We start from the raw sequence: 47,383 nt of genomic DNA on the forward strand, positions 1-47,383 counted from the left end.
TGGCGGTTGAAGGTGTCACCGCCCTTCTCCAGATCCGCACCGGCACAGAACGCACGGCCCGCACCAGTCATGATCACCACACGCACCGCATCATCGGCATCCGCCGCATCAAAGGCGGCAATCAGCTCACGACGCATCAGGCCGTTAAAGGCGTTCATGCGGTCAGGACGGTTCAGCGTCAGCGTGAGGACACCGTCCTCCACCTGGTAATCGAGGGTCTCGTAAGTCATTGGGGCTCTTCCTGTTTGGTCAAATGCCGTCCAGTGTAGAACCGGCCAGTCACTGTAACCAGTTGAGTTACCGTGGCGTATGTGAGGGTATTGGCGGTGTGGATGGCAGGGAGCAGCAAACCTCACGCGCGTGCGGATAACTTGCGGCTGGCAAACAAAGCAGTAGTTATCCTCACGATCATGAGGATTGTCCAAACAACGACCAGACATACCGCCAACGCCCGGACAAACGCGCACTCAGAGTTCAGCCCCGGGCTCTGCACGCAGGTTCTAGCAGTGCATCGCCCGATTGCGCCCCGCATCCTTCGCCGCATACAGAGCGCGATCAGCACGCTTGAAGGTGTCATCAACACCGGCATCTGTCGGGCGCCAGTCGGTATAGCCAATGCTGACGGTCACACCGGGTAAGCCCGGCTCGCTGACAAGGGCAGCAAGGCGCAGCCGTTCGGACAGCTCACCGGCCTGAGCCATGGTGGTTGCCGGCAGCAGAACGATAAACTCCTCGCCCCCTACCCTGCCGAACACATCAGACTGGCGCAGGGCATCTTCCACATGCCGACAGAAGACCTGTAAGACGCGATCACCGGTCTGATGACCGAACTGGTCGTTAATCGCCTTGAAGTGGTCCAGATCGAGCGAAAGGACTGAAAAAGGCTCTCCGCTCCGCCTGCTGCGCCGGAACAGGTCACTGGCGGCATTGGCCACTGCGCGGCGGCTGCGCACGCCGGTCAACGTATCGACCATGGCAAGGTCTTCAAAATTGCTGCGGATACGCTCGGACACGAGTAGCAAAAAACCGATATTGACGATCACCAGTCCGAAGGTGAAGGTACCGAGATACAGCGCCTGCATCCAGGAGGTATCCAGCATGCCCTGGCCGTCCTGCGGCTGGAACACCGCATGTACCCAGCGCGCACCAAATACCAGGGTGGAGAAGCAGACCCAGAAACCGGTGAACGTGACACCCAGCAGATACTGCCGATGATCGCTGCTGCGTTGGAAGATCGCCATTGCAAACACGATGGCATGCATCAGGCTGGCGGCAAACACATAGCCGGTCAGGCTCAGGTAACGCCCACGCAGGCTGTCCTCGACGTGGGTAAAGTAGGCCTGGCCGATCCAGGCAACAACAAACAGCACCACCCAACCCTTGAGTCTCGGCTGCTGACCGAAGTAGCGGGCGCTGCCGATCCAGTACAGGGTATAGGCCAGCATGGCGGCGGTATTCGGGATCGTATAGGTAAGCCAGTCGAGGGCCTCGCCACGCAAACTGATCAGCAGCCCGGAGAACATGGCCAACAGCGAGCCGGCCGCCCAGTGACGATACCCCGCAATAGCAGGAGTGCTGGCGCGCCCCATCAATAGCAGAACGATACCCATCACAGCCATCAGCAAGCTGGTCAGCATGATCAGGGTACCGGGATCGTATACGGGTGTTACATCCATCGAGTGCACGTCGTCATCGGGTTCTTTCTTATTATGTTCCATGGATGGGGTAAGGGCACGGAAAGAGTGGCGGATTGCCACTTTTTAGCCTGCCGGCGCAGCGTTCAGCCGTAACGCGGCATCGCGGCAGTGTGACCGGCTCTACACCCTGGCAATCCGACAGCCAACCGTCATCCGGCTGTAACCTGGATGTTATCTCCTTGTCGCACTCTGGCAGCCGACTCACACGCTGCCCGTTGAAACGAGGACCCTCATGCCTTCAATTCGCCGCTATCTGCGCCACCTGTGGCTTTCGTTCACCCTGCTACCCGGCCTGGCCAGCGCCCATGCACTGGAGATCCACGGCTCCAATACCATCGGCGCTACGCTTGCGCCGATGCTGATGACCGGCTTTCTGCAGCAACTGACCGGCAACCCGGTGACAGCCAGACCAACCGGGACAGCCAACGAGACGGTGCTTGCCACCAGCTACAACGGCAAACCGATGACAGTGCTGGTCGCGGCGCATGGCACGAGCACTGGCTTCAGCGCGCTGGCGGCGGATCACGCCGATATCTGGGCCGCATCACGTCGAGTCAAGGGCAGCGAGCGGGAAGCCATGGCCACGCGCGCCGATCTGACCAGCCCGGCCAGCGAGCATGTAATTGCAATTGATGGCCTGGCGATTCTGGTACACCCCTCCAACCCGGTCGAGCAGCTCAATATCGATACGCTGGCGCGCGTCTTCGCTGGCGAAATCAGCAACTGGTCCGAGGTTGGCGGCCCGGATCGACCAATTCGGATCTATGCCCGTGACGAGCAATCCGGCACCTGGGATACCTTCAAGGAGCTGGTGCTGGCCGGACGCTACAACCTGACGCCGAGCGCGCAGCGTTACGAGTCGAACGACCAGCTGTCAAACGACGTGAGCAACGACCCGTCCGGTATCGGCTTTGCCGGCTTCGCCTCGGCGGGCAACAGCAAGCTGCTGGCGATTGCCGACGGCAACGCCCCGGCGCTGAAACCGAGCGCGCTGTCGGTGGCTACCGAAGATTATCCTCTGGCACGCCGGCTGTATCTGTACACGGCAGGAAACACCGGCGAGCCACTGGCAAGGCAGTTTATCGAGTACGTTCAGAGCCCGACGGGACAGGCGATTGTGGCCGAATCCGGCTTCTTTCCGCAGACCCCCTTTGCCGTCGATCTGCCGCCGGATGCCAGTGTGCCCGATACCTTCAGGCGCCTGACCGAGCATTACCAGCGCCTGTCGGTCAACTTCCGCTTTGCCGAAGGGCGCACCCAGCTGGACAACAAGGCCCGGCGTGACCTGCAACGCGTACAGCAGTATCTGCAAGACAGCGGCAAGACTGGTCGCGACCTGATGCTGATCGGCTTTGCCGACCAACAGAGTCACGAACTGCGGGCGCAGATGATCTCCGAGCTGCGCGCCCTGTCTGCCGCCAAGGCGCTGCGGGAAATGGGCACTCGGGTGCAGGGCTATGTCGGTTACGGACACTACATGCCGGTCGGTTCAGCCGGCGGGGAAAGTGGCGCGCGGCGCAATGGGCGGGTTGAGGTGTGGGTGCGTCGCTAAGGCGACGCGCGCGCATGTACTCTCAGGCCCTCACAGCCAGATACCCAGGGCCATCAGCCCCGGCACCAGCAGGCTTTGCAGCACATTGCTGCGCAGAGCCGGCAACAGGTCGCCATCCGGACGACAGTGCCACAGGCTATGCAGACCCAGCGCAAACGCCGGCAAGGCCAGCAGACTGGCAACCGGCAACCAGCCCGCCAGCACGGCCAGCAACAGCCCCAGCAAGGCCAGTAACCAGTTGGCCGCGTAGACCCGGCGAGTCAGCGCCGGCCCGTAGCGCAGCGCCAGATTGTCGCGGCCAACGCGGCGGTCGGCGTCGCAATCGGGAAGCTGGTTGAGCAGTAACAGGTTATTGATCAGCGCCCACAACACCACGCCGGCCGCCAGCCCGCCGGCCGTGTATTCGCCGGCCAGCACGCGCTGGCTGCCCAGCAGCATCAGCAGACCGAAGCCGGTACCGGGCGCCAGCAGACTGAGCCAACGGTTGCGGGTAATCCACGGGGTATAACCGGCCACCAGCAGGACGCCGGCGATGCCGACCGGCAACAGGCCGGGGCCGGTCCGCCAGCTCAGCCACAGCCCAATCAGCACGGTCAGCAGCAACAGCGTCAGCCCCAGCACAAGGGCGGCCGGCGCAGCGTGCGGGTGCGTGGGCAGGTAGCCACTGCCGCCACTGAAGGGCGTGCGTTCGGTGTGCAGATCCAGACCGCTGTGGAAGTCGGCGTACTCGTTCAGCACATTGACGGCGCCATGCGCCGCCAGCGCGCCCAGCAGTACCAGCAGCCAGTCGCTGTCGAGCAGCAGTGCCGACGGGGTCAGCGCCGCAGCCAGGGCGACGGTGACCAGCGCCAGCAGCAGAAACGGTGGGCGCAGGGTAAGCAGTAATCCCATGGTCATTCGTCCAGCTGGAAACCTCCATTGATCCGGCCATCGGCAGTGCCTTGCCAGCGCGGAAAGGCGCACACTTTACCCATGTGCAGGCTCTGCCAACAAGCGCTTTACAGCCGTCGGTCCCGGCCGATTCGGCCTTCGGCAATGCCAATCGGCCAGCAGCACAGGCAGGATCGCGCAGAGTGTCCGATACTGACAGTGATTACTGGATGCAGGATGCCCCATGCTGGATTTCTTCCTGGTCGTTTTATTTGGCCTGCTCACCTTTGCCGCGATTGTGCTGTTCTACCATCACTACCTGTGGAAGCGCCTGCGCAACCCGCGTGACGAACAATGGGCGCTGGGCGGTTTGATGGGGCTGGGCAGCCTGTTTGTCATGCTCTCGGCGGTCGATGTGGGCAACGGTGTGCTGCTCGATGCGCGGGTGCTACTGATGGGCTTTGCCGGCCTGCTGGCAGGCTGGCGAGGGGCGCTGGCAGCCCTGATGATCACCCTTCCTGCGCGCCTGCTGATTGGCGGTGCAGGCGCCTATATCGGCTGCCTGACGCTGCTCATTGCGCCGGTGATCGGTTTGGCCTGGCGGCAGCTTGAGGCGCGCCTGAGCTGGAGGCTGTCCTGGCGCTTTCTGGTGTTCGGTGCCCTGCTGCAGCTGTCACTGGGGACTATCATGCTATTCCCGGAACCCCAGCGCACCCTGGCGCTGAGGGACGCCGTCTTGCCCTTGCTGATACTGAACATGATTGGCGCGCTGCTGGCAGGCTGGATGGAGCTCGGCATCAACCAGAGCGTCGTACGTGCCGAGCGCTGGCGCAGGAGGGCACTGACCGACGACCTGACCGGCCTGAGAAATCGACTGCAACTGACCGAAACCATTGAACGCAAGCTGCAGGAAGATTAAACAGCAAGGCGGCTCCTTTGCCCTGATTTCACTGGATCTCGACAACTTCCGCCACATCAACGATACGCTGGGACACAAAATCGGCGACGCAGTGCTGGTGGCCATCGCACGGCGTCTGTCTGACTCACTGACCCCGCAGGATATGCTGGTGCGTGTGGCGGGCGACCAATTTGTCGTCATGATGCCCTCGGCGTCGGCAAACGAGATTATTCAGCACGCCAGACAGCTGCTCAGCACGGCAGCGGCGCCGCTACAGATCGAACACTACGTGTTGCTGCTGACCGCCAGCATTGGCGTGGTCTGGTCACCACAGAACGGGGCCGAGTCCCGCCTGCTGCTGCAAAACGCCGAAATCGCCATGTATCGATCCAAGTACCGCGGACGCAACCAGGTCACCTGCTTTGACGACAACATGCGCACCGAACTGGAGCGCCAGACCGGCCTGACCCAGGCACTGCGGCTGGCACTGGAAAGCAAACGCGACCTGCGACTGGTGTTTCAGCCCCAGTTTTCACTGGTTGACCGACACCTGACCGGGGCAGAAGTATTGCTGCGCTGGCGGCACCCGCAGCTTGGCGACATCAGTCCGGCGGAATTTGTTCCGCTGGCCGAACAGGCCGGTCTGTCAGGGCTGCTCGACCGTTTTGTAATGGAACAGGCCGCGATCCAGCAGGCCGCCTGGGTCCGGGCGGGCTTCAGCCTGAAACTCTCGATCAACCTGTCCGTGCTCAGCCTGCGCGTCACCGGCCTGGCAAAGGAGATTCTTGCATTGCTCGGCAAATACGACATACCCGCGCAATTGATGGAAGTCGAGGTGACCGAGTCGGTCGACCTTGAAGGGTCCAGCGAGGCGATGGCCGAAATTCTGCAATTACGGGCAGCCGGCGTCAGCATTGCACTGGATGACTTCGGTACCGGTCACTCTTCCCTGAGTTATCTGCAACAACTGCCGCTCGACATCGTCAAGATCGACCAGAGTTTTGTCCGCCGCATTCAGCCGGCCGAAGGGCCAGGCAACTCCATTTTGCGGGCCATCATCGCCCTGGCCAAGGCCCTGCACCTGGAGATCATTGCCGAAGGCGTGGAGACGGAGGAGCAGCACAACTGGCTTGCCGCAGAGGGCTGCGACATCGCCCAGGGTTATCTGCATGGCAAACCGGTGGATAGACTGGAGTTTGAGCAGCGGTACCTGCGGCAATCAGCCTGAGCGGCTCACTCGACCCGCTCGAACTTGAGATCCCAGACGCCGTGCCCCAGGCGCTCGCCACGGCGCTCGAACTTGGTCACCGGGCGCTCTTGCGGGCGCGGCACGTAACCGGCGTCACCTGCCTGGTTGCGATACCCCGGCGCGGCGCTCATCACCTCAAGCATGTGCTCGGCGTAGTGCTCCCAGTCGGTGGCCATGTGGAACACGCCACCAACTTTCAGCTTGCGGCGCACCTGCTCGGCAAAGGCCGGCTGCACAATGCGGCGCTTGTTGTGCTTCTTCTTGTGCCAGGGGTCCGGGAAGAACAGCAGCAGCCGATCCAGGCTGCCGTCCGGAATGCAGCGGTTGAGCACTTCGATCGCATCACAGTCAAATACCCGCACGTTGCTCAGGCCGCTGGTCAGCAGACCATTGAGCAGCGCCCCCACACCCGGGCGGTGTACTTCAATGCCGATAAAATCCTGCTCGGGCGCAGCCGCTGCCATCTCCAGCAGCGAGTGGCCCATGCCGAAGCCGATCTCCAGCGTACGCGGCGCACTGCGACCAAACAGGGCGTCCAGATCGAGCATGCCCTGATCCAGGCTCAGGCCGAAACGCGGCCAGCCCTGATCAATCCCCTTCTGCTGACCTTCGGTCATGCGGCCGGCACGCATGACGAAACTGCGAATGGCGCGGCGCGGTGGGCTCTCGGGGTTCGGGGTGTCTGCGCTTTCGGGCAGTTCGGGAGTATCAGACATGGGCAACTCGGTAATGATTCGGATGAGACGGCGCCCCGCAGGGCGCCTGACAAAAGGATAGCCTGCTCAGCGCAGGGTGCCGTCCAGCGGCGATGAGGCCGAGGCGTACAACTTGCGCGGCATGCGGCCAGCCAGATAGGCAGCGCGACCGGCCACAACGGCGTGGTGCATGGCCTGGGCCATCAGCACCGGGTGATCGGCGTGGGCAATGGCACTGTTCATCAGCACACCGGCACAGCCCAGCTCCATCGCGATGGTCGCGTCGGAGGCGGTACCAACCCCTGCATCCACCAACACCGGTACGGAGGCTTCTTCCAGAATGATGCGCAGGTTCCACGGGTTGCAAATGCCCATGCCGGAGCCGATCAGACCGGCCAGCGGCATGACCGCAACGCAGCCCATGGCCGCCAGCTCGCGGGCGATGATCGGGTCATCGCTGGTGTAGACCATGACGTCGAAGCCGTCCTTGATCAGCACTTCGGCCGCCTTGAGGGTTTCCACCACGTTCGGGAACAGGGTTTTCTGGTCGGCCAGCACTTCCAGCTTGACCAGCTTGTGGCCATCAAGCAGCTCACGGGCCAGCCGGCAGGTGCGCACCGCCTCTTCAGCGGTATAGCAGCCAGCGGTGTTCGGCAGGATGGTGTAGCGATCCGGCGATACCACGTCCAGCAGGTTGGGCTCATCCGGGTTTTGGCCGATGTTGGTGCGGCGGATGGCAACGGTCACGATCTCGGCGCCCGAGGCTTCGATGGCGCGGCCGGTCTCGTCCAGGTCCTTGTACTTGCCGGTGCCGACCAGCAGACGGGAACGGTAACGAACGCCGGCGATTTCCAGCGCGTCCTGGGTCATATCAGTCATCAGGTTCTCCAGCGAAGGGATTGGGTTAGCCGCCACCGATGGCATGCACGATCTCCACCCGATCCCCTTCGGCCAGACGGGTTTCGGCGTGCTGACTGCGCGGCACGATATCGAGGTTCAGCTCAACCGCCAGACGCTTGCCGGTCAGTCCCAGGCGGGCGATCAGCTCAGTCAGGGTCAGCGGCTGGTCGAGGTGATAGGGCTCACCGTTCAAATGAATCTGCATGGGCGGCTCGGCAACGACGGATGGAGATGATAGGGCAGCTCGGCACGGTCAATGTTGACCGGCGACAAGGGCCCTATGATAACGCCCTTTGCCACCCGCTGACCACGGCGGATCAGAGCGTGCGCCAGACCGCTAGCCCCAGACACAGCCAGGCCACCAGCCAGAGCACGCCGCCGAGCGGAGTAATCATGCCCAGTTTGCCGATGCCGCTGAGCGTCAGCAGATAGAGACTGCCGGAAAACAGCACGATACCCAGCGCAAAGAGCACACCAGTGGCTTTGAGCAAAGTGCTGTCCGGGCTGCGAAGCAGCAGCACCGCCACCCCGATCAGCGCCATGGTGTGCCACAGCTGATAGCTCACGCCGGTCTGAAACACGCTCAACATGTTCTCGGACAGTTTGCCGCGCAGCCCATGGGCGGCGAACGCGCCCAGTGCTACGCCGGTGAAACCACTCAGTGATGCCAGTAACAGCAGCCATTTGGCCATGCTTTGCCCCCTCGGTTTATACTCCGGACCAACTCACTGGCCGGATTCCCATGTTCAAACTCATATTGCGCAAGACCGCCAAGTGGCTCCTGATTGTCGCCCTGCTCAGCCTGCTGCCCGTGCTGGTGCTGCGCTGGGCGCCTGCGCCAGGCTCGATGCTGATGGTCGAGCGCTGGATCAGCCAGCGTGACGACGCCGACTACCGCCGCCAGTACCAGTGGCGGCCGTACGAGCAGATCCCCGACAGCATGAAAATGGCGGTGATCGCCGCGGAAGACCAGCGCTTTGCCGACCACTACGGCTTTGACCTCAAGGCCATTCGCGCCGCCGTCGAACATAACATGCAGGGCGGCAATCTGCGCGGCGCCAGCACCATCAGCCAGCAGGTAGCGAAGAACCTGTTCCTCTGGTCTGGCCGCAGCTATCTGCGCAAGGGGCTGGAGGTCTGGTTTACCGCCGGTATCGAGCTGCTCTGGCCGAAGCAGCGGATTCTGGAGATGTACCTGAACATCGCCGAGTGGGACAAGGGCGTCTACGGCGTCGAGGCCGCGTCACGCCACCACTTTGGAATCGGCGCCAGCTATCTGTCCAGCCAGCAGGCTGCGCAACTGGCCGCGGTGCTGCCCAGCCCGCTCAACTGGGACGCGGCCAGCCCGCCACCCCACGCCCTGCGCCGCGCCAACTGGATTCAGCGCCAGAGCAGACAGTTGGGCGGACGCCACTATCTGGATCGGATGGAAACAGGCAAGCCGTTGCCGGACTGGCTGACCGTGCGGTATTGGCGCAATCGACTGGAGATCTGAGCCCGGCGGCTTACTGCTCCGCCGGCAACGCTTCGCGCAACCCAAACATGATCGAATGCGCCTGCTCTTCACCAACGGCAACCACCGCCCCCTCCTTCGGATAAACCCAGGCTTCGCCCTCGCTGACCGGCAGACGCAGATCCGGATTGCCGAAGGTGCCCTGCACCTGCGCCAGTGACATCGGCTCGTTGGGGATCAGGCTCAGGCGCACGACCTGACGGTCTTTCAGGGCATCACCGACTGCTGAACTGATCGGCTGATCGGGCAACTCCGGCTGCCAGGCCTGTGCCTGCACCAGACTCTCGGTCTGCTCCGGCGTCAGCCCGATGACCGCCTGCACGCGCCAGCTCAGATCGTCACTCTCCATGGTGTAGCGGCTGACCAGCAGCGGCTTGCCTTCAGCGCTGATCATCCACAGAGTGCCGTGGCCCAGCGCGGCGCCGGCGTCTGCCAGGGTCAGGCGCTGGGCCTGCAGGGGCTTGAGCAGGGTGTCCTGATATTGCCCGTACCACGCCATCGGCTCCGGCGCGGCCGGCCGCGACTGCCAGTAACCGAAGGCATAGAAAGCGAGAATCACCACGGTGAACAGTGTGGCCAATCGCACACCCTGACGGCGCGTCATGCGGTACTCCTTGATCTTGTTATGGAAACGGGAAAATGTGCTTTTCTCGCCGCTGGCGGTGTCAGCGGCCACGGCATGCCGTGGCCCTACGGCTCGGTACAACACGAGAAACCTAAACCGGGGTACCTACGACACCAACAAAAAGGGCATCCTGCGGATGCCCCTTTGCGATCAGTGCTGCAAGCGTCAGACTTCAACCTCGGCTTCGAGGTTCTTCTTCAACTTGTTCATGGCGTTCTTTTCCAGCTGACGAATACGCTCGGCAGAGACCTGATACTTGGCTGCCAGCTCGTGCAGCGTGGCCTTCTCTTCGGCCAGCCAGCGCTGGTAGAGAATGTCGCGACTGCGCTCGTCCAGCGCCTCCAGACCGGTCAGCAGGCTGGTGCTGGCACTATCGGACCAGTCGGCTGACTCGAGCTGGGTAGCCGGGTCATAGCGCTTGTCTTCCAGATAATGCACCGGTGCGTAGGCCGCATCGTCGTCATCGTCCTGCGCGCCGTCAAAGCCAAGGTCCTGACCGTACAGACGGCTTTCCATCTCGCGGACTTCACGCTCGGCAACACCCAGGTCGGCAGCAACCGCCTCGACTTCATTCTGCGACAGCCAGGCCAGCTTCTTCTTGGCGCTGCGCAGGTTGAAGAACAGCTTGCGCTGGGCCTTGGTGGTTGCGACCTTGACGATCCGCCAGTTGCGCAGGATGAACTCGTGAATCTCGGCGCGAATCCAGTGCACCGCGAAGGAGACCAGGCGCACGCCCATCTCCGGATTGAAACGCTTGACCGCCTTCATCAGACCAACGTTGCCTTCCTGCACCAGATCGGCCTGCGCCAGACCGTAACCGGAATAGCTGCGGGCGATGTGCACGACAAAACGCAGGTGAGACATGACCAGCTGACGGGCAGCTTCCAGGTCTTCGTGGTAGTACAGGCGATCAGCCAGCACCCGCTCCTCTTCCGCACTGAGAATCGGAATGGCGCTGACGCTTTGAATGTAGGCTTCGAGATTGGCTCCCGGAGCCAAGGTATGAACAGGCTGCAATGCAGTGCTCATGTTCGAACTCCCCAAATAAAGACGGCTGAGTGTATCACCGCAAAATAGGACTGTGAACGTAACCTAAAGTTCAGCGTGGCGGCAAGCGGCAAGCCCAACCAGGATGTTTCCGGCGGGCGGCCGGTGAACGGCTTATCCCGGCGTTTACTGCCGCGCCGCACTCGACGGGTAAACGCGCCACTAGACGCGTCGCGGGTTGCGCTTGTCGCTTGCGGCTGCCTTATTGCGGCTCAATCGCTCTTACATGCTGCCCGACCGCCAGCCAGGCGCCCGCCAGCCCGAGCACCATGGAACCAAACACCAGCGCCAGCCCATCGGTAAAGGGCATGCCGAACAGGGCGAACTCACTCTGATAAAGCGAGGCAACGCGCTCGACGGTGACATTCAGCCAGGCCAGACCGAGCGCCAGCAGTATCCAGGCCAGCACCCCGGAGAGCAGGCCATAAAGCACGCCAATATAGAGGAACGGGCGACGCACGAAGGCATCGGTGCCGCCCACCAGCTTGATCACCAGAATCTCGTCCCGGCGGCTTTCGATAGCCAGCCGGATGGTGTTGGCCATAACCAGCAACAGAGCAATGATCAGCAAGACGCCAAGGCCGCCGGCAAAGCGCTCAAACATCGCCAGAATGGCCGCCAGCCGCTCGACCCAGAGCAGATCAATCTGCACCTGTTCAACGCCGTCAATGGCGGCAAGGCGGTCACGCAGTGGCTCCAGCGCCGCGGCGCCGCCGTCGATACTCAGTGGCGTGACCACAATCACGCTCGGCAGCGGGTTGTAGTCGAGCTGCAGCAGGGCATCGCCCATGCCGGCGTGCTGCTGGAATTCGGCCAGTGCCAGGTCCTTGTCGAGCAACTGCGCCTGCGCCACACCGGCCAGTTGGCGTATCTGCTCGGTCAGGCTCTGCTGTTTCTCGGCGCTGACGTCATCGGCCAGATACACGGAGATCTGCGCCGCTTCCTGCCAGTTCACCCCCAGTTGCTTGACCTGGCCGATCAGTACCGACAGCCCCATCGGCAACGCCAGGGCAATGGTCATCACCAGCACCGTCATGGCGCTGCTGAACGGATAGTGCCTAACACGCACCAGTGCCTGACGGGCGCTGTCACGGTGACTGCCGAACCAGCTGCGCAGCGGGTGACGCCAATCGCGCTGGGAACGCGCGGCCCCGCTCGGCGCTTTGCGGCGACCGGGCTGTGGATTCTTTGCGCTGCTCATCAGGACTCTCCATCGGCCAGCAGACGGCCTTGATCCAGCGTCAGGGTGCGGTGATGCAGGCGAGCAATCAGCGGCAGGTCGTGGCTGGCGATGATCACGGTCACGCCAACCCGGTTGAAGTCTTCAAACAGCGCCATGATTTCCGCGGACAACTCGGGATCGAGGTTACCGGTCGGCTCGTCCGCCAGCAGCAACGCCGGCTTGTGCACCACCGCGCGGGCGATACCGACCCGCTGCTGTTCGCCGCCGGACAGCGCGATCGGGTAGCTGTTTTCCTTGCTCAGCAGGCCGACCTTGTCGAGCGCGGCGCGCACCCGGCGCCCTACTTCGTCGGCCGAGGTACCGTTGATGATCAGCGGCAGCGCGACGTTGTCGAACACCGTGCGATCGAACAGCAACTGGTGGTTCTGAAATACCACACCGATCTGGCGGCGCAGGTAGGGAATGTCGTCACTGCCCAGATCACGCAGGTTCTGACCACCGACGTGCACGGCGCCGCTGCTGGGGCGCTCCATGCACATGATCAGCTTGAGCAGGGTGCTCTTGCCCGCGCCGGAGTGGCCGGTAATAAACACCATCTCGCCGGTCCGGATATGGAAGCTGAGGTTATCCAGCCCCTGATGCCCGTTGGGATAGCGCTTGCTGACCTGCTCGAAGCGAATCATTTATGGCTTCTGTCCAAACAACGCGGCAACAAAATCCGGCGCGGTGAAGGGGCGCAGGTCATCGATCTGCTCGCCCACACCGATGAAACGAATCGGCAGACCGAACTGCTTGGCCAGCGCGAAGATCACCCCGCCCTTGGCGGTGCCGTCGAGCTTGGTCAGGGTCAGACCGGTCAGACCGACCGCCTGATCGAACAGTTTGGTCTGGGAAATAGCGTTCTGGCCGGTGCCGGCGTCGAGCACCAGCATCACTTCGTGCGGCGCGTCGGGGTCCAGCTTGGCCATGACGCGCTTGACCTTGGCCAGCTCGTCCATCAGGTGGTCCTTGTTGTGCAGACGGCCGGCGGTGTCAGCGATCAGCACGTCAGCGCCACGGGCCTTGGCGGCCTGCAGGCCGTCAAAGATCACCGAGGCAGAATCCGCACCGGTGTGCTGGGCAATCACGCCAATCTGGTTGCGCTCACCCCAGACCTGCAGCTGCTCGACCGCTGCGGCACGGAAGGTGTCGCCTGCGGCCAGCATGACCTGCTTGCCTTCGCCCTGCAGCCGCTTGGCCAGCTTGCCGATGGTGGTGGTCTTGCCGACGCCGTTCACACCGACCACCAGAATCACGTAAGGCTTCTTGCTGCTGTCGATTTCCAGCGGCTTGGCGACATGCGCCAGCAGCGCTTCGAGCTCATCCTGCAGGGCACGGTAGAGCGCCTTGCGGCTGGACACCTGACGACGGGTAACCCGCTGCTGCAGGGTTTCCATGATCATGGTGGTGGCTTCAATGCCGACGTCGGCCATCAGCAGCCGGGTTTCCATGTCTTCGAGCAGTTCGTCGTCGATTTCCTTTTCGCCGAGGAACAGGTTGGCCATGCCCTCGCCGAGGTTGACGCTGGTCTTGGACAGACCCTGACGCATGCGTGCGAAGAAGCCCTTGGCCTCCGGCTCGGCAACCGGTTCCGGGGTTTGCTCGACCGACGCTTTCTGGCCCAGCTCGGAAAACAGCGAGGCAGCCGCCTCACGGGCCGCGGCTTCGCGGCCCTCAACGGTATTCAGGTCGCCGGTGAGCGGCGCCGGTGCATCGGCCTGCGGCTCGGCGGGCGCCGGCTCTTCCCGGCGGCGGGCCCAGCCGAACAGCCCTTTCTTTTCGGGCTTGGCGGAGGTCTTGGCATCGGGGTTTTGCGGTTTGTCTTTGGAACCAAACATGAAGAGTCACTATCTGAGTTCGACGGCGAATGCTTCGCCATATTGAAGGTTGGGTTATCCTACCCCACTTCCGCCAACGGCGGTATGACCCAGCGGCAGGCGGTACGCCGGTCTGCGTGCAGGGTCTCACGATTACCGCGCTGTAAAACAGGACACCTGCATGTTGCGCTTGCGTACTCTCCTGCTGCTGCTTCCACTGCTCGCGCCGACGGCCATGGCCGACAGCCGGCAACCGACCCATAGCTACACCCTCGACAATGGCCTGAACGTAATCATCCGCGAGGATCACCGCGCCCCGGTGGTGGTCTCGCAGGTCTGGTACAAGGTCGGCGGGGTCGACGAGCCACCGGGGCAGACCGGCCTGTCCCATGCGCTGGAACACATGATGTTCAAGGGCAGCGAGCACCTTGAACCCGGCCAGGCCTCGCGCCTGCTGAGCAGTCTTGGTGCCAGTGAAAATGCCATGACCAACCGCGACTACACCGCCTATTACCAGATGCTCAGCCGCGATCAGCTGCCGGTGGCACTGGAGATGGAGGCCGAGCGCATGCACCTGCTGACCCTGCCGGAAGACGAGTTCCTGAAGGAGATCGAGGTCATCAAGGAAGAACGTCGCATGCGGGTAGACGACAACCCGAACGGCGTCGCCTACGAGCGCTTCCTCGCCCAGGCCTACACCGCCAGCCCCTATGCCCAGCCAGTGATCGGCTGGATGCATGACCTCGACCGCATGCAGATCGAAGACCTGCGCGCCTGGTACAAAAGCCACTACGTGCCGGGCAACGCCACATTGGTGATTGTTGGCGACGTCTACCCGGAAACCGTCAAGCCGCTGGTGGAGCGCTACTTCGGCGCGGTGCCGGCCGGCCCGCTGCCGGTGGTACGCAAGCCGCTGGAGCTGCCGGTCATTGGCGAGCGTAGCCTGACCCAGCATCTGGATCTGCAGCTGCCGAGCCTGCTGCTCGGCTTCAACGTGCCCTCGCTCAATACCGTCAGCGAGCCATGGGAAGCCCACGCCCTGCGTCTGCTCGACGCCGTGCTGGACGGCGGCTACAGCGCCCGCCTGCCAAGCCACCTGGAGCGCGGCGACGCCATCGCCACCTCGGTCGGCACCGGTTACGACGCCTTTACCCGCGGCGACAGTCTGTTCGTTTTCAGCGGCATTCCCAACGAGGCGCGCGACATCGACCTGCCCACGCTGGAAGCCGCCATCTGGAAAGAGATTGACGCAATCAAGCAGACCCCGCCGAGCGCCGAGGAGCTGGCCCGCGTGCAGGCCCAGGTGGTGGCCGGACTGGTCTACGCCCAGGACAACATCATGCAGCAGGCCAACCGTATCGGCGAACTGGTCACCGTCGGCCTGCCGTGGCAGCTGGTCGACAACGATATCGAAGCGTTGCAAGCGGTTACCCCGGAGCAGGTCAGCGAGGTCGCCCGCCGTTATCTGGTGCGCGAACGGCTGACCCGCAGCTACAACCTGCCGAACGCCCGTGAGGAGCAGCAGCCATGAGCCAGAGCAAACCCTTCTCCGTGCTGCGCTGGCTGATCGCCCTCGCAGCCCTTGGTGGCATGCTGTTTCTGCTGATGGAGCGTGCGCCTGACAGCCAGCCTGCATCTGATACGCCCGCCGTTGCCCAGGCACCTGACGACGGTCCGGCCGATACCGCCACCGAGGTCTTCGGCTCGCCATTGCCGGCGCTGAGTTCGCTGGAAGAACTCGATCTGGACACCCCGCCCGCCCGCCGCGGGCTGGACCTGCAGCACTGGCAAACCCGTCAGGGCACGCCGGTGTACTTCATGCACGCCGGCGAGCTGCCGATGCTCGACATCCAATTGCTCTACGCCGCTGGCGCCAGCCGCGACGGTGAGCTGCCCGGGCTGGCCATGTTCACCAACGCCATGCTCAACGAGGGCACCGGCAGCCTGGATGCCGGTGATATTGCTGCCGGCTTCGAGCGCCTCGGTGCGCAGTTCGGCAACAGCTCGCACCGTGATATGGGCCTGATCAGCCTGCGCACCCTGACCGCCGCCGACAAGCTGGATCCGGCGCTGACCCTGTTTGCGCAGATCCTGTCCAAACCCAGTTTCCCCGCAGCCTCGCTGGAACGCATCCGCGAGCAACTGCTGGCCGGCCTGCGCTACGCCCGCCAGCGCCCTGGCGCCCAGGCCAGCGAGGCGCTCTGGAGCACGCTGTATCCGGGCCACCCCTACGGCATCCCGCCGGATGGCAGCGAAGACAGCCTCAAGGCCATCAGTCGGGACGATCTGCAGCGCTTCCAGCAGACCTACTACAGCGCCGGCAACGCGGTGATCGCATTGGTCGGCGATATCGACCGCGCCCGGGCCGAGCAACTGGCTCAGCACCTGGCCGATGCCATGCCGCAAGGACCTGCTGCCGAGCCAACGCCACCAGCGGAAAAAATCGCAGCCAGCAGCCAGCACATCGACTTTGCCAGCAGCCAGACCCATGTGCTGGTGGCCCAGCAGGGCATGAGCAGAACCGATCCGGACTACGCCGCGCTGTACCTCGGCAACCAGATCCTCGGTGGCAGCGGCTTTGGCTCGCGACTGGTCGAGGAAGTGCGCGAAAAACGCGGGCTGTCCTACAGCGTCGGCAGTAACTTCAGCGCGATGCAGGCCCCCGGCCCGTTCGTGATCTCGCTGCAGACCCGCAGCGATCAGGCCGAACAGGCGCTGGAGGTGGTCAACCAGACCCTTGACCGCTTTATCAGCGAAGGTCCGACCGATGCCGAAGTGAACCGCGCCAAGCAGCAACTGCTCGGCGAGTTCCCGCTCAGCACCGCGAGCAATTCGGCGATCGTCGCGCAACTGGCAGCCATCGGCTTCTACAACCTGCCACTCAACCACATGCAGCTGTTCCTCGACCGTGTTCAGGCGCTGACCGCAACGGACATCCGTGAGGCCTTCGCCCGGCATCTGCCCGCCAGCGAGCGCGTAGTGATCACCGTAGGGCCGCCGCAACCACCCGCAGAACCCGAAGACAATGCCGACCAGCCGAGCGCGGCGGCAGAGCAGGAGCCCAGTGCATGAAGTCCAACCAGGCCAAGGCCAGAGTCAGCCAGCTGCGCATCATCGCTGGCGAGTGGCGCAGCCGCCGCTTCACCTTTACCGAACAGCCGGGCCTGCGTCCGACCCCGGACCGGGTGCGCGAAACCCTGTTCAACTGGCTGAGCAGCGACGTACCCGGCGCCCATTGCCTTGATCCGTTCACCGGCAGCGGCGCGCTGACCCTGGAGGCGCTGTCGCGCGGCGCCGCCAGCGCACTGGCCGGCGACCTCAGCCGCGACGTGGTACACACCCTGCGCGGCCATCTGCAAACGCTGAACTGCGACCGTGCCGAGGTAATCCAGCAGGACGGCCTGTCACTGCTGGCCGGCACGCCACCACGGCGCTTTGATCTGGTGTTTCTCGACCCGCCGTTCCGTCAGGGACTGCTGGAGCCGGCCTGCGCGGCACTGGAAGCCAACCAGTGGCTGGCCGACGACGCGCAGATCTACATCGAAAGCGAACAGCCACCAAGTCAGCTGGCGCTGCCGGGCAACTGGCAGCTGCACCGCGAAAAGCGCGCCGGTCAGGTCTGGTACAGCCTGTGGCATCGGCAGGCTTGAGCAGCTTCCGACCGTCGCGCTGGCTGCCCGGCGGTCATCTGCAGACCCTGTTTGGCCCGTTGCTGCGACGCCCGCCGAGGCTCGAGCGTGAGCGCGAACGGCTGACGCTGGCCGACGGCGATTTTCTCGATCTGGACTGGTTCGGCCCGGATCACGCCGGGCAACCCTGCGTGATTCTGCTGCACGGGCTGACCGGCAGCTCCAGCTCGCTGTATATCCTCGGCCAGCAACAGCAGCTGGCCAAACTCGGCTGGCGCAGCGTCGCGGTCAACTGGCGCGGCTGCTCGGGTGAGCCCAACCACAGCGCCCGCGCCTACCACTCCGGTGCCAGCGACGATCTGGCCGAGGTCGTCAACTACCTGCTGCTACGCTATCCGGGCCGCACGCTGGCCGCCGCCGGGTTTTCCCTCGGGGGCAACGTGCTGCTGAAGTATCTGGGTGAGTGCGCGCATGAATGCCCGCTGCAGGCCGCGGTCGCGGTGTCGGTGCCGTTTCGTCTGGATGAATGCGCCGACCGCATCAGTGTCGGCTTTTCCCGCGTCTACCAGAGCCGCTTCATGCGCGACATGCTGGCCTACGTCAGCAACAAGAAACGGCTGTTCAGCCATCACGGCTGGCACAGCGAGCACGCGCGGCTGGATGCGCTGGGCTCAATGGAGGGTATGGATACCTTTTGGGACTTCGACGGCCGGGTGACCGCCCCGCTGCATGGCTTTGCCAGTGCCGAGGACTACTACCGGCGCTGCAGCAGCCGCTATTTTCTCGGCTCGATCCAGGTGCCCTGCCTGCTGATTCAGGCCGCCAACGATCCCTTTGTCTACCCCCGCAGCCTGCCGCAGCTGAGCGAGCTGGGACCGCGCACCGAGTTCGAGCTGCATCAGGGCGGCGGTCACGTCGGCTTTATCGAAGGCTTGCCGTGGCGCCCACGCTACTACCTTGAGCGGCGCATTCCCGACTGGCTGGCGCTGCAGCTTCAGGCCTCAGGCAGCTCGGCGTAATACTCGCGCAGCATCGCCTCAACCCGCGGCCGCGCCGCGTCACTCAACAGCCCCAGTTCCTGCGCCAGCACCTGATAGACCGCACGGCGCTGCATCTGCGGGGTCAGCTGGGCCTGCGGGTCCGTCAGGACGGTGGTGCAGAGAAAGTTGGTCCAGCTGTTCATCAGCAACCAGCTGTTGAGCGCCAGCACTTCGGCATTGGCGTAACGGGCATCGAGAATGCCGGCATCAATGGTGCCCTGAAAGATCCCCTCAACCGCCCGCAGTGCCCGCCGCGAAAACAGGCGGTAACGCTCGGCCACCTGCGCATCGCTGGCCAGCAGGTGCTCAAGGTCGCGCTGCAGGAAACGGTAGCGCCACAGCGACTCACTCAGACTCTCGACGTAACGTGCCTTGTCATCCAGATCGAGCCCGCGGTCGGTCGGCAGCGCCAGACTGTCTTCCAGCTCGCGCTCGTAGTGATCAAACAGCTCGGCGATGATCTGCTGCTTGTTGCGGAAGTGGTAATAGAGATTGCCCGGCGACATCCCCAGATGAGCGGCGATGTGGTTGGTGGTGACAGCGCGCTCGCCCTGCTCGTTGAACAGCTGCAGACTGGCTTCAAGAATACGGTCGCGGGTTTTCATGGCAATAGATCGGCTTCGCTTGCTGAATATTTGACACTTTAGAGCAATTACTCTAAAACTTACATCCCATACCCCTGGCTGGCGGGAACTACAGCTCAACCGGCAGCCGAAAAAAAACAACAGTGGTGAAAACCACAGGTCAGCCCACGGGAGGCCCCATGGTAGCCGATATTGCTTATCTGCAAGAGCAACAGCAGTCCATCAGCCGCATGCAGGCATTATTCGAGTCACAGCGCGCGGCCTTCCGCAAGGCGCCCATGCCCTCGGCCGACGACCGTATCCGGCACCTGAAAGCACTCAAACAGGCCATCCTGAAACATCAGCAAACGCTCATCACCGCCATCAGCGAAGACTTCGGTCGCCGCTCGGCAGACGAAACCCGCCTGGCCGAGATCATGCCTTCGCTGGAAGGCATCCACTACGCCTGCAAGCATGTGAAGCGCTGGATGAAGCCCTCCCGGCGCAAGGTCGGCCTGGCATTTCAGCCGGCCAAGGCCGAGGTGGTATACCAGCCGGTTGGCGTGGTCGGCATCATTGTGCCGTGGAACTATCCGCTGTTTCTCGCCATCGGCCCGCTGGTCACTGCCCTGTCGGCCGGCAACCGGGCGATGATCAAGATGAGCGAATCCAGCCCCCGCACTGCAGCGGTGCTGGAGCAATTGCTCAGCGAGATATTCCCCGAAGAGCAGGTCGCCGTGGTGACCGGCGAAGCGGACGTGGGCGTTGCCTTCTCGAAACTGCCGTTCGATCATCTGCTGTTCACCGGTGCCACCAGCATCGGGCGCCATGTGATGCGCGCCGCCGCCGATAACCTGACACCGGTCACCCTGGAACTGGGCGGCAAATCGCCGGCGATCATTTCCGCCGACGTACCGCTGAACGACGCGGCCGAGCGCATCGCCTTCGGCAAGGGCGTCAATGCCGGTCAGACCTGCGTTGCACCGGACTATATTCTTTGCCCACGCAACCGGGTGGAGGAGTTTACCCAGGCGCTGTTCAGGCAGTTTGCGCAGATGTACCCGAGCCTGCGCGATAACGCCGACTTCACCCAGATCATCAACCCGCGCCAGTATCAGCGCCTGCAGGGCTACCTGAGCGATGCGGCCGAGAAAGGTGCACGTATCCTGCCGGTCAACCCGGCCAACGAAGAGCTCGGCGACACCCGCATCATCGCCCCCACCCTGCTGCTCGACGTCAGCGACGACATGAAGGTCATGCAGGACGAGATTTTCGGGCCGCTGCTGCCGATCCTGCCGTATGACAGCCTGGACGCCGCACTCGACTATATCGCCGAGCGCCCGCGCCCGCTGGCGCTCTACTACTTCGGCTACGACAAGGCCGAGCAGCGACGGTTGATGGAACAGACCCACGCCGGCGGCATGTGCATCAACGATGCGCTGCTGCACGTTGCCCAGGATGACATGCCGTTCGGCGGCATCGGCGCCTCCGGCATGGGCCACTACCATGGCCACGAGGGTTTTCTCACCATGAGCAAGGCCAAGGGTGTGTACATCAAGCAGCGCTACAACGGCGCCAAACCCATCTATCCTCCCTATGGTGGTGCCCTGCTGAAACTGGTGTACAAACTGTTCCTGCGCTGACACGGCGCCGATGACATCCGGCAGGCACGCCCTGCCGGCAACAACAAGAAGACCGAACATGTCAGACACGACCTCTGCCAATCTCGACCGGCGCAGCCTGCTCAAGCTCGGTCTCGGTGCCAGCCTGATGCTCGGCACCGCCGGCCTGACCGCCACCCTGAGCGGCTGCAGCTCCTCCGGCCCTGCCGGCACCATGGCGGTGCTGCGCGAATCCGACCTGCCCCTGCTGGCCGCGCTGTTTCCCGCCGCAGTCGGCCCGCACCCCGCCTTTAGCGAAAACAGCAATGCCATCGAACTGGCCATCGCCCAGCTTGACCGCTCCCTGCAGTACAGCTCGCCCTTTGTTCAGAGCGAGGTGCTTAACCTGCTGGGCATGCTCTCGATGCCGCTGACCCGCGGCCCGCTGACCGGCATCTGGGGCGACCTGGCCCAGGCCAGCCCGGAACAGCTCGAGGCCTTCCTGCTGCGCTGGCGTGACAGCCGCTTCGAGCTGCTGCGCAAGGGGCACAAAAGCCTGCTGCAACTGCTGCACATGGCCTGGTACGCCACACCCCAGTCCTGGGCTGCCGTTGGCTACCCCGGCCCGCCCATCATCTGACTTCGACTGCAGGGAATTACCATGCCCGTACCCGATCTGTTTTTGCAGGGAATTGAGCGCGGCTGGCAGGTCATCGACGCCAGCGCACTCGCCCAGGAAACCACCCTTGAAGCCGACGTCGTGATCATCGGCACCGGCGCCGGCGGCGGCACCAGCGCCGAGATTCTGGCCAACGCCGGCCTGCGCGTGCTGCTGGTGGAGGAAGGCTCGCTGAAAACCTCCAGCGACTTCAAGAATGACGAAGCCAAGGCCTACGCCGAGCTGTATCAGGAAGGCGCCGCCCGGGCCACCGCCGATGCCGGGATCGGTATTCTCCAGGGCCGCACCGTAGGCGGCACCACCACGGTGAACTGGACCAGCAGCTTCCGCACTCCGGACCAGACGCTGGCCCACTGGGCTGAGGCGCACGACGTCAAGGGCCTCGACAACGCCAGCATGGCGCCCTGGTTTGCCCGCATGGAAGAACGCCTCGGCATTGCCCCCTGGGCAGTGCCACCGAATGCCAACAACGATGTGATTCGCCTGGGTTGCGAGAAACTCGGCTACCACTGGAAAGTGATTCCGCGCAACGTGCGCGGTTGCTGGAACCTTGGCTACTGTGGCACCGGCTGCCCAACCAATGCCAAGCAGTCGATGCTGGTCACGACCCTGCCCGCAGCGCTGGAGAAGGGCGCGGTGCTGGTACACAGCGCCCGTGCCGAGCGCCTGGTCTTCGAGGGTGATCGTGTCAGCGAAGTGGAGTGCCGGGCGATGGACGCCACCCTGAGCCAACCGAGCGGGCAACGCCTGCGCCTGCGTGGCCGTCATATCGTGCTGTCCGGTGGCGGCATCAACAACCCGGCGCTGCTGCTGCGCTCGAAAGCGCCGGACCCGCACCAGCGGGTCGGCAAACGCACCTTCCTGCATCCGGTCAACCTGACGCTGGCCCAGTACGACCGCGATATCCACGGCTATTACGGTGCGCCACAGTCAATCTACTCGGACCATTTCCAGTGGGATCAGGGCACCACCGGCCCGGTCGGCTACAAGCTGGAAGTGCCCCCCATGCAGCCCAGCATGACCTCGACCCTGATGGGCGGTTTCGGCTTGCAGCATCTGCACCACATGGCCTCATTGCCGCAGAGCAATATCCTGCTGGCACTGCTGCGTGACGGTTTCCACGAGCAGAGCCAGGGCGGCAGCGTGGCACTGCGCGACAACGGCGATCCGCTGCTCGACTACCCCGTTACCGACTACCTCTGGGATGGCGTTCGCCGCGCCTTCCTCAGCATGGGCGAAATCCAGTTTGCCGCGGGCGCCAGGGCGGTGATGCCAAGCCACGCCCACGGCCGGCTGAGCACCAGCTGGGCGGACTACCAGGAGCAAGTTGCCGGCCTGAGCTACCGCCTGCACGACGTGCGCCTGGCCAGCGCCCACGTCATGGGAGGCTGCGCCATGGGCGAGGACCCGACGCGGGCGGTGGTCAACAGCCAGGGCCGCCATCATCAGCTGGAAAACCTATCGATCATCGACGGTTCACTGTTCCCGACCAGTATCGGCGCCAACCCGCAGCTGTCGGTCTACGGCCTTGCAGCCCGCCTGGCCAGCCAGCTGGCAAGCGACCTGGGCTAACCGGCAAAGCGGCGGTGCCTGATGGGTGCCGCCGCTCTGCATCTGGGTTTTCGCTGGTTGTTGAGCTACCATCTGCCTCTCGACAACCTCTCATCAACCCAGCCGCAGGACCCGATCACGCATGAACACCGTACTCTACCCCGGCACCTTCGATCCCATCACCAAAGGTCATACCGATCTGGTCGAGCGGGCATCACGGCTGTTTGATCGGGTCGTCGTCGCCGTCGCCGCCAGCCCGAAGAAGAACCCGGCATTCCCGCTCGAGCAGCGGGTTGAACTGGCACAAACCGTACTGGGCCATTTGCCCAACGTCGAAGTGGTGGGCTTTTCCTCACTGCTCGCGCACTTCGTCAAAGAGGTCGACGCCAACGTCCTGCTGCGCGGTCTGCGCGCGGTATCCGACTTCGAATACGAATTTCAGCTGGCCAACATGAACCGGGTCCTGGCGCCGGACGTTGAAAGCCTGTTCCTCACGCCGTCGGAAAAATACTCCTATATTTCCTCTACCCTGGTGCGCGAGATCGCCGCGCTGGGTGGCGACGTCACCAAGTTCGTTCATCCGGTTGTCAATGAGGCGCTGATTCAGCGCTATCACGCCTGAAGCTGCGGAGAGTAGGCCCATGTCCCTGATCATCACCGATGACTGCATCAACTGTGACGTCTGCGAGCCCGAATGCCCCAACGGCGCCATCTCCCAGGGCGAAGAGATTTACGTCATTGACCCCAACCTGTGCACCGAGTGCGTCGGCCACTTCGACGAGCCCCAGTGCCAGCAGGTCTGCCCGGTCGACTGCATCCCGCTCGACCCGGACAACGTCGAGAGCCAGGAGGAACTGATGGAAAAATACCGGATCCTCACCGGCAAGGCCTGACCATGCTCGGTCTCAGCGTGCGACAACTCCCCCGCCTGCTCGGCCTGACCGCCCTGCTGGCGCTCGCTGCGCCGCTGCTGGCCGCCGACGGCCCCGGCCGCAACGCCGTTGCCAGCGCCCACCCGATCGCCACCGAGGCGGGCCTGCAAATCATGGCCGACGGCGGCAACGCCTTTGATGCGGCCGTCGCCGTCGCCGCCACGCTGGCGGTGGTCGAGCCCTACAGCTCCGGTATCGGTGGCGGCGGCTTCTTCCTGCTGCGCCAACCCGGCAACCCCGACCAGCCCTACCGCTTCATCGACGCCCGCGAGACCGCACCGGGCAAGGCGGGTCGCGACCTTTACCGCGACGCCAACGGCGAAGTTCAGCGCGACCCGGCCATCAACGGCCCGCTCGCCGCCGGCATTCCGGGCATCCCGGCCGCGCTGGTGCACCTGGCCAGCCACTATGGTCGGTTGCCGCTGGCCCAGTCGCTTGCCCCGGCCATCGACGCCGCCGAACAGGGTTTCACCAGCAGCGAGCATTACCGCACCCTGGTCGGGTATCGACTGGACGCCATGCAGCGCGACACCGAGACCGCACGACTGTTTCTGCGCAACAACCAGGCGCCCGAGGTCGGAACCCTGATCACCCAGCCGGAACTGGCCGCCACTCTGCGGGCGATTGCCAGCAACGGCCGCGACGGCTTCTACCGCGGCCCGGTTGCCGAACGACTGCTGAGCGGCGTGCAGGCCGCCGGCGGCGTCTGGCAGCAGCAGGATCTGGATAACTACCGTGTCATTGAGCGCAGTCCGATCCGCTTTGTCAGCGGCGGCTATCAGGTCATCAGCGCGCCGCTGCCGTCGGCCGGCGGCATTGCCCTGGCGGGCATTCTGCAGGCATTGCCCGCCCTGCCGGCCAGCGCCAATGGCTCGATCCAGCAGACCCACCAGTTGGTCGAGTTGATGCGCCGCACCTACCGCGACCGCGCCATGCTGCTCGGCGACAACGACTTCGTCCCGGTCCCGGTTGCCGAACTGACCTCCAAGGCCTACGCCGTGGCCATGGCCCGGGATATCGACCCCGAGCGCGCCACACCGAGTAGCGCCCTGGGCCCGCTGCGTGACTTCCATGAAGGCACCAACACTACCCATTTCTCGCTGATGGACGCCGATGGCAATGCGGTATCGGCCACCCTGAGCATCAACCTGCCGTTTGGCGCGGCCTTTACCCCGCCCGGCACCGGCGTGCTGCTTAACAACGAGATGGACGATTTTGCCGCCGACCCCAGCGGCAGCAACGCCTACGGGCTGGCCGGCAGCGAAGCCAACGCCATCGCTCCGGGCAAGCGCCCGCTGTCGAGCATGACCCCGACCATGCTGGAGAACGACCGCCAACTGGCATTACTCGGCACCCCGGGCGGCAGCCGCATCATTACCATGGTGCTGCTCGGCGCACTGGAAGCGATGCACGGCGAGCCGGTCGAGCGCTGGGTCAGCCGTCCGCGCTTCCACCATCAATATCTGCCTGACCACATTCAGGTCGAAGACAGCGCCTTCAATGCGCAGCAGCGCAAGGCGCTCGAAGCCATGGGCCACCGCATCGAGCCGGTTGGCCGGGACTACGGCAACATGCATGCGGTGTCATGGAACAAGGCGGACAACAGCGTCAGCGCCGCCAGCGATCCACGCGGTATTGGCAGCGCCGAAGTCCGACCGGCTACCCCTGCGCGGCCTGTTGCCCCCTAAGAGGCTGATTAGCGGACGACGAAAAGACATTACGGCCAGCGTTGATACTGCTAAGCTGCACGCGGGTCTCACTGCTCCACCCCGTCAGAGGTTACCTGTCACACCTGCGCAGCTCCCTTGCGCGTCCGACCGGCTCTGGCGAGACCTTCCACGGTGCGTTGCAGAGCGCTGCCGGGGCTCGCTGTGCTTTTCATCGCAAAAGCAGAGCGTATCGCCCAAGAATCCTGTATAGTGTCGCCCTATTTTCAAACCCGGCTATCAGAGAGTGCCATGACTGATCTATCCCTTTACCGCAATATTGGTATCTTCGCCCACGTTGATGCCGGTAAGACCACCACTACCGAACGTATCCTCAAACTCACCGGCCGTATCCACAAGCTGGGTGAAGTACACGAGGGTGAGTCCACTACCGACTTCATGGAACAGGAAGCCGAGCGCGGGATTACCATTCAGTCCGCTGCTGTCAGCTGCTTCTGGAAAGGCCACCGCTTCAACGTCATCGACACCCCCGGCCACGTTGACTTCACCGTAGAAGTGTATCGCTCGCTGAAGGTTCTCGACGGCGGTATCGGCGTATTCTGTGGTTCCGGCGGCGTTGAGCCCCAGTCCGAAACCAACTGGCGCTACGCGAACGACTCCAAAGTTTCCCGTCTGATCTTCGTCAACAAGCTGGACCGTATCGGTGCCGACTTCCTGCGCGTAACCGAGCAGGTCAAGAACGTACTGGGCGCCAAGCCGCTGATCATGACCCTGCCAATCGGCCGCGAAGACACCTTCACTGGCGTGGTTGACCTGCTGACCCGCCAGGCTTACGTCTGGGACGACACCGGCATTCCGGAAAACTACAGCATCCAGGAAGTCCCGGCCGACATGGTCGACGACGTCGAAATGTACCGCGAGCAACTGATCGAAACTGCCGTGGAAATGGACGACGACCTGATGATGGCCTACATGGAAGGCGAAGAGCCGGCCATCGACGACATCAAGCGCTGCATCCGCCTGGGTACCCGCGATCTGGCATTCTTCCCGACCTACTGCGGCTCCGCGTTCAAGAACAAGGGCATGCAGCTGGTTCTCGACGCCGTTGTTGATTACCTGCCGTCCCCGACTGAGGTCAACCCGCAGCCGCTGACCGACGAAGAAGGCAACCCGACCGGCAAGTTCGCCATCGTGTCTCCGGACGAGCCCTTCCGCGCCCTGGCGTTCAAGATCATGGACGACCGTTTCGGCGCCCTGACCTTCTGCCGCATCTACTCCGGTAAGCTGGCCAAGGGTGACACCATCCTGAACTCCTTCACCGGCAAGACCGAGCGCGTCGGCCGCATGGTAGAAATGCAGGCTAACGAGCGTAACGAACTGACCAGCGCACAGGCCGGTGACATCATCGCCATCGTCGGCATGAAGAACGTTCAGACCGGTCACACCCTGTGCGACCCGAACAACGAGTGCACCCTGGAAGCGATGGTCTTCCCCGAGCCGGTAATTTCCATCTCCGTTGAGCCGAAAGACAAGGGCTCCACCGAGAAAATGGGTATCGCGATCGGCAAGATGGTTGCAGAAGATCCGACCTTCCGCGTTGAAACCGATCCGGATTCCGGCGAAACCATCCTCAAGGGCATGGGCGAGCTGCACCTGGACATCAAGGTCGACATCCTCAAGCGTACCTACGGCGTTGAACTGGTTGTTGGTCAGCCGCAGGTTGCCTACCGCGAAACCATCACTCGCGAAATCGCCGACAGCTACACCCACAAGAAGCAGTCTGGTGGTTCCGGTCAGTACGGTAAGATCGACTACGTCATCCGTCCCGGCGAGCCGAACTCCGGCTTCACCTTCAAGTCCAGCGTTGTTGGCGGTAACGTTCCGAAGGAATACTTCCCGGCCATCGAGAAGGGCTTCGCCTCTCTGATGGGCACTGGCCCGCTGGCTGGCTTCCCGGTTCTGGACGTTTCCTTCGAACTGACCGACGGTGGCTACCACGCCGTTGACTCCTCGGCCATCGCGTTCGAAATCGCGGCCAAGGGTGCGTTCCGTCAGTCCATGCCGAAGGCCGGCCCGCAGCTGCTGGAGCCGATCATGAAGGTTGACGTGTTCACTCCTGAAGACCACGTTGGTGACGTTATCGGCGACCTGAACCGTCGTCGCGGCATGATCGCAGGCCAGGAAGCCGGTGTAACTGGCGTCCGCATCAAGGCTGATGTACCGCTGGCAGAAATGTTCGGCTACATCAGCACCCTGCGTACCATGACCTCCGGTCGCGGTCAGTTCTCCATGGAGTTCTCGCACTACTCACCGTGCCCGGCCAACGTTGCCGAAGCCGTGATCGCGAAGGAAAAAGAGAAGCGCGCAGCCAAGAACTAAGGCTCGCGTTACTCGGTAGTAACAAAAAACGCCTGATGCAGTGCATCAGGCGTTTTTTTATGCCTGCCATGCCTGGAATGCCTGGAATGTAGCCACTGAAAACGGCCGCCGAACGCCCGCCGCTGCAGCTCAGGCAGCGGCGGTCAATGCCGCACGGGTGTAGATCATGTCGTGCGCGGCGCGCAGATTGCTGCTGATCTCCAGCAGGTAATGCAGGTCGTTGATCAGACTGGTCGCCTGCCAGCCGTCCAGCTCGCCAGAGCGCAACTGCTGCTGGAGACGCTGCTCAAACTGACTGCGGAACAACTGCTCCTGATCCAGGTAGTCCGCCGACTGCTGCTGGTCGGCAGCCCCCGACAGCGAGTCCGACTCTTGCCGTGCCTGACTGCCAAGCAGTAATCGCCCCTGCTCCCGCAGCAACCGGTAGCCCTCACGCAGGGCTGGCCGCGGACTCTCAACATGCTTGCGCAGATTGGTTTGCAGGTGCTTGGCCGCCTTCACCGCATCAACCAGATCCCGTGCTGCCAGATTCACATCCATCAACGCCTGTTGCTGCTCGGGCAGCAGCTCGCAATCCAGATGCCCGATAAAATCGACAATATCAGCGTAAATACCCTTGATGTGCTGATGATAGAGCGCATCGGCGTCCTCTCGCTCGGCCAGTGGCGGCACCGAAAGCACCTCACCCAGCGCCGGTTCGCGGGTCATGTCCTGGCGAAACTCGCTCGGCAGATAGAGCGCCGACGCAATGACCAGCCGGCTGGTCGCAGCAAGGTGCCCGAGTTCCTGCTGCAACACCCTGACTGCGGAGTCCGCATGCAGCCGGGCGGCGCCGTCCAGATACAGTGCGCGCGAACGTGGACGCCCCGCAAGCTCATCGTTGACCGGTTCAGTTGGCGGCGGCAGCAGCCGGGCAAGCACGCGCACCAGCAGCGGCACCCAGGGCAGCATCAGCGCCAGCCCGAGCAGATTGAACAGGGTATGGAATAGCGCCAGCTTGAGGGTAAAGGCCGTCTCCATGATGCCCAGCCAGGCCGACAGCGTGTCCACCAGCTGGGCCAGCAGCGGCAGGATGGACAGCGCTACAGCGGCGGTCAGCAGATTGAACAGGATATGCGCCGCCGCCAGCTGACGTCCGGCGTTATTGGCGCCAACAGCGGCAATCAGCGCGGTTACCGTAGTCCCCAGATTCGCACCAACGGCCATCGCTAGGGCATTACCGTAATCCAGCTGGCCGCTGCCCAGTGCCGCCAGAGTGATCATCAGGGTCGCGTGACTGGACTGCATCAGCACGGTCGCCAGGGTACCCAGCAAGGCATAGAGCAACACGCCCTGCCAGCCGCCTACCCGGTAGGCAGACAGATCAAAGATCTCCTGCATGCCGGCAAAGCCAAGCTTCATCATGTCGATGCCGAGAAACAGCAGACCAACACCCAGCAACACCTGACCGGTACCGCGCCAGCGCGCCGAGCTGTTGCGCTCGAACAGCACGCCGAGTACCAGCAGCGGCATGCCAACCTGGGCCAGATCGACTTTCAAACCTACCAGGGCAATCAGCCACGCCCCCGTAGTGGTCCCCAGATTGGCACCGAAGACGATACCGATCCCCGCCGTCAGACTGATCAGCCCGGCGCTGAGAAAGGCAATGCAAAGCAGCGTTATAAGCGAACTGGACTGCACCAGCGCGGTACTGACGGTACCAAAAGCGAGGCTTTTCCAGAGACGATCGGTACTGGCAGCCAGCCAGCGCTCCAGAGCGCCGCCGGTAAAGGCCCTGAAGCCATCTTCCAGATAGCGCATGCCGAGCAGAAACAGGGCAACGCCGGCGAAGAGCTGGGCCATCGACTGCTGCTTGAGAAACAGCAGGACAACCAGCACCAGCCCGAAGGCCATGCCAAGCGGGCGCAGCGTCGCCAATCGCGAGCGGAGCAGCCGACCGGCATTGAGCGCATTAGCCATCAGCAGCCCCCCGACAGGGGGGAAATCAGCGCCAACGTCGATACTCCTGGCGCGTCAATCAATTTCAGCGAATCTCTTCCTGCTGCTGGCGACCGTAGCCGGCACGGGTGCAGCCCAGGCAGCGGACAAAGGTTTCTTCCGCCGGGCGGATAACCAGTTCATGACCGGCTTCCGAAACATTTCCACCCATGGCACTGAACGGCAAGCTGACCAGAAAGGCGCCGGCCCCGACGACCGTCACACCCAGCAGCAGCGGACGGGCAATGATCAGGTCACCCATCATGGCGAAGTAGCCAGGCTTGTCCTGCTGGTAATCATTGTAGGAATCGGCCGCCATGACGCTGGCGCTCATAAGCAGACCGGCAACAAGTGCGGTGGAATGACGTAACAGGCGCATAATTAATCCCTGGTTGTGGCCCGAAAGGCATTGATCTGGTGGCCGGTCCGAACTCCTGCGGACTCGCGGCATCGCCCTCATTGTAGGCACAATCCCGGCATTACGGAACGTGCCAGACAAAATTTGCGAACCAGGCCGCCACGCCGGACAGCGCTATCGCTGGCACTGTCGGCAAAACACCGTACTGCGCTGGCCAAGGCGACATTCCGACAGCGTCGTACCGCACTGCTTGCACAACTCGCCGCGGCGGCCATAGGCAAACAGCTCCTGCTTGAAATAGCCCGGCTGGCCATCACCACCTACGAAGTCACGCAGGGTCGTTCCACCCTGCTCGATGGCTTTGGCGAGAATGCGCTTTATTTCCTCAGCCAGGCGCTGGTAGCGCTGACGACTGACACGCCCGGCTTCGCGCCGCGGATCAATGCCCGCCGCAAACAGCGCCTCGGTCGCATAGATATTGCCGACCCCGACCACCACCGCGTTATCCATGATAAACGGCTTGATGGCCATGCTCTTGCCCCGTGACAACTGATACAGGCGCTCACCGTCAAAGGCGTCGGACAGCGGCTCGGGACCCAGCTTGCCGAGCAGTGCATGCGGCTCGTCCGCTCGGGCCCAGAGCAGTGCGCCGAAACGGCGCGGATCGGTGTAGCGCAGTACCATGCCCGAATCCAGCTCGATATCGACATGATCATGCTTGCCCGCCGGCGTACCCGCCGGCACCATTCGCAGGCTGCCGGACATGCCCAAATGGCCGATCAGGGTGCCGCCACCAATGCGCATCAGCAGGTACTTGGCGCGACGATCTATACGCTCGAACAACTGCCCCTCGATCTGGATCGCCAGATCCTCCGGAATCGGCCAGCGCAGACGGCGGTCACGCACGACAAGACGCGTCACCCTGCGCCCTTCCAGGTGAGGTGCAATCCCGCGACGGGTTGTTTCAACTTCAGGTAATTCAGGCATGTCAGCTCTGCAACCAGTAGGTAACGAAAATCAGCAACAACAGCAACGGCAGAACACTGGCGACAAAGCGCCCATTCCAGCCAAAGGCGACCCGGTAGGGTGACTCGCCACTGTAGCGCGACAGAATCAGGGTCGAGGGACCGAAGGGCGAGAAGATCATCGCCAGAGAGAAGCCACACATCAGCCCCACAGCCGGCGTCATGATCGGCACGCCCAGCAGTGACAGCTGCGCCAGGAGGCCCGCCGTCAGCGACAGCGACACAATGGGCGCTAGCCCCAGCACTGCCAAAATGATGGTACTGAACAGGCTGCCGATCGCCAGCAGCACATTGTACTTGGGCTCCTGCGCAAGCCACGCCGCAATCTGCTCAAGCGGTGCTACCGCGCCCAGCACTCCGCCCAGCAACGCGGCGCAGCCAAAGATGAACATCTCGTTGTGCATGCTGACCATATTGTCGGTCACTTCCTGCAGCACCTGCGCAGGCTTGCGCTCGCGCCACAACAGGTAGCTGATGACACCCACCGGCACCAGCACCATTGCCGCCTGCGACGCACTCAGTGTTGTCACGGAAGCCAGCAGACCGATAGCCGCAAGACCCAGCAGACTGCCAATCAACAGCTGCGGCATGCCGTCGGCCTTGCTGCTGTCGCCAATATTGTCGCGCAGCGCCAGCAGCCCGCGGGTTTCCCTGCGCCAGCCGACCACGATCATCATCAGCGCAGCAACCGCGCCATAGGGCACCATGGTGCTCCAGGACTGCTCGGGCATTTCCCGGGAGATGATGGCGATGGTCACACTGGTTGGCGCCAGTAGCGGCACCAGGGCAAAGCCGCGCAGGGTGGTCACCATGACGCTGCGCAGGCCTTCACGGCGCTGCTCGTCGCTCAGCGAATAGCGCTTGAGATGCTCGCTCAGGGTGCCGCAGAGCAGGTTCATCATGCCGAAGTTGAGAATCGAGCCGATGCTGCCGGCGGCGAGCACATAACGCGGATAGAGCACCACCTTGGAGCCGGAGAGCAGGGCCTTGTGCAGCTCGCGCAGTTGCGGCAAACGCTGCGCGAGCAACTGCATCAGGCCCAGCGCCCCCAGAAAGCTGGTGTAATAAGCCACCGAACTGGCCAGCTTTGGCCACAGCTCGGCACCGGGGCGCGCCAGCGCAATAGCTGCCACCAAAACCCCAAGGGTGCCGATCCCAAGCCAGCGCGGGTAGGGGTTCAGCCGGATAAAAAAGCGCAGGAAATAGACAGCAAAGGCCCCGGCTGCGAGCCAGCTCAGCCAATGCTGGTGACTGAGCAGCCCCGCCAGCTCAAGAGCAACACCAAGCGGCAGCAGCGCCGCACTCACGGCAGATCCTTGCGAAAGGCGCCCTTCTTGAATACACCTTCACCAAAGCCGATCAGTTGGTCGTTCTGATCCAGCAGATCACAACTGGCCATAAACACCTTATGGCCAGCCTTACGGCAGGTGGCGACCGCGCGAACGTGTGTGCCGACCGGGGCGGTCGAGGTGAAATTGGTGTTGAGCGACAGGGTAATGGCGACCCGGCGCTCTGCCGGCGATGCCGCCCAGGTACCGCAGAGCCCCATGGCAATGTCAATCAAGCTGGCCGTCACCCCACCGTGCAATGAGCTGGCGTTGTTCATGTGCTTTTCGGTCAGGGTCAGGCCGACAACGGCGCGCCCCTCCGAGTACTCTTCCAGCTGGGCACCAAGCTCCTGAAAGAAGCCGGTAACGGTACGGGCAATGGCCTGACGTTCATCTTGATTCACGGGTGCGACACCTTTTATTCACTACACTCGATCTGGCTGGCCAGCGTGAGAACATGGCGGGCGACTTGCCCGGCACGTAATACCGGCCAGTTTGAAGGAGGCAAGTATGCCACGCGCAAGCGGCGCCAGACTGTCGCCAAACTTGCACTCCTACCACGCAGGATTTAATCTCGCAGCACTTTAAACGAAATGCCGTTTCGCCATGCGGAACAAAAAGCGTACTTCAGGAGGCAAAGCATGTTCAAGCGGATTGGCGTCATCGGCGCCGGAGCCATGGGCCGCGGTATCGCCCAGCTGTTCGCCAGCAGTGGTCAGCAGGTTCTGTTGTTCGATACCCGTAAAGAGGCCATCGACGACGCCCTGGCCTTCAACCGCAACCTGCTGCAACGCGCTCAGGCCAAGGGCAAGATGACCGAGGCCGAGCTGGAAGCGACCGTTGCGCGCATGCAGCCGGCTGCCCAGCTGACCGATCTGGCCGAGTGCGATCTGGTGATCGAGGCCATTGTCGAGCTGCTGGAGGTCAAGCAGAAGCTGTTCGCCGACCTGGAAGCCATTGTCAGCGCCGACTGCGTACTGGCGACCAACACCTCCTCGCTGTCGGTCACCCGTATCGCCAGCACCGCCAAGCACCCCGAGCGCGTTGCCGGTTTCCACTTCTTCAACCCGGTGCCGCTGATGAAGATCGTCGAGGTCGTGCGCGGCGAGCGCACCGACGAGCGTCACATTCAGGCACTGGTAGCGCTGGCCGATCAGGCCGGCCACTTCCCGGCGATCACCCCTGACACCCCCGGCTTCCTGGTCAACCATGCCGGTCGCGCCTTCGGCACCGAAGCGCTGCGCATGCTCAGTGAAGGCGTTGCCAGCGTACAGCAGATCGACCGCATCCTGCGTGACGGTCCGGGTTTCCGCATGGGGCCGTTCGAGCTGTTTGACCTGACCGGCCTGGACGTCTCCCACGCCGTGATGGAATCGGTGTACGAGCAGTTCTACCACGACCCGCGCTACACCCCGTCCTTTATTGCAGCCCAGCGTGTTGCCGCCGGCCTGCTGGGTCGCAAGACCGGCCAGGGCTTCTACCGTTACGAAGACGGCCAGAAGATCGAGCAACCCGAGCCGCAGCCGGAAACCGTGCTGATCACTCGTCCGTTCTGGCTGGAGACCGATGATGACGCGCTGCGTAATCAGGTTGCAGACGTATTGACCAAGGCAGGCGCGACGCTGGAAACCGGCAGCAAGCCATCGGATGACGCCATCTGCCTGATCACCCCGCTGGGCGATGACTGCAGCACCGCGCTGACCCAACTGGGCCTGCCGGCTGAACGCACGCTGGCACTCGACAGCTTTGCCAACTGGGAAAAACGCCGCACGCTGATGCGCCAGCCGGCCGCCAAAGCCGAGGTCGTCGCCCAGGCGCGCCAGGCCCTCAGCGCCGATGGTGTACCCGTCGAGGTGATCAACGACTCTCCCGGCTTTGTCATCCAGCGCCTGATCGCCAGCGTGGTCAATCTGGGCTGCGAAATCGTGCAGAAGGGCATTACCACCCCGCAAACGCTGGACCGCGCCATTCAACTGGCGCTGGGCTATCCCAAGGGCCCGCTGGCCTTCGGTGAGCATTACGGCGCAGCCAACATTCTTGCCGTCCTCAACAACCTGCAGACCAACTACGGCGAGCCGCGCTACCGCCCCAGCCCCTGGCTGCGTCGTCGCGTACAGCTGGAACTGCCTTTGACCACACCCGATTTCCAGGAGTAAGAGCATGACTGCCTATATCTATGATGGCCTCCGTTCACCTTTCGGCCGCCACGCCGGCGCCCTGGCCAGCGTGCGTCCCGATGACCTGCTGGCCGAAGTCATTCGCGCTGTGGTCACCCGCAACCCCTTCGAGGGTCAGGACTACGAAGACGTGGTCATGGGCAACACCAACCAGGCCGGTGAAGACGCGCGCAACGTCGCCCGTCATGCCGGCCTGCTGGCCGGTCTGCCGCAGGAAGTCGCCGGCGTTACCGTCAACCGCCTGTGCGGTTCCGGTCTGGCGGCCATTCTCGACGCCGCCCGTGCGGTCAAGACCGGTGAAGGCGACCTGTTCGTAGCCGGTGGTGTGGAAAGCATGAGCCGCGCGCCCTTCGTTATCGCCAAGAGCGAAAGCGCCTACAGCCGCGACTTCCGCGCCTTCGACAGCACCATCGGCGCGCGTTTCCCGAACCCCAGGGTCGAGAAGCAGTACGGCGATGACACCATGCCGCAGACCGCCGACAACGTCGCTGCCGATCTGGGCATCACCCGTGAGGAAGCCGACACCTACGCTGCTCGCAGCCAGGCGCTGTACGAGAAGGCTCGCGCCGACGGTTTCTTCGCCGAAGAGATCCACCCGATCGAGGTTTCCCAGGGTCGCAAGAAGCCGGCCAAGGTGATTGATCAGGACGAACATCCGCGCCCGAGCAGCGATCTGGCTGCCCTGTCCGGTCTGCGCCCGCTGTTTGAGGGCGGCGTGGTTACCGCAGGCAACGCGTCTGGCGTCAACGACGGCGCCGCTGCGCTGATCATCGGCAGCGAAGCCATTGGTCAGAAGTACGGCATCAAGCCGCGCGCCCGCATCCTGGCCGGCGCCGTGTCCGGTGTTGCGCCGCGCGTCATGGGCCTGGGTCCGGTCGAAGCCTGCAAGAAGGCACTGAGCCGCGCCGGCCTGACGCTGGATGACATGGACGTGATCGAGATCAACGAGGCCTTCGCTTCCCAGGTCCTCGGCTGCGCCAAGCAGCTGGGTATCGCCTTCGACGACCCGCGCCTGAACCCGAACGGCGGGGCCATCGCAGTCGGCCACCCACTCGGCGCCTCCGGCGCACGCCTGACCCTGACCGCCCTGCGCCAGCTGGAGCGCACCGGCAAGCGTTACGCACTGGTCAGCCTGTGTATCGGCCTGGGCCAGGGTGTGGCAGCGGTGATCGAGCGCGTTTAACGCGCTCGCGGAGCTACAAGCTACAAGCTACAAGCTACAAGCTGAGAACCCCTGCCTCGTCCTGGTTTGGGTTTTAGCTTGCGGCTTGAAGCTTGCGGCTTGAAGCTGATAGCTTCTACCCCTCATTCCCTGTCAGCGACCCCTTGCATGCAGCTCAACTCCAGCAGCCCCTTTGAATGGCTCGGTTCCGCCATCGGCAGCGTCGTCCGCGTTGTTATCGACAGCCTGATCTGGCTGTTTACCATGCTGAGCAATGCCAGCTCCGATTTCATCAACGGCTTTTCCCGTGCCCTGGGCGTCAACAGCAACCTGTTGAGCATCGCCGCGGTGATTCTCGGCCTGTTTTTGATCTACACCGGCGTGCGGGCCTTTATCCGCCGCAAGATCGTACTGGGGATCATCTGGGTCCTGCTCGGGCTCTGGCTATTGAGCGCCCTGATCAATTGACACGCGCTTGTCGGCAGACCGGTGCATAGTAGTATTTCGGTAGTTTTCGGCTAAAAATCTGAGGAGAACACCATGGGATTCGCATTTTCCAATGAACTGGAGCTGACCAGCAGCGCCTTCGCCAACAACGGCGCGATCGCTGCCAGGCACACCGGCGACGACGTTGACGTATCTCCCGCCCTGAGCTGGAAGAACGCACCGGCGGGTACCAAATCCTTTGCCGTCATCTGTCACGATCCGGATGCCCCGCTGATTTCCGCCAACGGCACCTACGGCTTTGTGCACTGGGTGCTGTACAACATTCCGGCCAGCGTCAGCGAACTCGCCGAAGGCTGCGCCGACTACACCCAGGGTGTGAACAACTTTGGCAACAGCGGCTACAACGGTCCGCTGCCGCCGGAAGGTCACGGCCAGCACAAGTACTATTTCTGGATCATCGCGCTGGACGCCGAGCTGAATCTGCCGGCCGGTCTGACCCTGTGGCAACTGCTCGAGAAGATCGAGCCACACGCTACCGCGATGAACCGCCTGATTGGCACCTATCAGCGCGGCTAACTCCTCTGTTGCGGCACCTGCAATGGGTGCCGCAACGCTGCCAGAGAGTCGTACCGAATCACCTCCCGCCCCGCTTCTCCCCGGTCGATAGCAACGGATTCACAGCATCAAGCTTGCTGGTCTGCGCATTCAACAGCGGCCTATTATGACCATCATATTCAATCGTTCCCGCCGTAACGGAATCCCGCAGATGACCGAAGCAACCCCTCACAACCATGCCTTTGACCGTGCCATTGCGCTGACCGCGGCTGGCCCCAACCTGTTCAAGGGCAACGTCGACGACAGTTTTCAGAACATGGTCGGGCCATTCGGCGGCGTGACCGCAGCCATCCTGCTCAACGGCGCCTTGCAGCACCCGGAACGCATCGGCGAGCCGATCTCGCTGACCATCAACTTTGCCGGCCCGGTCCAGCTCGGCGACTTCGAGCTGGAAGCCATCCCCCTGCGCACTAACCGCTCGACCCAACACTGGCTGCTGCTGCAGAAACAGAACGGCGAAGTTGTCACCAGCGGTACCGCCTGCTTCGCCACCCGCCGAGAGACCTGGTCCGAACAGCAGCACGACATGCCTGCAGCACCGGCCGCTGACAGCCTGCCGCGGGTGGAACGTGGCGAGCGCAACTGGTTTCGAAACTATGATTTCCGTTACGTTTCAGGCCTGTTTGACCCCAACCGCAGTGACGGCAACCCAGAGGACGCCCACAGCGAAACCCTGCTGTGGACCCGAGATAATCCGCCCCGGCCGCTGGACTTCGCGTCACTGACCGCGCTGGGTGACGTATTTGCGCCACGGATTTTCCACCGCCGTCAGCGCTTTACTCCCGCCGGCACGGTGTCGCTGACCCATTACTTCCACGCCGATACCGATCAACTGGCACGCGCGGGCGATCGCCACCTGCTTGGCCACGCCCGAGCGACGCGTATGCACAACAATTATTCGGATCAGGTCGCGCACCTGTGGAGCGATGACGGCCAGCTACTGCTGACCACCACCCAGGTGGCGTATTTCAAGGAGTGACCCACAAGGATCGCCCCCAAGCGTAGGGGCACAGCGTGCTGTGCCCGTGTGGTCAGCACGCTATCTCGTGGGCGGGTATCGTTCCGTGCAATCTTGACCTCGGGCACGGCACGCCGTGCCCCGGGATGGCGCTACTCTCGAATGCTGCGCCCCGCTGGTTCAGCCCAGCAGACCGACAAACGCCTCACGCAGCGGCGCATTCAAAAGCGCACGGGTCTCGCGGTAGGCGCGACGATCCAGCCCCGCCAGCTGACGGGTTTTGGCGCGGGCGCGCTCAAGCAGCTGCTCCGCCGGCTGCAGCTCGTCGAAGAAACCGGCTTCCAGCGCGCCGGCCGCGGCAAAGACCTCCGCCTGCAGCACACAGCGGTTTAGCCACTGCGGCGACAGCCGGGCCCGCGCCTGGAGCATGGCCCCGTCCGGCATGGTCATTCCGATAGCCACCTCATTCAGCGACACCCGGTAATCACCTTCGGTACCCAGGCGATAGTCCGCGAGCAGCAGCATAAAGGCGGCCTTGGCCATGGCATGACCGGTAGCAGCAATCACCACTGGCGCAGGATAGTCGAGCAGCGCCAGCGTCAGCCGGTCACCGGCTGCGCGCATGGCATCACAGGCCGGCCCACCAGCATCGATCAGCTTGCGGTCATAGCCGCCGCTGAACACGCCGGGACGGCCGCTGATCAACAGCGCGGCGTCCGCCTCCGCCGCCTTGGCAATGGCCGCGAGCAACTGTTCCAGCATGCTTTCCGAGAGCGCGTTGACCTTGCCGTCGTCCAACCGGATTTCGGCAATGCCATCGGCAATGGTCAGCTGCAGCGGCGCGCTCACGCCTTGGCCTCACCGCGCGCTTCGTCGCGCAGCACCCGGCGCAGCAGCTTGCCGACGGTCGACTTGGGCAGGTCGTCACGAATCTCGACATGCTTGGGAATCTTGTAGCCGGTCAGGTTCTCGCGGCAGTGGGCGATGATGGCCGCTTCATCCAGAGTCGCATCGTTGAGGCTGACAAATATCTTGATCGCCTCGCCGGTCCGTTCGTCCGGCACGCCGACGGCTACACACTCGCGAATGCTGGCATGACGCATGACCGCGTCTTCAACATCGTTGGGATAGACATTGAAGCCGGAGACCAGAATCATGTCCTTCTTGCGGTCCACCAGCTTCAGGAAGCCCTCCTCGTCCAGCAGGCCAACGTCGCCGGTCTTCAGCCAGCCGTCTTCGGTAAAGGTTGCGGCCGTCTCATCCGGACGGTGCCAGTAGCCCTGCATCACCTGCGGCCCCTTGATCAGCACTTCGCCCGGCTCACCACGCGGTGTTTCCTTACCGTCGTCATCTACGGTCTTGACCCAGGTATCGATTACCGGCTGACCGATAAAACCTTCCTTGTAAGGGGTCTTCGAGGTCGAGGCGACCACCACAGGAGAGGTTTCGGTCAGGCCGTAACCTTCACGCACCACACTGCCGGTGCGCTCCTGCCAGCGGCGGGCGATCTCGGTGTTCAGCGGCGCACCGCCGGAGTTGACCCACTTCAGCCGGCTGAAGTCGACACTGTCGAAGTCCGGGTGATTCATCAGCGATACAAACAGCGAGTTGATACCGGTCAGCAAGGTGAACGGATGGCGTTTCAGGTCGGCGATCATGCCATCGAGATCACGCGGATTGGTGATCAGAATGGTATGGAACCCGGTGAACACCGAGGCGATGCAGTTCGCGGTGAAGGCGAAGATATGGTACAGCGGCAACGGCGAGACTCGCACCTCACCGCCATAAGTCACGTCGCCTTCCTTCAGAATGCTGACTGCCTGCAGCACGTTACAGAGAATATTGCGGTGGGTCAGCATTGCGCCCTTGGAGACACCGGTAGTACCGCCGGTGTACTGCAGCAGCGCCAGGTCGTCCAGTTCGCGATCGATAGTCACCGGGGCCAGCTCGTCACCCAGACGCAGCGCCTGCATAAAGCGCACTTCATCGGCGGCACTCGCGTCGTACTGCGGGTTGCTGAAGTCATCCATACTGGTGACGATCAGCGTTTCGATCTCGGTCTCGTCCTGGATCTTGCGCACCAGCGGGATCAACTTGTCGAGTACCACCACCGCACGGGCGCCGGAGTCGGCGAACTGGTGGCGGGTTTCGTAGGGGGTGTACTGGGGGTTGGTGTTGACGATCACCAGGCCGGCGCGCAGCGCGCCGAAGATAGCAATGGTGTATTGCAGCAGGTTGGGCAACTGAATGGCCAGGCGGTCACCCGGCTGCAGGCCGGCATGCTGACGCAGGTAGCGAGCAAAGGCATCGGCCCTGCCACGAAGCTGGTTAAAGGTCAGAGTGTCGGCACCGCAGGAGAACGCAGGCTGGTCGCCATAACGACGGCAGGATTGGTCAAGAATATCGAAGATCGTGGTGTGACCCAGCTCTGCCAGTTGTGCGCTGACGGCGTAATGCTCAGGAGTAGACATCTCAGCCTCTTGTTTTTGAACTATTGTTTTGCACTGCGAAATGAAATACCAAAAAGATGCTATTCTATTCGAGGCAGGCTGTGCAATGATCGAGACAGTCGGCATTGCCCCCGGTAACAAAACAGCAACAGAGTGTCAGTGTGTCACTGTGCAGAACCATTGATCGTGATATCGTTCCGCGCTCTGACCATAACAATAAAAGAAAGCATCAAATCACATTCGGCCGCACCCTCCGATGGGCCACAAGGTATACAACCCAATGAAAGATGAGTTGGAAGCAACAGTAAAGGAATCCCCTGCCAAGGACCGCAAGTTCGTCGAAGCACTCTCTCGTGGGTTGGACGTGTTACGCGCCTTCAGTCAGGGCTCGGTGGTCATGGGCAATCAGGACATCGCCCGCATCACCGGGCTGCCCAAGCCGACCGTGTCGCGCATGACCTATACCCTGACCAAGCTCGGCTATTTGAGCTACTCAACCCAGCTGGAAAAATACCAGCTCGACTCCGGGGTGCTGGCACTGGGATATGCCTATGTGTCCAACCTGCGGGTACGCCAGCTCGCCAAGCCCTATCTCGACGAATTCGCCCGCAACACCAATACCTCGGTCGGCCTGACCTGCCGAGATCGTCTGTCGATGATCTACGTCGAAAACTGCCGCCCGTCGGAATCCACCTCGCTGCGCATGGATGTGGGTGAACGCCTGCCGCTGGCCACCACCGCCGCCGGCCGGGCCTACCTTGCAGCCATGAAGGAAGACGAGCGCAGCCACCTGCTCGATGCCATCCAGGCGCGCAACCCGGATACCTGGCCCGAACTGCAGGCCTCCCTGCAACGCAGCTTTGACGAGTATAAGCAGCACGGCTTTTGTCTGTCGCTCGGCGACTGGGACCGCAACGTCAACGCCGCCGGCGTCCCCCTGCACCTGCAGGACGGCAGCCTGATGGTCCTGACCTGCGGCGCACCCTCCTACCTGGTGTCCGAAGAGCGGGTCAAAAACCAGCTCGCCCACCAACTCGCCATGCTGGCGCGGGATATCGAGCGGCTTGGGGTTTGACCCCAGCTTCAAGCTTCAAGCGGCAAGAAAAACCCGGACCTGTGTGAGCCGGGTTTTTTGTGCCCACCTGAAACAACGTCTTCCCCGGTTCGGGGTTCGAGGTTCGGGGTTCGGGGTTCGGGGTTCGGGGTTCGGGGTTCGGGGTTCGGGGTTCGGGGTTCGGGGTTCGCTTGAAGCTTGAAGCTTGCAGCTTGCAGCTGTGATGAATCCAGCGGTCGCTAGCGACCGCTGGATTCATCACCTTAACTAATAAACCGCCATTTCCCCCACCGGGGGCATCGACAAGCGGTTTTATTTTTTGTATTTTGCCTAGCGAAACGCGGTTTCACTATTTCGCATAGTGAAACGCCATCCCCAATCCTGACGGAGGTCAAGCATGTCGGACGTGGTCACTCTGGAGCGCAAAGGCGCCATCGCGGTCATCACCGTGAACAACCCACCGGTCAATGCGCTGGGTATTGCCGTGCGTGAAGGTCTGCAGCAAAGCTTCAACGCTGCCGAAGCCGATCCGGACGTAAAGGCAATCGTACTGGTCTGTGAAGGCATGACCTTCATGGCCGGCGCGGACATCAAGGAATTCGGCAAGCCGCCGAAGGAGCCGAGCCTGCCTGAAGTCGTCAACGGTATCGAAGCGGGCAGCAAGCCGAGCGTTGCGGTCATCCACGGCACCGCGCTGGGTGGCGGTCTGGAAGTCGCCGTCAGCTGCCATTACCGCATCGCCGTCAAGAGCGCTAAGGTCGGTCTGCCGGAAGTCAAACTCGGCCTGCTGCCGGGTGCCGGCGGCACCCAGCGTCTGCCGCGCCTGGTTGGCGTAGCCAAGGCACTGGACATGATCGTCAGCGGCAACCCGATCGGTGCCGCGGAAGCACACGACCTGGGCGTGATCGACGAACTGGTTGAAGGCGATCTTACCGCTGCCGGTATCGCTTTCGCCGAGAAGCTGCTGGCCGAAGGCAAGGGCCCGCGCCGCACCGGCGAGCGTACCGACAAACTGGAAGGCGTCGACAACGCCGCAGCCGTCGCTGCCAAGCGCGCCGAGATCGAGAAGAAGATACCCGGCCTGTTCTCGCCCCAGCGCTGCGTCTCTGCCGTTGAAGCCGCCTTCGCTCTGCCGCTGGCCGAGGGCCTGAAGCGCGAGCGCGAGCTGTTCGCCGAGTGTCTGGTGTCGCCGCAGCGCGCCGCCCTGGTTCACGCCTTCTTCTCCGAGCGTCAGGCCTCCAAGATCAACGATCTGCCGAAGGATACCCCGGTGCGCGACATCAAGTCCGCCGCGGTCATCGGCGGCGGCACCATGGGTGTTGGCATCGCCATCTGCTTTGCCAACGCCGGCATCCCGGTCAAGATCCTGGAAATCAGCAGCGAAGCACGCGACAAGGCACTGGAGCGCGCCCGCGACACCTACGGCATGAGCGTCAAGCGCGGCAGCCTGACCCAGGACGCGCTGGAAAAGCGCATGAGCCTGATCAGCGGTGTAACCGATTACGCTGACCTGTCGGACGTCGACGTGGTTGTCGAAGCCGTCTTTGAAGACATGGGCGTCAAGCAGAAAGTCTTCGAAGCACTGGACGCCAACTGCAAGCCGGGCGCCATTCTGGCTTCCAACACCAGCTCGCTGGATCTGAACCAGATCGCCCAGTTCACCAAGCGCCCGGAAGACGTGGTTGGCCTGCACTTCTTCAGTCCGGCCAACGTCATGCGTCTGCTGGAAGTCGTGCGCGGCGAGAAAACCAGCTTCGAAGTACTGGCTACGGCCATGGCAATCGGCAAGAAACTGAAGAAAGTCTCTGTCCCGGTTGGGGTTTGCGACGGCTTCGTCGGTAACCGCATGGTGTTCCAGTACGGTCGCGAGTCCGAGTTCCTGCTGGAGGAAGGCGGCACGCCGGAGCAGATCGACGGCGCCCTGCGCAAGTTCGGTCTGGCCATGGGCCCGTTCGCCATGCGCGATCTGTCCGGTCTGGACATCGGTCTGGCCATTCGCAACCGTCAGCGTCAAACCCTGCCGGCCGAATTCAAGCTGCCGACGGTACTCGACAAGATGGCCGAAGCCGGCCTGCTCGGCCAGAAGACCGGCAAAGGCTTCTATGTCTACGAGAAGGGCTCGCGTACTCCGCTGCCGAACCCCGAGCTGCCGGCCATCATGGAAGCCGCCTCGAAGGAACAGGGCATTGAGCGCCGAGAGCTGAGCGATGAGTACATCATCGAGCGCACCATCTATGCGCTGATCAACGAAGGTGCCAAGATCCTGGAAGAAGGCATTGCCCAGCGCGCCAGCGACATCGACGTCATCTACCTGAACGGCTACGGCTTCCCGGCCCACCAGGGTGGCCCGATGTTCTATGCTGACGCGATCGGCCTGGATCGCGTGTACGCCCGCATCTGCGAGTTTCACGAGCAACACGGCGCCTGGTGGAAACCGGCCGCCCTGCTGGAAAAACTGGCCAAGGAAGGGCGCAAGTTCGCCGATCTGTGATGAATCAGCGCGACCGGTGACGATACCGGTCGCCAGATACCCGTATTACAACGAGGACACAAAATGGAAATCCATTACTCCCCCGAACAGCTCGCCTTCCGCGACGAAGTGCGTGAATTCCTCAAGCAGGAACTGCCTGCCGACATCGCTGCCAAGGTCAAACTGGGCAAGCACCTGCACAAGGCCGACCACGAGCGCTGGCAGAAAATTCTGTCCAAGCGTGGCTGGTACGCGCCGGGCTGGCCGGTCGAGCACGGCGGCACCACCTGGGGCCCGATCGAGAAGCACATCTTTGACGAAGAGTCCGCCGCCTTCGGCGCACCGCGTCTGGTGCCGTTCGGCGTCAACATGGTTGCCCCGGTAATCATCAAGTTCGGTACCGAAGAGCAGAAAGCCAAGTACCTGCCGCGTATCCTCGACGGCACCGACTGGTGGTGTCAGGGTTACTCCGAGCCGGGCGCCGGTTCCGATCTGGCCTCGCTGAAGACCCGCGCCGTGCGCGATGGCGACTACTACATCGTCAACGGTCAGAAGACCTGGACCACTCTGGGCCAGCACGCCAACTGGATCTTCTGCCTGGTGCGCACCGATCCGGAAGCCCAGCAGCAGCGCGGTATCTCCTTCCTGCTGATCGACATGGCCACCCCGGGTATCACCGTGCGTCCGATCATCACCCTGGACGGCGATCACGAAGTCAACGAAGTCTTCTTTGACGACGTCAAGGTTCCGGTTGAGAACCTGGTCGGCGAAGAGAACAAGGGCTGGACCTGCGCCAAGTACCTGCTGACCCACGAGCGTACCGGCCTGGCAGGTATCGGCGCATCCAAGGCCGCGCTGACCAACCTCAAGCGCATCGCCTCCAAGCAGCAGAAGAACGGCAAGCCGCTGATCGAAGACGCCCTGTTCCGCAGCCAGATCGCGGAAGTGGAAATGTCGCTGATGGCCGCCGAAATGAGCACCCTGCGCATCGTCGCAGCCGCCTCCGAAGGTGGCGTACCGGGCTCGGAAAGCTCCATCCTGAAAGTACAGGGCACCGAAATCCGCCAGGCCATCACGCACCTGATGCGCAAGGCACTGGGCCCGTACGCGCTGCCCTTCCTGCCGGAAGAGCTGGACCTGGACTTCGATGGCGAAATGCTGGTCGACGACTACGCTGCCTCCCCGGCTTCGCAGTACTTCAACATGCGCAAACTGTCGATCTTCGGCGGATCCAACGAGATCCAGAAGAACATCGTCTCGAAAATGATTCTTGAGCTCTGAGGAGGCTGACCGTGGATTTCAAACTGACTGAAGAGCAGCAGATGCTGCAGGAAACCGCAGAACGCCTGGTTCGCGACGTTTACGACTTTGAAAGCCGCAAGGCATTCAGCGAGAGCGAAGCCGGCTTCAGCACTGCATTCTGGCAACAGCTGGGTGAGCTGGGCCTGACCGCCATTCCCTTCTCCGAGGAGCTGGGCGGTTTCGGCGGCACCGGCGTTGAGACCATGCTGATCATGGAACAGCTGGGCAAGGGCATCTGCCTGGAACCCTACATGGAATCGGTCATTCTGGCCGGTGGCCTGATCGGCCAGCTGGGCAGCGACGCCCAGAAAGAAGAGCTGCTGGGCGGCATCGCCACCGGCGAACTGCAGGCTGCGGTTGCGCTGGACGAGCTGAACAGTCACTACGATCTGGCCAACGTCACCACCACGGCTTCCGAGCAGGGCGGCGAGTGGGTCCTGAACGGCCGCAAGGGCGTGGTGATCGGCGGTCAGACTGCCGGCAAGATCCTGGTTTCTGCCCGTACCGCAGGTAACAACCGCGACGAACAGGGCATCAGCCTGTTCGTGATCGACCCGAGCGCAGCCGGCGTTACCCGCCGCGTCTACGCCACCGTCGACGGCCGCAAGGCGTGCGAACTGTTCCTCGACAACGTCCAGGGCGAGCTGCTGGGCGAAGCCGGCAACGCCTATGACGCCATTCGCTACCAGAGCGGCCGCGCCATCGCTGCCCTGTGTGCCGAAGCGGTCGGCGCCATGCGCACCGCCTGCGACCTGACCCTGGAATACCTGAAGACCCGCAAGCAGTTCGGCGTGCCGATCGGCAAGTTCCAGGTTCTGCAGCACCGCATGGTCGACATGATCAGCGAGCTGGAGCGCGCCACCTCCATGGCGATCCTGGCAGCCTGCCTGGCTGACGACGAAGACAGCGCCGAGCGCAGTGCCAAGCTGGCCGCCGCCAAGTTCGTCATCAACCGCGCTGGCCGTTATGTCGCCGAACAGTGCATCCAGCTGCATGGCGGTATCGCCATGACCTGGGAATACAACGGTGCTCACTACGCCAAGCGTCTGGTCATGATCAGCCACCAGTTCGGTGATGACGACCACCACCTGGAAGCCTATGCTGCGCAACTGAGCGTCGCGTAAGTTCCTTCCGGACAGCCGGGCTGGCGTCAATCGGTCGCCAGCCCGGCATTTTTGTCCAGCAAAGCGACAATTTGCACTTTCGGGCGCTCACTCTGCCCGGTATCCTATGCAGCCCTTTTAATGTCATGCGCCCGCGGGCGTCTCAAGACTTGTGGAGGACTAACGTCCATGAAAATCCTCGTTGCCGTTAAGCGCGTGGTTGATTACAACGTCAAGGTTCGCGTCAAGGCCGATAACTCCGGTGTTGACCTGGCCAACGTCAAGATGTCGATGAACCCCTTCTGCGAAATCGCCGTGGAAGAAGCAGTACGTCTGAAAGAAAAAGGCGTTGCTACCGAGATCGTCGCTGTCACTGTCGGCCCGACCGCCGCCCAGGAACAACTGCGTACCGCGCTGGCACTGGGTGCTGACCGCGCCGTTCTGGTCGAGTCCGCCGACGAGCTGAGCTCGCTGGCTATCGCCAAGGCGCTGAAAGCCGTTGTTGATAAAGAGCAGCCGCAGCTGGTCATCCTCGGCAAGCAGGCTATCGATTCCGACAACAACCAGACCGGCCAGATGCTGGCTGCGCTGTCCGGCTACGCTCAGGGCACCTTCGCCTCTGAAGTCGCTGTTGACGGCGACAGCGTCAAGGTCACCCGCGAAATCGACGGCGGTCTGCAGACCGTTGCGCTGAAGCTGCCGGCCATCGTTACCACTGACCTGCGTCTGAACGAGCCGCGCTACGCGTCGCTGCCGAACATCATGAAGGCCAAGAAGAAGCCGCTGGAAGTCGTCAAGCCGGAAGATCTGGGCGTGAGCACCGCATCGACC

The 47,383-nt window shown here is 62.9% G+C and carries 45 protein-coding genes (1 of these 45 running past the window's edge); 25 read left to right on the forward strand and 20 right to left on the reverse strand.

Annotated elements, in window-relative coordinates; genetic code table 11:
* Positions 1-230, reverse strand: the start of a protein-coding gene (locus AC13EY_RS18060; protein ID WP_228247109.1) for a crotonase/enoyl-CoA hydratase family protein. 631 nt of this gene lie to the left of the window's left edge; 230 of the gene's 861 nt are visible here — the first part of the coding sequence; it begins with the start codon at positions 228-230; the stop codon falls past the left edge of the window.
* 270 nt (positions 231-500) lie between these two features.
* A complete protein-coding gene (locus AC13EY_RS18065; protein ID WP_335600751.1) occupies positions 501-1,676 on the reverse strand; it encodes a GGDEF domain-containing protein in 1,176 nt (391 codons plus the stop codon).
* A 253-nt stretch (positions 1,677-1,929) separates the two neighbouring features.
* Between AC13EY_RS18065 and AC13EY_RS18070 the strand changes: the two genes are divergently transcribed.
* Positions 1,930-3,249, forward strand: a complete 1,320-nt coding sequence (locus AC13EY_RS18070) for a substrate-binding domain-containing protein (protein ID WP_228247111.1) — start codon at positions 1,930-1,932, stop codon at positions 3,247-3,249.
* A 30-nt stretch (positions 3,250-3,279) separates the two neighbouring features.
* On the opposite strand, the gene AC13EY_RS18075 is transcribed toward AC13EY_RS18070, so the two are convergent.
* A complete protein-coding gene (locus AC13EY_RS18075; protein WP_228247112.1) occupies positions 3,280-4,140 on the reverse strand; it encodes a prenyltransferase in 861 nt (286 codons plus the stop codon).
* Between the two features lie 223 nt (positions 4,141-4,363).
* Between AC13EY_RS18075 and AC13EY_RS18080 the strand changes: the two genes are divergently transcribed.
* Together AC13EY_RS18080 and AC13EY_RS18085 are read left to right on the forward strand one after the other, a co-directional pair.
* A complete protein-coding gene (locus AC13EY_RS18080) occupies positions 4,364-5,038 on the forward strand; it encodes a LytS/YhcK type 5TM receptor domain-containing protein (RefSeq protein WP_228247113.1) in 675 nt (224 codons plus the stop codon).
* A complete protein-coding gene (locus tag AC13EY_RS18085; RefSeq protein WP_228247114.1) occupies positions 5,013-6,245 on the forward strand; it encodes a putative bifunctional diguanylate cyclase/phosphodiesterase in 1,233 nt (410 codons plus the stop codon). The genes AC13EY_RS18080 and AC13EY_RS18085 overlap by 26 nt, the downstream gene beginning before the upstream one ends.
* Before the next feature lie 5 nt (positions 6,246-6,250).
* Here AC13EY_RS18085 and trmB read toward each other — a convergent pair whose 3' ends face one another.
* From trmB to AC13EY_RS18105, 4 genes are all read right to left on the reverse strand, one after another.
* On the reverse strand, positions 6,251-6,982 hold the full coding sequence (gene trmB / locus AC13EY_RS18090) for a tRNA (guanosine(46)-N7)-methyltransferase TrmB (RefSeq protein ID WP_266101870.1): 732 nt from the start codon (positions 6,980-6,982) through the stop codon (positions 6,251-6,253).
* Between the two features lie 66 nt (positions 6,983-7,048).
* Positions 7,049-7,840 carry a thiazole synthase gene (locus AC13EY_RS18095; RefSeq protein ID WP_228247115.1) on the reverse strand — a complete coding sequence of 264 codons (792 nt, stop codon included), beginning with the start codon at positions 7,838-7,840 and terminating at the stop codon, positions 7,049-7,051.
* Positions 7,841-7,865: 25 nt separating this feature from the next.
* The gene (thiS, locus tag AC13EY_RS18100; protein ID WP_088276023.1) at positions 7,866-8,066 is read right to left on the reverse strand and encodes a sulfur carrier protein ThiS; all 201 of its coding nucleotides are present in this window, start codon (positions 8,064-8,066) and stop codon (positions 7,866-7,868) included.
* A 112-nt stretch (positions 8,067-8,178) separates the two neighbouring features.
* Positions 8,179-8,553: a DUF423 domain-containing protein gene (locus tag AC13EY_RS18105; RefSeq protein WP_228247116.1), complete on the reverse strand. Its 375-nt coding sequence runs from the start codon at positions 8,551-8,553 to the stop codon at positions 8,179-8,181.
* A 50-nt stretch (positions 8,554-8,603) separates the two neighbouring features.
* Here AC13EY_RS18105 and mtgA point away from each other — a divergent pair, with 50 nt between their 5' ends.
* Positions 8,604-9,356: a monofunctional biosynthetic peptidoglycan transglycosylase gene (gene mtgA, locus AC13EY_RS18110; protein ID WP_228247117.1), complete on the forward strand. Its 753-nt coding sequence runs from the start codon at positions 8,604-8,606 to the stop codon at positions 9,354-9,356.
* A gap of 10 nt (positions 9,357-9,366) precedes the next feature.
* Here mtgA and AC13EY_RS18115 read toward each other — a convergent pair whose 3' ends face one another.
* The 5 genes from AC13EY_RS18115 to ftsY all read right to left on the reverse strand — a co-directional run bounded on the left by AC13EY_RS18115 (position 9,367) and on the right by ftsY (position 14,106).
* Positions 9,367-9,978: a hypothetical protein gene (locus tag AC13EY_RS18115; protein WP_228247118.1), complete on the reverse strand. Its 612-nt coding sequence runs from the start codon at positions 9,976-9,978 to the stop codon at positions 9,367-9,369.
* Positions 9,979-10,164: 186 nt separating this feature from the next.
* The gene (gene rpoH, locus AC13EY_RS18120) at positions 10,165-11,028 is read right to left on the reverse strand and encodes an RNA polymerase sigma factor RpoH (RefSeq protein ID WP_228247119.1); all 864 of its coding nucleotides are present in this window, start codon (positions 11,026-11,028) and stop codon (positions 10,165-10,167) included.
* A 220-nt stretch (positions 11,029-11,248) separates the two neighbouring features.
* Positions 11,249-12,247 (reverse strand): permease-like cell division protein FtsX, encoded by a 999-nt coding sequence (gene ftsX / locus AC13EY_RS18125; RefSeq protein WP_228247120.1) that lies wholly within the window; start codon positions 12,245-12,247, stop codon positions 11,249-11,251.
* Positions 12,247-12,912, reverse strand: coding sequence for a cell division ATP-binding protein FtsE (ftsE, locus tag AC13EY_RS18130; protein WP_228247121.1), 666 nt, complete (start codon positions 12,910-12,912; stop codon positions 12,247-12,249). Before ftsE ends, ftsX begins: the two co-directional genes overlap by 1 nt.
* Positions 12,913-14,106: a signal recognition particle-docking protein FtsY gene (gene ftsY / locus AC13EY_RS18135; RefSeq protein ID WP_228247122.1), complete on the reverse strand. Its 1,194-nt coding sequence runs from the start codon at positions 14,104-14,106 to the stop codon at positions 12,913-12,915.
* Positions 14,107-14,266: 160 nt separating this feature from the next.
* On the opposite strand from ftsY, the gene AC13EY_RS18140 reads away from it, so the two are divergent.
* From AC13EY_RS18140 to AC13EY_RS18155, 4 genes are read left to right on the forward strand one after another with little or no spacing between them, the layout of a single operon-like run.
* Positions 14,267-15,616: a M16 family metallopeptidase gene (locus AC13EY_RS18140; RefSeq protein ID WP_373315007.1), complete on the forward strand. Its 1,350-nt coding sequence runs from the start codon at positions 14,267-14,269 to the stop codon at positions 15,614-15,616.
* On the forward strand, positions 15,613-17,157 hold the full coding sequence (locus AC13EY_RS18145) for a M16 family metallopeptidase (protein ID WP_228247123.1): 1,545 nt from the start codon (positions 15,613-15,615) through the stop codon (positions 17,155-17,157). Before AC13EY_RS18140 ends, AC13EY_RS18145 begins: the two co-directional genes overlap by 4 nt.
* The gene (rsmD, locus tag AC13EY_RS18150) at positions 17,154-17,735 is read left to right on the forward strand and encodes a 16S rRNA (guanine(966)-N(2))-methyltransferase RsmD (protein WP_228247124.1); all 582 of its coding nucleotides are present in this window, start codon (positions 17,154-17,156) and stop codon (positions 17,733-17,735) included. The genes AC13EY_RS18145 and rsmD overlap by 4 nt, the downstream gene beginning before the upstream one ends.
* A complete protein-coding gene (locus AC13EY_RS18155) occupies positions 17,732-18,733 on the forward strand; it encodes a hydrolase (RefSeq protein WP_228247125.1) in 1,002 nt (333 codons plus the stop codon). The genes rsmD and AC13EY_RS18155 overlap by 4 nt, the downstream gene beginning before the upstream one ends.
* Here the strand turns inward: AC13EY_RS18155 and AC13EY_RS18160 are convergent.
* Complete coding sequence (locus AC13EY_RS18160) at positions 18,709-19,359, reverse strand: TetR/AcrR family transcriptional regulator (protein WP_228247126.1); 651 nt, start codon at positions 19,357-19,359, stop codon at positions 18,709-18,711. The two genes, AC13EY_RS18155 and AC13EY_RS18160, sit on opposite strands and share 25 nt — an antisense overlap.
* A 158-nt stretch (positions 19,360-19,517) precedes the next feature.
* Between AC13EY_RS18160 and AC13EY_RS18165 the strand changes: the two genes are divergently transcribed.
* The 7 genes from AC13EY_RS18165 to fusA all read left to right on the forward strand — a co-directional run bounded on the left by AC13EY_RS18165 (position 19,518) and on the right by fusA (position 28,126).
* Positions 19,518-20,960 (forward strand): coniferyl aldehyde dehydrogenase, encoded by a 1,443-nt coding sequence (locus AC13EY_RS18165; RefSeq protein WP_228247127.1) that lies wholly within the window; start codon positions 19,518-19,520, stop codon positions 20,958-20,960.
* 58 nt (positions 20,961-21,018) lie between these two features.
* Entirely contained in the window at positions 21,019-21,558 is a 540-nt protein-coding gene (locus AC13EY_RS18170) for a twin-arginine translocation pathway signal protein (protein ID WP_228247128.1), read from the forward strand.
* A gap of 21 nt (positions 21,559-21,579) precedes the next feature.
* Positions 21,580-23,169, forward strand: a complete 1,590-nt coding sequence (locus tag AC13EY_RS18175) for a GMC family oxidoreductase (RefSeq protein ID WP_228247129.1) — start codon at positions 21,580-21,582, stop codon at positions 23,167-23,169.
* 121 nt (positions 23,170-23,290) lie between these two features.
* Positions 23,291-23,770 (forward strand): pantetheine-phosphate adenylyltransferase, encoded by a 480-nt coding sequence (coaD, locus tag AC13EY_RS18180; protein ID WP_088275995.1) that lies wholly within the window; start codon positions 23,291-23,293, stop codon positions 23,768-23,770.
* Positions 23,771-23,789: 19 nt separating this feature from the next.
* Positions 23,790-24,041, forward strand: coding sequence for a YfhL family 4Fe-4S dicluster ferredoxin (locus AC13EY_RS18185; protein ID WP_088275993.1), 252 nt, complete (start codon positions 23,790-23,792; stop codon positions 24,039-24,041).
* A 2-nt stretch (positions 24,042-24,043) separates the two neighbouring features.
* Positions 24,044-25,768: a gamma-glutamyltransferase gene (ggt, locus tag AC13EY_RS18190; RefSeq protein ID WP_335598821.1), complete on the forward strand. Its 1,725-nt coding sequence runs from the start codon at positions 24,044-24,046 to the stop codon at positions 25,766-25,768.
* Positions 25,769-26,038: 270 nt separating this feature from the next.
* Entirely contained in the window at positions 26,039-28,126 is a 2,088-nt protein-coding gene (gene fusA / locus AC13EY_RS18195; RefSeq protein ID WP_228247131.1) for an elongation factor G, read from the forward strand.
* A 129-nt stretch (positions 28,127-28,255) separates the two neighbouring features.
* On the opposite strand, the gene AC13EY_RS18200 is transcribed toward fusA, so the two are convergent.
* From AC13EY_RS18200 to AC13EY_RS18220, 5 genes are all read right to left on the reverse strand, one after another.
* On the reverse strand, positions 28,256-30,085 hold the full coding sequence (locus AC13EY_RS18200) for a Na/Pi cotransporter family protein (protein WP_228247132.1): 1,830 nt from the start codon (positions 30,083-30,085) through the stop codon (positions 28,256-28,258).
* Positions 30,086-30,149: 64 nt separating this feature from the next.
* Positions 30,150-30,482 (reverse strand): multidrug transporter, encoded by a 333-nt coding sequence (locus AC13EY_RS18205; protein WP_088275985.1) that lies wholly within the window; start codon positions 30,480-30,482, stop codon positions 30,150-30,152.
* A 153-nt stretch (positions 30,483-30,635) separates the two neighbouring features.
* Complete coding sequence (gene mutM, locus AC13EY_RS18210; protein WP_228247133.1) at positions 30,636-31,448, reverse strand: bifunctional DNA-formamidopyrimidine glycosylase/DNA-(apurinic or apyrimidinic site) lyase; 813 nt, start codon at positions 31,446-31,448, stop codon at positions 30,636-30,638.
* Between the two features lies 1 nt (position 31,449).
* Positions 31,450-32,793: a hypothetical protein gene (locus AC13EY_RS18215; protein WP_228247134.1), complete on the reverse strand. Its 1,344-nt coding sequence runs from the start codon at positions 32,791-32,793 to the stop codon at positions 31,450-31,452.
* Positions 32,790-33,218, reverse strand: a complete 429-nt coding sequence (locus AC13EY_RS18220) for a PaaI family thioesterase (protein WP_228247135.1) — start codon at positions 33,216-33,218, stop codon at positions 32,790-32,792. Before AC13EY_RS18220 ends, AC13EY_RS18215 begins: the two co-directional genes overlap by 4 nt.
* 237 nt (positions 33,219-33,455) lie before the next feature.
* On the opposite strand from AC13EY_RS18220, the gene AC13EY_RS18225 reads away from it, so the two are divergent.
* The 5 genes from AC13EY_RS18225 to AC13EY_RS18245 all read left to right on the forward strand — a co-directional run bounded on the left by AC13EY_RS18225 (position 33,456) and on the right by AC13EY_RS18245 (position 38,194).
* Positions 33,456-34,970, forward strand: a complete 1,515-nt coding sequence (locus tag AC13EY_RS18225; protein WP_228247136.1) for a 3-hydroxyacyl-CoA dehydrogenase — start codon at positions 33,456-33,458, stop codon at positions 34,968-34,970.
* A 4-nt stretch (positions 34,971-34,974) separates the two neighbouring features.
* Positions 34,975-36,174, forward strand: a complete 1,200-nt coding sequence (locus AC13EY_RS18230; RefSeq protein ID WP_228247137.1) for a 3-oxoadipyl-CoA thiolase — start codon at positions 34,975-34,977, stop codon at positions 36,172-36,174.
* A gap of 147 nt (positions 36,175-36,321) precedes the next feature.
* Positions 36,322-36,621: a hypothetical protein gene (locus tag AC13EY_RS18235; protein ID WP_088275973.1), complete on the forward strand. Its 300-nt coding sequence runs from the start codon at positions 36,322-36,324 to the stop codon at positions 36,619-36,621.
* A gap of 72 nt (positions 36,622-36,693) precedes the next feature.
* Entirely contained in the window at positions 36,694-37,176 is a 483-nt protein-coding gene (locus tag AC13EY_RS18240) for a YbhB/YbcL family Raf kinase inhibitor-like protein (protein ID WP_228247138.1), read from the forward strand.
* Between the two features lie 190 nt (positions 37,177-37,366).
* Positions 37,367-38,194: an acyl-CoA thioesterase gene (locus AC13EY_RS18245; RefSeq protein ID WP_228247139.1), complete on the forward strand. Its 828-nt coding sequence runs from the start codon at positions 37,367-37,369 to the stop codon at positions 38,192-38,194.
* A 159-nt stretch (positions 38,195-38,353) separates the two neighbouring features.
* Here the strand turns inward: AC13EY_RS18245 and AC13EY_RS18250 are convergent, their stop codons facing one another.
* Positions 38,354-39,022: a crotonase/enoyl-CoA hydratase family protein gene (locus AC13EY_RS18250; protein ID WP_228247140.1), complete on the reverse strand. Its 669-nt coding sequence runs from the start codon at positions 39,020-39,022 to the stop codon at positions 38,354-38,356.
* Positions 39,019-40,644, reverse strand: a complete 1,626-nt coding sequence (locus AC13EY_RS18255) for an AMP-binding protein (protein WP_228247141.1) — start codon at positions 40,642-40,644, stop codon at positions 39,019-39,021. The genes AC13EY_RS18250 and AC13EY_RS18255 overlap by 4 nt, the downstream gene beginning before the upstream one ends.
* Positions 40,645-40,903: 259 nt before the next feature.
* Between AC13EY_RS18255 and AC13EY_RS18260 the strand changes: the two genes are divergently transcribed.
* From AC13EY_RS18260 to AC13EY_RS18280, 5 genes are all read left to right on the forward strand, one after another.
* On the forward strand, positions 40,904-41,698 hold the full coding sequence (locus tag AC13EY_RS18260; RefSeq protein WP_228247142.1) for an IclR family transcriptional regulator: 795 nt from the start codon (positions 40,904-40,906) through the stop codon (positions 41,696-41,698).
* 376 nt (positions 41,699-42,074) lie between these two features.
* On the forward strand, positions 42,075-44,168 hold the full coding sequence (locus AC13EY_RS18265; RefSeq protein WP_228245921.1) for a 3-hydroxyacyl-CoA dehydrogenase NAD-binding domain-containing protein: 2,094 nt from the start codon (positions 42,075-42,077) through the stop codon (positions 44,166-44,168).
* 63 nt (positions 44,169-44,231) lie between these two features.
* Positions 44,232-45,428, forward strand: a complete 1,197-nt coding sequence (locus tag AC13EY_RS18270) for an acyl-CoA dehydrogenase family protein (RefSeq protein ID WP_088275962.1) — start codon at positions 44,232-44,234, stop codon at positions 45,426-45,428.
* An 11-nt stretch (positions 45,429-45,439) separates the two neighbouring features.
* On the forward strand, positions 45,440-46,573 hold the full coding sequence (locus AC13EY_RS18275) for an acyl-CoA dehydrogenase family protein (RefSeq protein ID WP_228245922.1): 1,134 nt from the start codon (positions 45,440-45,442) through the stop codon (positions 46,571-46,573).
* 168 nt (positions 46,574-46,741) lie between these two features.
* On the forward strand, positions 46,742-47,383 hold a 642-nt coding region (locus AC13EY_RS18280), incomplete at its 3' end, for an electron transfer flavoprotein subunit beta/FixA family protein (RefSeq protein WP_482890430.1).

This window comes from Halopseudomonas sp. L-58, from assembly GCF_056859475.1.

Excerpts from the sequence above, each read along its gene's own strand:
- AC13EY_RS18065 (WP_335600751.1), bottom strand. The coding sequence starts at position 1,676 with ATGGATGTAACACCCGTATACGATCCCGGTACCCTGATCATGCTGACC.
- AC13EY_RS18070 (WP_228247111.1), top strand. The coding sequence starts at position 1,930 with ATGCCTTCAATTCGCCGCTATCTGCGCCACCTGTGGCTTTCGTTCACC.
- AC13EY_RS18075 (WP_228247112.1), bottom strand. The coding sequence starts at position 4,140 with ATGGGATTACTGCTTACCCTGCGCCCACCGTTTCTGCTGCTGGCGCTG.
- AC13EY_RS18080 (WP_228247113.1), top strand. The coding sequence starts at position 4,364 with ATGCTGGATTTCTTCCTGGTCGTTTTATTTGGCCTGCTCACCTTTGCC.
- trmB (WP_266101870.1), bottom strand. The coding sequence starts at position 6,982 with ATGTCTGATACTCCCGAACTGCCCGAAAGCGCAGACACCCCGAACCCC.
- AC13EY_RS18095 (WP_228247115.1), bottom strand. The coding sequence starts at position 7,840 with ATGACTGATATGACCCAGGACGCGCTGGAAATCGCCGGCGTTCGTTAC.
- thiS (WP_088276023.1), bottom strand. The coding sequence starts at position 8,066 with ATGCAGATTCATTTGAACGGTGAGCCCTATCACCTCGACCAGCCGCTG.
- AC13EY_RS18105 (WP_228247116.1), bottom strand. The coding sequence starts at position 8,553 with ATGGCCAAATGGCTGCTGTTACTGGCATCACTGAGTGGTTTCACCGGC.
- mtgA (WP_228247117.1), top strand. The coding sequence starts at position 8,604 with ATGTTCAAACTCATATTGCGCAAGACCGCCAAGTGGCTCCTGATTGTC.
- AC13EY_RS18115 (WP_228247118.1), bottom strand. The coding sequence starts at position 9,978 with ATGACGCGCCGTCAGGGTGTGCGATTGGCCACACTGTTCACCGTGGTG.
- rpoH (WP_228247119.1), bottom strand. The coding sequence starts at position 11,028 with ATGAGCACTGCATTGCAGCCTGTTCATACCTTGGCTCCGGGAGCCAAT.
- ftsX (WP_228247120.1), bottom strand. The coding sequence starts at position 12,247 with ATGAGCAGCGCAAAGAATCCACAGCCCGGTCGCCGCAAAGCGCCGAGC.
- ftsE (WP_228247121.1), bottom strand. The coding sequence starts at position 12,912 with ATGATTCGCTTCGAGCAGGTCAGCAAGCGCTATCCCAACGGGCATCAG.
- ftsY (WP_228247122.1), bottom strand. The coding sequence starts at position 14,106 with ATGTTTGGTTCCAAAGACAAACCGCAAAACCCCGATGCCAAGACCTCC.
- AC13EY_RS18140 (WP_373315007.1), top strand. The coding sequence starts at position 14,267 with ATGTTGCGCTTGCGTACTCTCCTGCTGCTGCTTCCACTGCTCGCGCCG.
- AC13EY_RS18145 (WP_228247123.1), top strand. The coding sequence starts at position 15,613 with ATGAGCCAGAGCAAACCCTTCTCCGTGCTGCGCTGGCTGATCGCCCTC.
- rsmD (WP_228247124.1), top strand. The coding sequence starts at position 17,154 with ATGAAGTCCAACCAGGCCAAGGCCAGAGTCAGCCAGCTGCGCATCATC.
- AC13EY_RS18160 (WP_228247126.1), bottom strand. The coding sequence starts at position 19,359 with ATGAAAACCCGCGACCGTATTCTTGAAGCCAGTCTGCAGCTGTTCAAC.
- AC13EY_RS18165 (WP_228247127.1), top strand. The coding sequence starts at position 19,518 with ATGGTAGCCGATATTGCTTATCTGCAAGAGCAACAGCAGTCCATCAGC.
- AC13EY_RS18170 (WP_228247128.1), top strand. The coding sequence starts at position 21,019 with ATGTCAGACACGACCTCTGCCAATCTCGACCGGCGCAGCCTGCTCAAG.
- AC13EY_RS18175 (WP_228247129.1), top strand. The coding sequence starts at position 21,580 with ATGCCCGTACCCGATCTGTTTTTGCAGGGAATTGAGCGCGGCTGGCAG.
- coaD (WP_088275995.1), top strand. The coding sequence starts at position 23,291 with ATGAACACCGTACTCTACCCCGGCACCTTCGATCCCATCACCAAAGGT.
- AC13EY_RS18185 (WP_088275993.1), top strand. The coding sequence starts at position 23,790 with ATGTCCCTGATCATCACCGATGACTGCATCAACTGTGACGTCTGCGAG.
- ggt (WP_335598821.1), top strand. The coding sequence starts at position 24,044 with ATGCTCGGTCTCAGCGTGCGACAACTCCCCCGCCTGCTCGGCCTGACC.
- fusA (WP_228247131.1), top strand. The coding sequence starts at position 26,039 with ATGACTGATCTATCCCTTTACCGCAATATTGGTATCTTCGCCCACGTT.
- AC13EY_RS18200 (WP_228247132.1), bottom strand. The coding sequence starts at position 30,085 with ATGGCTAATGCGCTCAATGCCGGTCGGCTGCTCCGCTCGCGATTGGCG.
- AC13EY_RS18205 (WP_088275985.1), bottom strand. The coding sequence starts at position 30,482 with ATGCGCCTGTTACGTCATTCCACCGCACTTGTTGCCGGTCTGCTTATG.
- mutM (WP_228247133.1), bottom strand. The coding sequence starts at position 31,448 with ATGCCTGAATTACCTGAAGTTGAAACAACCCGTCGCGGGATTGCACCT.
- AC13EY_RS18225 (WP_228247136.1), top strand. The coding sequence starts at position 33,456 with ATGTTCAAGCGGATTGGCGTCATCGGCGCCGGAGCCATGGGCCGCGGT.
- AC13EY_RS18230 (WP_228247137.1), top strand. The coding sequence starts at position 34,975 with ATGACTGCCTATATCTATGATGGCCTCCGTTCACCTTTCGGCCGCCAC.
- AC13EY_RS18235 (WP_088275973.1), top strand. The coding sequence starts at position 36,322 with ATGCAGCTCAACTCCAGCAGCCCCTTTGAATGGCTCGGTTCCGCCATC.
- AC13EY_RS18240 (WP_228247138.1), top strand. The coding sequence starts at position 36,694 with ATGGGATTCGCATTTTCCAATGAACTGGAGCTGACCAGCAGCGCCTTC.
- AC13EY_RS18245 (WP_228247139.1), top strand. The coding sequence starts at position 37,367 with ATGACCGAAGCAACCCCTCACAACCATGCCTTTGACCGTGCCATTGCG.
- AC13EY_RS18255 (WP_228247141.1), bottom strand. The coding sequence starts at position 40,644 with ATGTCTACTCCTGAGCATTACGCCGTCAGCGCACAACTGGCAGAGCTG.
- AC13EY_RS18260 (WP_228247142.1), top strand. The coding sequence starts at position 40,904 with ATGAAAGATGAGTTGGAAGCAACAGTAAAGGAATCCCCTGCCAAGGAC.
- AC13EY_RS18265 (WP_228245921.1), top strand. The coding sequence starts at position 42,075 with ATGTCGGACGTGGTCACTCTGGAGCGCAAAGGCGCCATCGCGGTCATC.
- AC13EY_RS18270 (WP_088275962.1), top strand. The coding sequence starts at position 44,232 with ATGGAAATCCATTACTCCCCCGAACAGCTCGCCTTCCGCGACGAAGTG.